This window comes from Azospirillum endophyticum (assembly GCF_016595245.1).
In the GTDB taxonomy this organism is placed as follows: domain Bacteria; phylum Pseudomonadota; class Alphaproteobacteria; order Azospirillales; family Azospirillaceae; genus Azospirillum; species Azospirillum endophyticum.
In genome coordinates this window covers 1-57671 of the sequence record NZ_JAENHM010000015.1, presented here as the reverse complement: position 1 = coordinate 57671, position 57671 = coordinate 1, and the positions used below count along the sequence as shown (strand labels likewise).

Here is a 57671-nt window from a genome sequence, read left to right as displayed (position 1 = left end):
TCCGGAATTTCAGCGGCCGGCTGGGGACGGTCCGGAGAATCCTGGCACGGCACTTGCGTAGAGAGGAGCGGTTGGTTCCACGCATCACTTGCGGCTTCGGCGCTTCATGCACCGAAGCCGCTTTCTTTTGCGCCCCATTATTGGGCAAACGCCCGCATCTGCTTAATTTGGCGGCGGACGGTCGAGCAGGCGGGCAACCGCAGCCCCCAACTCTTCATTGAGGAAGGGCTTGTAGATGATCTCATCCGCATTGAACATGCGCGTCATCTTCAGCAGATAACCGGCCGGCATGTTCGGGGCTCCGCCGGACATGGCGAGAATCTTCACGTCCGGCTGGGTGCTGCGGGCGGCCTTGATCAATTCGATTCCGTCGACTTCCGGCATCAGCACGTCGGTGACGATCAGATCGAAGACGCGTCGGTCGAGCGCGCGGATGGCCGCCCGTCCATTCTCCGCCTCCGTCACCTCGAAACCCCGACCCTCGAGATAGCCGGCCACGGAGAGCCGTACGGCCGGCGAGTCCTCGACAACCAGGATGTTGGGCCGATTGGCACTTACCATCGCACAACCGGTTCCGTTTCGGGAACCGCCCTATCGGAAAGCCGGCACCGGCCGGCGAAAGTCAACCCCGCAGCCCTCACCCGCCGAGCGCCGCCACGGCAGCCTCTGCGTCGGCGTGTATTTCGAACAGCGACGAGAAGCCGCTGACGTCGAACACCTCGCGGATATGCGGCGCCATGGCGGACAGGGCGATCGACCCGCGCTTCGTCCGCGCCGCCTTAGCGGCGACGAGCAGGCAGCGAAGCCCGGCTGAACTGATGTAGGAAAGCTGGGCCATATCGACAACGAGGCGCGTGCCCTCGCCGCCCATCGCCGACAGCAGGGCCGTTTCGAATTCGCCGGCATTGCCGCTGTCGACCCGCCCCTCCGCCCGCAGCACGGTGATGCCGTTGACCGTCTGTTCGGTAATATTCATACCCGTCCCTCGCCTCGTCTTACCATATTCGGGGTTATAGCATGCCGATAAGCGCGCGACGATGCATTCGCGGTGCGAAAAATCATGCCCGCCCTTCAAGGCCGCCCTTCAACCCCCGCCTATGCACAGACTTCGTTCGCATGGCGATTGGGGAGGGGAGAAGTCTCCGTGCTTCCCCGCCAGCGCAGGACCAGGCAGGTGATGTCGTCGGACTGCGGCGCGCCGGCGGTGAAGCGGGCGACGTCGGCCAGCACCCCGTCCAGCCCGTCGCGGACCGAAGCGTCGGCCTGCCGTCCGACCGCGCTGACCAGGCGGGTGTCGCCGTACATCACGTCCTCGCCGTTGAAGGCCTCGGTGACGCCGTCGGTGAACAGCACCACCATGTCGCCGGTGTCCAGCGTCACGCTCTTCTCGCCGAAGGGCATGTCGGGCATGGCGGCCAGCGCGATGCCCGGGGTGCGCTCCAGCTCCTTCACCGCGCCGGCGGCGGTCATGCGCAGCGGCGGGTTGTGGCCGCCGTTGGAGAAGGCCAGCACGCCGGTGCGCAGATCCAGCTCGCCATAGAAGACGGTGACAAACATCATCTGCTCGTTCTCCGCCGCCAGCAGGTTGTTGACCCGGCGCATGGTCTCGGCCGGGCCGACTCCGGACTCGGCGATGGCGCGCAGCATGGTGCGGGTGATCAGCATGAAGAAGGCGGCCGGGATGCCCTTGCCGGACACGTCGGCGATGACCAGCGCCACCTTGTGCTCGGAAATCGGGAAGAAGTCGTAGAAATCGCCGCCGACCTCCTTGGCCGGGATCATCCGCGCGGCGATGTCGAACTCGGCCATGTCGGGAAAGACCTGGGGCAGGATGGTCAGCTGCATGGTCCGGGCGATCTCGAGCTCCTGCTGCAGGCTGATCAGCCGGCGCTTGTCGGCCAGGGCCTCGCGCAGGTCGCGCACCATCTGGGTCAGCTGCACCTGCTGGGTGCTGACCCGCGTCGCCAGACGGGAGAAGCCCAGTGCCAGCAGCCCGAGCTCGTCGCCGACCCCCTTGGACTGGGCCGACTGGGCGTCGTGGGTCTCCGCCTCGATCTGGCGCAGCTCCTCCAGCAGGTTCTGGCGGGCGTCCTCCTCCAGGGTGACGGCCAACGCCTCCATCTGGCGGCGGATGAAGCGCTGCTGGCGGCGCAGGCGGCGCTCGCGCTGGCCGGCGCTGCGCTCGATCTCGCGCATCACGCCGCGGAAGACCTCCACCGCCCCGGCGATGCGGCCGATCTCGTCGTTGCCGGCCGGCAGTTCGACATAGCCCATCGACCGGCCGCGGGAGAGATCCTGCAACGCCTTCACCGCCCCGTCGAGCGTCGAGAAGTTCCGCCGCAGGAAGCCGTAGAGCAATCCCAGCGCCCCCAGCAGAACCAGTCCGACCGCGGCGACATAGGCGACGGACCACAGCGCCTGCTCCTCCACCGCCTGGGTGACGTCGGAGGCGATCAGCACGGTGGCGACGCGGCCGCCGGCCAGATCGGCGACCGGCAGGCTGGCGAGGGCATAGCGGCGCCCGCCGCCGGAGACATAGGCGATGCTGCGGTCGGCCGGGCGAACCAGCGGCTTGACCACGGGCCACAGCGGATCGCTCTCGCCGTCCAGCGCAGCGCCGTTGCGCGTCACGGCGAAGACGCGCCCGCCGGTGGTGCGCCGCAGCACGTCGAGCGCCACGGCGAAATCCACCCCGGCCACCGCGGCACCGGCGACTCCGGCTCCGCTGCCCGCCCCGCCGCCGGCCCCGGTCCCGGCATAGACCGGCACGCCGGCCACCACCACCATGCGGTCCCCGTCCACCAGCCGGACGCCGCGCGCCAGCTTCTGCCCGGACAGGATGGCATCGAGGGAGCCGCGATTGAGCAACGGCGCCGGGTCGAAGGCCGGATCGCTGCTGTAAAGCAGGTCGCCCGCCTTCGACAGCAGGTTGACGTCGGTGATGCCGCCGGTGGCCGGGGCCGCGACGATCCCCAGCGCGGCGACGCGGCGGTCGAGCGCACCGCGCTCCTCCGCCTCGACCGCGCGGGCGATCTCGGCGTCGCCGGCAAGCCGGCCGAGCCCCTGGTCGATGCGGCCGACCGCGCCCGACACGGCGAGTTGCCAGGAGGTATCGAGCCGGGCGAGTTCCAGCTCGCGCGCACGGTGATCGGCGGCGTCCTCGCGCAGGGCGGAGAAGCCGAGGAGAAGTCCGGCCACCACGGTGACGGTGGCGAGGACGAACAGGATGATGCGGGTCTGGAGCAGCATGGGGGCCTCTCAGCTCCGCGGAACGACGATGGGCCGCGCCAGCAGCAAGGCCAGCCCGGCGGGAAGCAGGGAGGATGCGGCGAGCATGCCGCCGTCCCAGTCGACCGCCGCCGCCCACAGCAGCGCCGCCAGGATACCGACCGCCAGCGCCCGCAGGACCGGCACCTGCCCGCCATCCGTCGCCTGCCGCCGCACATAGGACAGCGCCAGCCCGGCTGCGATGCCGCCGGCCAGCGCAGCGGCCGCGGCGGCCGGCACCCCGGATGAGGGCGGAAGTGCGAACGCCGCGACGCCCGCCGCCAGCAGAAGCAGCGCGGTCAGCAGGGCGGCGATCCGGCGCCAGCGGCCGGGAACGGCATGGCCGGCGACGGCGCCCGCGAGCAGAAGGGCGATCATGATGACGGGCGCACCGCCGGCGCCCGGAACCAGCATCGCCGCGGCGGACGCGGCCAGCAGCGCGAAGGAGTGGATGTCGTCGGCGCGTGCGTCGACCTCGCGGCGGGGAGCGGCCTCCAGGCCGGGGCCGAGCGCTTCCAGCGCCGACCGCCGGGTCCGTTCGACCGCCTCGGCGACCTGCGCGTCGAAGACCGCGACGCGCACCTCGTCGGCATGGGCGGCGAAACGCTGGCGCCGGTCGTGCAGGCCGAAGACGAGGGCGTTGAAGGAGAAGAGCAGCCGGCCGACCTGATCGCGCGGACGGCGGCCCAGCAGCGTGGCGAAGCGTCCCGCCGCGGCCTCCTCCATCGCGCGGGCCAACCGGCGCAGCGGCGCGCGGAAGCTGGCACGGGCCAGCACGCCGGCCAACTCGGCCAGCACCAGCAGAACCGCCAGCGCGCCGAGCGCCACCGTCGCCAGTTCCCGGGCGATCTGGCCCCGCACCTGCCCCGGCTGGACGCCGACCAGCACATGGCCGGCCGGCGGCTGGCTCGCCCCGCCGCCGCCGCCTTCCGACGACAGTCGACCGACGCGGACGGGCACGCGCAGGATCAGGAAGCCGTCGCGCTCGATCGGCTGGAGCGTCGCCGCGCGGGTCTCCGGCGTCGCCAGCCCGCGGAAGGAAGCGGCCAGCGCTTCCAGCCCCCGGTGGTCGAGGGACGAGCCGCCGGACACCGCCGTCACGGCGCCCTGCAGGAACGCGCCGTCGGCGGCGGTCAGCGCCAGGAAGCCGATGTCGGGGTTGCGGCCGGCGATGCCCTGGAGGAAGGAGCCCACCCCCTCGATGCGGGGAAGGGGAATGCCGTAGCCGATGGCCCGTTCGAGGTCGTGCTGCACCGCTTCCGCCACCGCGGCGGCCTTCGCGGCGCGTGCCTCGCCCAGCTGGTCCTGCGCCAGCCAGGTGCCGAGCAGCCCGATCCCGGCCATCGCCAGCGCCGCCGCGAGCAGGATGGCGGCCGGGATGCCGATCATGAAGGGGCGGTGGCTGCGGATCTTCATGCGAGTTCGTCCAGGCGGGCGACTTCGCGCTCCGCCTCATCGAGGATGGTCAGGCGCCGCCGCACCGCGTCGGTGAAGGCGGGGACCGGCAGGCCGAGCGCCTGGGCCGGAGACTGGGCCGGAGACTGAGCCGGCGATAACGGAGCGGCACCGGCGCGTCCCTCCCCCAGCCCTTCCAGCACGGCGGCGATGTCGGTGAGCGACCGCCGCGGTCCGGCGGCGAGCCGCAGCCCGGCCAGCCAGCCGAGCAGCGCCAGCGGCACCGCGATCAGCAGGGCGCCGATGGACAGGGTCAGGGCGTAATGGCGCAACGGCTCCGCCATCGCGCCGGCCGGCATCCGCACCAGGACGCTGCCGGCCACCGTGTCGAAGCTGGTTGCGAGGCCGACGCCGTAGGCGCGCTCGGCCCCGCGTTCCTCCGACCAGAAGCCGCTCACGTCGCCGTCGGGGCCACCGGAATTCACCGCGGGGCGGAACGACAGCGCCTCCCCGACCTCCACCGCGTTGGTGGAGAAGAGGATGGTGCCGCCTTCGTCCAGGACGGCGACGGACTGGATGCCGGGAAGCGCGGCGCGGGCGCGGGCCAGCAAAGTCTCGACCTGCGGCAGGTCGCCCAGCGCCAGGCCGAGGTTCAGCTGGGTTTCCAGCGATTCCTTGGCCTCGCTCAGCACGAAGTTGACCTGGGAGGCCACGGCCTCGTCCAGGCGGCGTGCCTCTTCGCGCGTCCACAGCACGACTGCGGACAGCCCAGCGATGAACACCGCCACCGCCACGAATGCCGCCAGCCGCGCCCCGAAACTCCCCGATCCCATCCCGGTCTTCCCCTTCAGGCAAACCGCCGGCCGTCAGGCGGCGTCCGCCCCGATTCAGCCCTTTTCACGGCCGCACAGCGCATACCAGCGCAGCGAAGCCCCCTCGCCCACCGCGACGCGGCCCCAGACATGGCCACGCTCGAACACGTCCCAGCGCGACGCCAATTCGTCCACCGCCACCAGCTCGGCGCTGGCGGTGTCGAAGACCGGGTCGACGGTGAAGTCGCGGTGGACCAGCAGCCGCACCAGATCGCCGCCGACCCGGATCAGCCGCTTCGGATGGATGCCGTGCCTGGCCAGATGGCCCCAGCTGCGGTGGTTGCGCGTGCTGACCGTGGTGATCAGGTGCCTGCGGCCCAGCGCCTCCGCCACCTCGATCCGCCAGTCGATCAGCCGGTGGTGCAGGCCGCGCCCGCGTTCCGACGGGTCGACCATGGCGGACGACATGTGCGCCACCCAGGGCAGCTCCGCGTCCGGCAGATCGAGGTCGCGGCCGCGGTTGGGGCAGTCGCCGGACGGCAGGCCGAGGGCGCCATAGGCGACCAGCGTCCCGTCGCGGAAGATGCCGGCGGTCAGGCCGCGGTCGCCCAGATGGTCGGTGACGAAATTTCCGACCTCTCCGGCCATGCGGTAATGGTCGGGATCCTCCAGCGTCGCCACCACGCGGACGCGAAAATCGGCGAGCAGGCTGGAATCGTCCAGATCCATCATGCGGACGGCCAGCCCGTCCGGCAGGTCGGCGGCCAGCGCCCGCAGGCGGACGGCGGCCACCGCGCGCGCGGCGTCGCCGCGCAGGGGGACCGGGGCGAACGGCAGGACGACAGGGGGCGGAACGCTCATAATTCGCCACTCACAATTGATTCGCCACTCACGATTCGATGATTTCCGCGAAGTTCAGCAGGCCGATGGGCGGGTAATATTCGAGCGCCCGCACGGTGGGCATGTTGATGATGACGGAGAATCGCTTCAGCGTTTCCACCGGGATGTCGGCCGGATTGACGCCGTCGAGCAGGATCTGCGCCGCCTTGAAGGCGGTGAAGCGGCCGATGCCGTAGGCGCTGCTCGCCAGGGCCAGCATCGCCTTGTCGGTGCGCACGATCAGCTCCGTCACCGAAAAGGTCGGCAGCCGCAGGCGCAACGCCTCCGCCGCCACGACCGCGCGGTTGTGGAAGGCGATGAAGGTGTCGGGGCCGATATACAGCACCTCCGCCCCGCGCTTGGCCACGCGGCCCAGCGCGTCGGGTACCGCGGCGGAGATCGGCTCGCCGCGGTCGTTCAGCGGCACCGGCTCCTCGATCAGCTCCAGCCCGCGCAGCGCCGACTCCGCCCGCAGCCCCTCGATGGTGAGGACCGAGTTGCGTTCCTGCGGGTTGTAGACGACGCCCAGCCGCTTGATCGGGCGATAGGCCTGGATGGTGTTCAGCTGCACCGCGATCGGCGCGATGTGGATGGTGCCGGTGACGTTGCGCCCCGGCCGGCCGAGATCGGGCACGATCTTCGCGTCCACCGGCGCGGCGACGAAGGTGAAGACGACGGGGATGTCGGTGACGTATTTGCGCGGATCGGCACCGTCGAAGGGTCCGAGGAGGCCGCGGGTCTGCGGCGTGCCCCAGCTGTAGATCAGATCGGGGCGGGTGTCCTTGATCTCTTCGATGATGCCCGGCAGCTTGCCGTTGTCGCCGCCGGTGTTGCGGATGGTGTAGTCGACCTTCAGCCCGCGGCGCGCCAGATAGTCCTTGAAGCCGAACTCGTTGTCGCTCTCGCCACGGCCGAGGACCATGGTGATGCGGAAGGTCCGGTCCGGCACCGCGGCGGCGAGCGCCCGCCCGGCGATCGGCAGGCTCGGCAAGGCAAGGCCGCCGGCGGCGGCAAGCCGCAGCAGCGAGCGCCGGCGAATCTTGAGGAGGTCGTCGTCAAAGAACATCGCGGTCATGCCTCCTGCGGCCGGGATGCCGGGGTGGCCGGCCGGCCGGTGCGGAAGAGAATCCAGAACAGCAGGGCGCTCGCCCCGCACAGCAGGCCGATACCGAGCATCGCCTCGCGGTAGGAGGTGGCGACCGCCACCGCCATCGCGGTGACCGGGCCGAGCGCACCGCCCAGCCGCTCGATCAGCCGGTACCAGCCGATGGCTGCGGTCTCCTGCAAACCGCCCTCGCGGGCGATCTGTGAAACCAGCGTCAGTTGCGGCGCCCCGACCAGCGCCTGGGACAGGCCGAACAGCGCGATGGCCAGCGGCGGCCCCCACAGCGCATCGGTGGCGACGATGGGCAGACAGCTCGCCAGCGTGCCGATGCCGCCGGCGGCGATGAAGCCGCGCCGGGCCTGCCAGCGGTCGGACAGGCTGGCGGCCAGCGGCGACACCAGGATGAAGGCGACGAAATACATCATCTGCACCCGGCCGATCTCGGCCTTGGTGGCGCCGTCGGCGGTCAGCAGAAGCGGGACGAGGCAGAAGAGGAAGGCGGTGGAGGCGATCTTGGTCGGGATCGCGCTCAGCACCATCAGGGCGGAGAAGCGGAGATCGCGGAACAGCGGCAGGGCGCTTCCCATCGCCGGGCGCGGGGCTGCGCCGGCCGGCGGGCGTGCGGCGCCCCGGCCGCGCAGCAGAAGCAGGCTGACCGACAGGCCGGCCCCCAGCGCCAGCGCGGCGCCCAGCAGGAAGGTGGCGCGGAAACCGATCTGGTCGGCGATGATGCCACCGCCGACCGGGCCGCAGACGCCGGCCGCCAGCAGCGCGCCGATGAACATCGCCATGCCGGCGGCACGGTTGCGCGGCGTGCTGTGGTCCACCACGATGCCCTGCGCCGTGATGAGGACCAGACCGTAGCCGAGAGCCGTCAGGCAGCGCCACAGCATCAACTCGAACAGCGACCCGGCCGACGCGGTCAGCGCCAGGCTGACGGAGCCCAGCAGCGCCCCGACGGCGAAGGACCGCGCCCGGCCCCAGCGTTCGGAGAAGCGGGCGCCCCCCGGCTGCGACAGCGCCCAGATCAGCATGAACAGCGTGATCGGCAGGCTGACCACCATGTCGGGCGTCAGCCACGGCACCTCGTCGGCAAAGGACTTGGCATAGGCCGGCAGGAAGGGGCGCGACAGCTCCTCCGACAGGCAGAACAGGAAGACCGGCAAGCGCAGGAAGACGAGGTTCAGCGGCGCCGGTGGCGGCGACGTGGAGGCAGGATCACGGAAGCGGAACCGGCCGGCGAGGGCCGTCAGCCCGGCTTCCGCCCGGTCGACCCGCGGGTCGTCGTTGCCCAGCCGGCGGCGCAGCTCCGCCACCCGGGCGGCAAGCCCGGCATAGCGGGCGTTCACGCCGTCGAGCGCGGCCCGCACGCCTGTTTCCAGCGCACGGTCGTCGGTGGCGGCGGCCGTGGCGGCGGCTTGCCCCGCCGATCCGGAAACGGCCGGCAACGTGGCGCGGAAATCGCCCTCCTCAGCCCGGTCGGCCAGCAGCCGCAGGGTCAGCACCCGCCGCATGGCGAGATTTACGACCAGCTGCAGCACCTCGAAGATCAGCAGGACGGAGACGATGACCACCGACAGAACGTCGAGCGCCAGATCGGTGGAAGCCTTCGCCAGGAAGGCGCTGTCGACGCCGACATGCAGCGCCCCGGCCGGTTCGCCGGCGGCGGCAGCCGCCAGCAGCGGCCTCTCGACATCGATGAAGCCGCGCGCCAGCCGTCCGTCGGCGGGGCCGGTCAGGCGTTCGGCCGGTACGGCGGCGATCCCGGCGAGCGGCTTGCCCGCGGCGGCGACGATATGGCCGACGGGATCGGTCACCGCGATGTAGGCGATGTCGTCGTGGCGCTCCACCTCCGCCGCCAGCAAGGCGTCGAGGCCGGTCATGCGGTTCAGCGGGATCCGCACGCCCAGGCCGCGGTCGATCTGCGCCCCGATCAGGCCGCCGACCGTCTGCGCCTTGCGCGCCAGTTCCGGCTGGAACAGCGGATCGAAACTGCGCAGCGACAGCCAGGACGCCGCTCCGGCCGCCAGAAGCAGGACGGCCACGGTGACGATGGTCAGCCTCAGCACCAGGGCGCTGATCGGGTCGCGCTTCGGCTTCGACACGGCCTTGCCGTCGCGGGTCATGATGCGGCCCCTTTCGGCAGCGGCGACGGGATGCCCAGCGGAGCCATGGCATCCAGTTCCCGCTCGAAATCTTCCATGGCGCGGTCGGCACCAGCGATGCCATGAGTCAGGCGATCGCCCACCAATCCCGCATCACCGCCTTGCCCGGTGGTGCCGGCGGCCAGCCCGCGCCGTCCGCCGCCTTGGCGAACGACGATGAAAACCGCGGCCAGAGTCACCAGCGCGGCAATGGCGACCAGCGCCAGCGTGCCAAGGCGCAGCCCCTCCTGGACCGCCGCGACCCGCGCCCGCAGCCCGGACAGCGACGAGCGCAGGATCACCTCGCCCACGGGCTGGCCGAAGCTGTTGCGCACACCGGTGCCGATGATCAGGACGTCGCCGTCGATCCGCTGGCGCAGGGTAGCGCCGAACTCGTCGGTCCAACGGACCGGGCTGGGATGGCCGACGACGTTGCGGTCGGCGGCGAACAGCACGATGCCGCGGTCGTCGACCACCTCGACGCCGAGGATCTCCCCGCCCGAGGCGGCGCGCTCGGCCTGAGCCTGCAGATCGACCAGTTCGGACAGGTCCAGCCCCAGAGTCAGGCCGTATTCGACCCGGCGCCGCATCTCGTCCGCCACCACGGTCAGGCGGGAGGCGGTGACCTCGCGCAGCTTCTGTTCGAACTTCAGCCCGGAGAGGGCGACCGACAGAAGCACGGCCGTCGCCACCGTCGCGGCGATGACGGCGCCCGTGCGCAGGGCCAACACCCCGCCGAGCCTCATCGCTCCCCTACCCGGTCAAATGGTGATGCGTCAGCCACGGATCGCCCAAAGCTCCATAGACACCTGGGGGAAGTCACCAGCCAGATGAACCGCGATTCCGCCGGACGTTGCAAGCTGTTTCCAAATCGGGCTACCGCGTTCGAGTTCGAAATACACGGCACCGGCATGATAGGGCAGTTGGCGGGGGGCAACAGGGAGGGGTCTTACCCGGATACCGGGCAGCTGCACATTCACCAACTCACGAATTTGTTCGACCGGTCCGATCTTCACCAGGGCCGGGAAATTGCGGCGCAGGGCCTCGCCCGGCATCTCCGCCCGCACCGCCAGCACGAAGGTCGCCGTGGTGATGAGCGAGCGGTCGGCGATGGTCCCGACGCGGATGCCGTATTTGCGTTCCTGGAGGTCGATCGGGATGGCGGTCTGTTCCAGCACCGCGCTGAGCGACCGGCGGATTTCCGCCATCACCGGTTCCAGCGTGCCCTGGAGGTCGTCGTGCCGGTAGGGCGGGAAGGCGGGCGGGCGCTTGTTGATCGCGGTGAAGGTGGACAGCTCGCCCGCCAGCGACAGCATCATGCCGTGCAGCCGTTCCGGATGGATGTCGGGCATGCGGGCGATGTTGGCGAACAGCGGCTCCGAACGGTTGGCGACCTGAAGCATCAGGAAATCGGCCATCTCGCCGGCGCCGCGCCCGTTGGACCCGGCGACACGGGCGGCCAGCGCCTCGGACCGGCTGCTCAGCAGGCCCTGGATTTCGGTGACGAAGCCGGCCAGCGGCGCCAGCGCCTGGACGTTCAGGGCCGGCGGGATGTAGCGCTCGTCCAGCGTGGCGCGGCGGTCGGACCGCACCTCCTGGATGCGGGCGAGGCCGAGGCAGTGGTAGCCGGCGCGCTCCTGCCGTTCCAGCCGGTAGCGCAGGCGGAGGCGGCCGGTGCGGATGCGCGACACGCTGGCCGATCCGGCGACGGCATCGACCGTCTCGGTCTCCTCGCCGACATAGCGGGTGGCGGCGTCGGCGCTCTCGCCGACCTCGAACTCCACGCCGCCGCGCTGGCGCGTCGGCAAGGCCAGATAAACGATGCTGTTCGCCAGCGTCTCCGGCAGGTCGAGCGGCGGCGGCGGATCGTCGTCGTCGGGGATGTTGATCGGCGTGCCGTCCTCCAGGATCCCCTTGCAGCGCAGCACGGCGAACTTGCCGACGGCGAGAAGCTCGCGGTTGATCGTCAGCTCGCTGATGCCCCAGGCGAAGGGACGGATGCCGGCGACCCGGCCACGCACCAGCCGTTCGAGGTAACGGTCCTGCTGCTGGAAATGCTGAGCCCGCAGGAACATGCCCTCGGACCAGATGACCTTGTCGTCCCAACTCATGGGCGCTTTTCCTCTTGCAGGCTGGTGGTCGTTGCCATGGGTCGTCGTCTTCCGTCAGCCGCCGAGCGCGTGACGGTGGATCGGCAGCAGCCGGCGATAGAGCGCGGCCAGCCGCGTGCCGCCGTCGGCCATCTCCCCCGTCAGTTCGCGCACCGCGGCCAGCAGGGCCGATTGGTGGGCGGCGGCGTCCGCGGCGGCGGCCTGCAGCAGCGCCTCGGCCTCGGCCACCGGCAGGTCGCGCAGGCGGGCCAGCGCATCGTCGGCGTCGGCGGCACGGAGCAGGATCGAGTCGCCCAGCGCCAGAGTCTCTTCCGGATCGAGGCCGAGCATCGCCTCCAGCGCCGTCTGGCGCCGGACCAGCGACAGCACGACGTCGGCCAGCGTGCGGGCCAGGGGGTCGGTCGCAGGCGGCACGGACGGCGCCGGGCGTGCTCCGAAGGCGGGGGGAACCAGCGGCTCGTCGGCCCAGTCGTCGGGCGGCAGGATGGGCGCGGCGGCCTGTCCGGGCGGCGGAGCCGAAGCCTGGAACGGAGAGGCCGGGGCCGGTGTCTGGTGGGCCGGCGCCAGGGGGACCGGCGTCAGGTCGGCCGGGTCGTCCAGCCAATCGTCCGGGATCCCGGTGGCGCCATTGCCGGCACCCATGCCCGCGCCGGTCTCGCGACCGAAGCCGCCTTGCTCGGTCGCCACACGGATGGTGCCCAGGCTGCCGGGGGAGAAATCGGGCTGCGCCGAGCCCGGCCAGTCGTCGTCGCGGCCATAGCCATCGCCGCGCGCCGCGGTCGGTTCCCAGCCGCCGGCCGGCTTGCCGCCCCACGGATCGCCGGTTCGGGACGGCTCCCCGAACAGATCCTCGTCGTCCGGGATCGGCATCACCGACATGGGGCCGCGGTTGAAGGCCGGAAGGCCGAAGGGATCGTCGCCCTCCGCGGCGTCCACCGGCCGCGACGGGGCGTCGGAGCCGCGCAGCACCGCCAGGAACGGGTCGTTGGCGGCTGGCGCCTCTTCCGCGGCGAAGCCGGCGCGCATGACGAAGCCGCCCATCCGCAGCCGGTCGCCCTCCCCCACCACCGCGGAATTGCCGCGGCCGATCGGGGTCGGCGCGTCGTTCAGGAAGACGCCGTTGGTCGAGCTGTCGATGACGACGTAGACGCCGCCCTTGAACTCCACCATGCAGTGGACCTTGGACAGCGCGCGCTCCGTGTCGTTCAGCACCCAGTCGCAATCGGGGCCGCGGCCGATGACCAGCCGGCCGGTTCCGAGGTCGCGGACGATATCGCCGCCCTGGGCGGGCGGGCATTGGATCAGGGTCAGGCGCATCTTCATCGGGTCACGTCCCTGCCTTGCCGCTGCCGCCGTTGGCGATGTCCAGAGCCTGGGCCAGGGACGCGCGGTAGCGGGCCTTGACCTCCTTCGGCACCGCGGCGGCGGCGATCAGCACCGCGGCGGCGGCCGCCGTCCCGGTCAGCCCGTCGCCCGGCGGCACCACCACCGCCGCGTCGGGCGGGGCGAGGCTGCCGCCCGACCAGAAGGCGGCCATGGCGGCATAGGCGCAGGCGGTCTCGAAATTCATCGCCTCGGCCGGCGCGAAGCAGGCGCGGCGGTTCTCCTCGGTCGGACGATAGACCCAGGCCTCCGCCGCCTGCAGCGCCGCACCGTCGGACGGGGCGGGCTCGGGCGGCAACGCGCCGCGGGCGGACAGGCAGCTCCACCACACGGCTTCGCGCCGCGGCAGGGCCATGCCCAGCAGACGGATCGCGTCCACATACAGCTCGGCGTCGATCAGCGCCTTCAGGAAGGCTGACGTCGGAGCATTCGGCGCGAACAGCGCCTTCGCCTCGTCCGACAGATCCAGCCCCGCGACCGCTTCGGCCGCGCGGGCGAAGCGCAACTTCGGCAACAACCCGATGTCCACCGTCCCAACCCCACTGTGAAGACCGCCCCAGTTTGGACGGCATTTCGTCAATTGATGGTTACCATTTCGTCAATTGATGGTGACCACGCCGCCTTTGACCTGGACCATCGCGTCGCCGTTCACCTGGGTCATCGCGCCCTTGATCTGAACCTGGGCGTCGCCGGTCACCTTGACCATCGTGCCCTTGATGGTGACGCCGGTCGGGTCGATCTTGATGCTGTTGCCCCCGACCTTGAGTTCGATGGAGGTTGCCGCCTCCATCGTGATCTTTCCGCCGCCCGTCTTGACCGAGATATCGCCCATGCCGAGCTTCAGCGCATAATCGCCCTGGCTGACGTCGATCGACATGTCGCCCTGGGAGACCTTGAGGCTGTCGTTGCCCTGCCCGACCGTGACCGACCGGTTGCCCTTGCTGACGGTGTGGCTGTCGTTGCCCTTGCTGACGGTGACGGTGCGGTTGCCCTCCCCCACCGTCAGGGTCTGGTTGCCCTTCGTCACGTCGTGGGTGTCGTCGCCCATCGACACGGTGACGGTGCGGGTGCCCTTGGAGATGGTGACCTTTTCGTTGCCTTCCGAAACCGTCTCGGTCCGGTCGTTCTTGATGGTGATGGTCTGGTCGTGGTCGACGGTCAGCTTGTCGTCGTTCTCCACCATCCGGGTGAAGTCCTTCTGGGCGTGGAAGTAGATCTCTTCCGCGTCCTTCTTGTCCTCGAAGCGCAGCTCGTTGAAGGTCGTCGCGTCGCCGCCCTTGCTGGAGCGGGTCTTGATGCCGCTCTGCGTCTTGTTGTCGGGCAGCGCGTAGGGCGGCATGTTCTCGGCGTTGTAGACGCAGCCGACGATCAGCGGCCGGTCGGGGTCGCCGCCGATGTAGTCGACCAGCACCTCCATGCCGACGCGCGGGGTGAAGATCGTGCCCCAGGTCTTGCCGGCCATGGTCTGGGCGACGCGCAGCCAGACGAAGCTCTTCTCGTCGTCGGTGCCCTTGCGGTCCCAGTGGAACTGCACCCGGACCCTGCCATACTTGTCGCAGTAGATCTCCTCGCCGCTGGGACCGACCACCGTCGCGGTGTCCGGCCCATGGGTGCGCGGACGGGTCACGGGCGGCGGGCGGAACACGACGGCATCGGGGATGGCGGCGAAGCGGCAGGAGAGGGAGGGGGGAGCACCGGTATTGCCGAGATGGCTCTGGTCCTGGGCGCTCAGCGTCAGTTCGGTCAGGACATAGCCCATGCCGACCTCCGCTGCCACGGCATGAGAGGTCATGGCGATCTTGCCGCCGGAGAACAGGCCGCGATAGGTGGCGCTGCCCTCCACCCGCTCGTAGCCGGTCTCCGTCTCCTCCATGCGCAGGCGGGAGAGGTTGGTGCCGTCGGCCTTGACCATATGGCCGCCGGGATACTCGAACATCTCGTGCGGCTTGAAGGCGGGGACGCTGAGCACCGTCGTCGTGCTGGCGGTCAGGTCGGTGCTCGGCGTCTCGAAATTATAGTCCTTCAGCGTCCATTTGCCGGACACGTAGGATCGGGAATGCGACCAGCCGTCGACGGAGAGCGTGTTGCCCTGCGACGCCGCGGCGTGGATGAGGTCCTTGTCCAGGCAGTCGGTGTAGCCCGACGCCGAATCGCTCAGCACCAGCGTGTGCTTGCCGGCCTCGTGCTGGAAATAGAAATAGATGCCCTCGTCCTGAAGCAGGCGGGCGATGAAGGCGAAATGCGTTTCGCGGTACTGGACGCAGACCGGCCGGGCATTGTGGGTGCCGGAAAGTCCCTGCTTCTTCACCTCGGTCACGCCGCAGTCCGACAGCATGGCGTCGACGATCTGGACGACGCTCTTCTCCTGGAAGACCTGGCAGTCGGAGCGCAGAGTGGCCAGCCACAGGGTCGGCACGATCTCGGCGGTGTAGTGGCGATAGCCGCGGATCGCCAGCGGCCCGGCGGCGAAGCTGCTCACGATGCCGTTCACGACGCGGGGGGCGCCGCCCTTGCGCGCGATGGACAGCGTCAGCGATTTCCCCAGGATGTCGCCCGGCGCGATGTCCATCTCCGAGGAGATCATGGTGATGGTGTAGCGGAACAGGCGCGACAGCCCTTCCTCACCCTCGACGGCCACCGGGATCAGCACGTCCGCGCCCAACGGCGAGGTCAGCGACAGAAGCCGGCCGGTCTGCGAGATGGCGGGCGCATCCGACATGCGGGCTTGGTCCTATATGTGGGAAGGTTGCTGACGTGGAAGGGCATCGCCTCTTCCCGACCCTCCCCCGCTCTCGGCCGACCGAAGGTCGGTCCGATCGCGGGAGAGGGGGAAGGGGCGATGCCCGGTCCCGAACTTAGGCGCTCTTGGTCGTCGACAGGTCGTAGGAGACCGAGATCGGCGTGCCGGCCTTGTTTTTGTCGTCGTAGGGGATGAACTTGTACTCCATCTTGGTGAAGCTGATGGAGATCGACTCCGACGGACGGTCACCGCCCGACGACATCGAGTAGGCCGAGACCAGGGCGTTGGTCAGGGTGTACTCGGCATAGGTGTTGCCCGGGCTGCCGGTGGTGACGAGGTGGATCTGCACCTTCTTGCCGCTGGCGCCGGTGCAGGACTCGACGAAGAACTTCGGCGAGGAGCTGTCCATCAGCTTGGTGATGGTCACTTCCGACACCGACGGCTCCGACGCCTCGCGGTTGGCCGTCGAACCCGACGGGGTGCTGATGGCGCGGCCGACGCCCCACTGCAGCGAACCGACGTCGAGCCACTTCTTGTGGGTCTCGTGGGTGGCCTCGCCGTCGATGCCCTCGTACTTGATGTAGATCGCCATGGTTGTCTCCTCGCTGGATTAAGGGGTCGGTCTCAACGGGTTAAGCGTGAGCTGTACCGTATGGTTACGAAAGAATTGAGGCGGCGGCTGTGACGGGCGTCACCGCCCGTCTTTTTTTCCTCCGCCCCAAGGCGTCAGGCGATGTCGTAGACGAAGCGGTCTTCGCCATCGACCGAGACGTGGACGCGGGTGATCGGCTCGCCATCGCCCATGCGGGCGAGGATGCGGGACGACATCTCCGGCAGAAGGGTGCGGCTGAGGATGGTCTCGATGTTGCGGGCGCCGCTGGAGACCTCCTGGCACCGGTTGACGATGCTCTGGACCAGATCGTCGGAATAGGAGAAGACGGCCTTGTAGTTCTGCGCCACCCGCTTGGAGATGCGGTTCAGCTGCAGGCCGACGATCTTCTTCAGGTTCTCGTCCGACAGCTGGAAGTACGGCACCACCGTGCAGCGGCCGAGGAAGGCCGGCTTGAAGCTCTTCTGCAGTTCCGGATGCAGCGCCTCCAGCAGGCCCTCGGCGTCGGGCGCGGTCTCCGGATCGGCGCACAGCTTGTGGATCAGGTCGGTGCCGGCGTTCGACGTCATGATGATGACGGTGTTCTTGAAGTCGATGTCGCGGCCTTCGCCGTCCTTGATTGTGCCCTTGTCGAACACCTGGAAGAAGATGTCCTGCACGCCGGGATGGGCCTTCTCCAGCTCGTCCAGCAGGACGACGCTGTAGGGCCGGCGGCGCACCGCCTCGGTCAGGACGCCGCCTTCGCCGAAGCCGACATAGCCGGGAGGAGATCCCAGCAGGAGGGAGACCTTATGCTCCTCCTTGTACTCGGTCATGTTGATGGTGGTGACGTTCTGCTCGCCGCCGTAGATCAGGTCGGCCAGCGTCAGCGCCGTCTCGGTCTTGCCGACGCCGGACGTGCCGACCATCAGGAAGACGCCGATCGGCTTGCGCGGGTCGGTCAGCTTGGCCCGGCTGGTCCACATCGCCTGGGCGATGGCCTCCAGCGCATGGTCCTGGCCGATGATCCGCTCCTTCATGCGGTCGGCGAGCGACAGGATGGTCTTGATCTCGTTGGAGACCATGCGGCCGACCGGCACGCCGGTCCAGTTGGCGACCACCTCGGCCACCGCCTGCCCGTCCACCGCGACCTTGACCAGCGGATCCTCGCCCTGCAGCGCGGTCAGCTCGCCGGTCAGCGCGCTCAGCTTGGCGTTCAGCGCCTCGGCATCGAGCGGCTCGGCCCCCTGCGGGCCGGCGGGAGCCGCGCCGTCCGCCGCCGGCGCCTTGCCCTGCTCATGGGCGGCGACCAGCTGGTCGCGGGTCTCGTTGATGGCGCCGACCAGCTCCAGCTCCTTGGTCCAGCGCGTCTCCAGCGCCTCCAGCTCGGTCCGGGTGGCGGCGATCCTGTCCTTCAGCGCGGCGAGCAGCTCGGCATGGTCGATGCCGATGGCCTCCTCGCGCTCCAGGATCGCGACCTCGGTCTCGGTCAGCTGGATGGTGCGGCGGCGGTCCTCGACGGCCGGCGGGGTCGCGGTCTGGCTCATCGCCACGCGGGCGCAGGCGGTGTCGAGCAGGCTGACCGCCTTGTCGGGCAGCTGGCGCGCCGGGATGTAGCGGCTGGACAGGCGGACCGATTCGATCAGCCCCTCCGTCACGATGCGGACCTTGTGGTGCTTCTCCAGGGTGGCGGTCAGGCCGCGCATCATGTCGATGGCGACCGGCTCGGCCGGCTCCTCCACCTTCACCACCTGGAAGCGGCGGGTCAGCGCCGGGTCCTTCTCGAAGTACTTCTTGTATTCGGCCCAGGTGGTGGCGGCGATGGTGCGCATCTCGCCGCGCGCCAGGGCCGGCTTCAGCAGGTTGGCGGCGTCGTTCTGCCCGGCCTGCCCGCCGGCGCCGATCAAGGTGTGCGCCTCGTCGATGAACATGATGATGGGCTGGGTGGAGCCCTTCACCTCGTCGATCACCCCCTTCAGCCGGTTCTCGAACTCGCCCTTCATGCCGGCGCCGGCCTGGAGCAGGCCGAGGTCGAGCGACAGCAGGCGGACGTTGCGCAGGTCCGGCGGCACGTCGCCGGTGGCGATGCGCAGCGCGAAGCCTTCCACCACCGCCGTCTTGCCGACGCCGGCCTCGCCGGTCAGGATCGGGTTGTTCTGGCGGCGGCGGGTCAGCACGTCGATGATCTGGCGGATCTCGGCGTCGCGGCCGAGCACCGGGTCGATCTTGCCGTTCTTGGCGCGGTCGGTCAGGTCGATGGTGTACTGGTCGAGGTTGGGGGTGGCCCCGCCGGCCTTCGGCGCACCGCCGGCCGGAGCGGCCGCGCCGCCGCCGGCCGCCGCCACCGGGGCGCTGGTCCGCGCTTCCGCCGTGTCGGCGACGATCTTGGGCAGGTCGCGGCGCAGCGTGTCCGGGGTGATCCTGGCGAATTGGCCCGACATGTCGCGCGCCTGGGCCGACAGCGATTCGTCGGACAGCAGCGCCACGAGCAGATGGCCGGAGCGCACCGCCCCCTCGCCATATTGCAGGGACGCCAGCACCCAGGCCTCGCGCATCAGCTGGACGAGGTTGGGCGACAGGGCGGGAGCGCGGCTGTTGCCGGTCTTCAGCTTGTCCAGCACCCGGGTCAGGTCGGCCGACAGGCGGCCGGCATCGATCTCGTAGACGCGCAGGATGGCGGAGATGTCACCGTCGGCGGCGCCGATCAGCTGGAGAAGCCAGTGCTCGATCTCGCAATTGTAATGCGTGCGCGACAGCGTCTGGCCGGCCGCAGCCTCCAGCGACCGCCGGCACAGAGGATTCAGCCGGGAAATCATGCTCTGCAGATCGACCGCAACCATAGCTCCACCCCCTTCGTGTGACTTTCGTATCTTCAATCGTTACGGGCAGAGCACCCGGAACGCCTGCTCAACCCATCTGATCGGCACATCCGGCCGGCCGGTTCGTCCTGCGGCTGCAAGTCGAACTGTGGCCAAGCCATTTGGAAAAATCCACTGCAATGCTTCGCAGAAGGAACGATACAGCGTCTTTTCTTTCCCGCATCATGCGCGCAGCGTGACAAGATGCGTGCTGTACTGCATGCGGGCCCGATCATGCATCCGGACCGTCCACGGGATGTCCAGCGGTTCGCCCTCGGCGTGCAGGCGCTCGACCGATTGCGGATGCGCCCCCGGCGTCAGCAGGCGCGCCAGCACCGCCTCGCAGCGGCCGGCATCGTCGCCGCGCTGGGAATGGCCGCCGAGCCAGGCCTCCACCGGCGTCGCCTGGGTCGACCAGTCGAAGGGAGTCGCCAGCAGGGCGCCGCCCCCGTCCGCCACCGCGCCGTCGACCGCTTGGAGCAGTGCCGGCGGCGAGGCCACGCAGTCCAGCACGTTCATCGCCGCGACCAGCGCGAAACCATGCGGGGCGAAGGGCGGGAACAGCGCGTCGCCGATCCAGAAATCGACCCGCTCCGCCCCAGCGAAGCGGGCCTCGATTCGCTGCCGGTCGTAGGCGATGCCGGACCGCCGCAGCGGGAACACCGCCTCGCCCCGCTCCATCACGCGGCGGGCCAGCATCAGCAGCGGCCAATGCATGTCGAGCCCGACGACGAGGCCGCCGGTCCGCTCCGCCAGTTCGAAGCTGGTCCGCCCGGCACCGCAGCCGAGATCGAGCACCGGACCGGGCGGCAACGCGCCCAGCCGTTCCAGCCCGGCTTCGAGGCAGCGCACCACCGACCCCGCCTGTCCCGGCGGCGTCGCCGGGTCGAGGTCGGCGTAATGGTCCCAGCCATAGCTGGACAAATGCTGCCGCGTGGCGTTGAAGGCGCTGTCGGGACCGAAGCCGTCGCCCAGCACCCCTTCCATCGCCGCGGGCAGGTCGGCGCGCAGGGTCAGCAGATGGCCGTTGGCCGCCATCCAGCCGCGCAGGTCGGGCACCAGGACCGGCACGCCGTCGACGATGGGATACTCCATCGCGCAAGCCGCGTCGCCGCACACCAGCGTTCCCCAGCGCACCGAGCCCCCGGCCTCTTCCTCGACGAACCCGAGCGCCAGCGGTACTGCGGTGCCGCGGGTGGCGAGGCAGCGCGGGCAGACCGGGCGAAGGCGTTCGAAATGGCCGAGGCGCATGCGGTCAGCCGCCGATGATGACGGTTGGGCAGCCGGGCGGCAGCACCTTGCCGACCGGCGCGGGGATCGGGGCGACGCAGCTGGTGTGCGCGGTCATGTCGTTGATCCGGGCCGCCGGCAGGCTGTTGATCAGCACCGTCGCCGATCCCTGGGAGATCATGCCCGGACCGGCGGGGACACAGCCGGGCAGGACGCAGGGCGCCGACATGTCGGTCAGCCGTGCCGCCGGCATCTTGCCGATCAGCACTGTCGGGCTGCCCAGGATGATCGCCAGCGGCAGGCCGGGATGAGGCGCCGGCGCCGGAACCAGGGCCGGCGGGTGGATCGGGGCGTGGCAGTGCGGCGTGTCCTGCTTGATCAGGTCGCCGAGGCGGGCGGCGGGCGGCATGCTTCGCGTCTCCTGCCGGTCAGAACGACGAATTTCCGGCGGCCACCGGGCCGCCGGACGGGAAGGGCGACGGCACGCCCGGCTGCTGCGGCAGAACCGGACGGCCGGCGCGGAAAATCATCCGCGACACCACCGTCTCGCCATCCTCCGCATAGAAGACGCAAGGCCCTTCCAGCATGCCCGCGGCGATGCCGACCCGCGCGACCAGGCGGCCGGCGGCATCGCGCTTTTCCACCGGCACGGGCACCGCGGCGGGGCTGCGGCGGTCGGGAGGAATGGCGTCAGGAGTCATCGCGCAAGGGATCCCGGAGAACTTCGGTCCGACGTCAGACCGGCAGCATTCATCCGTAATTGCGTTTCGTCAAGCGCATTGGGTTAGTCCGGTCGCTGGTTTGTTACGCGACTGCAATATTTCGTTCGGCTGTACCGGACATGACGAATAGCCTTGTCGAACCGTCGTAAGTAACGCTATCAATTTCCCGGCTCGAACGCTTACTCCCAAATCGTCGGCAGCGCCGCCGATCGGTTCTGACTTCCCTCATACGAATGCGGAAAGGGTGTTCTCCTTCATGCCGACACCGCAGATTTTCGATATTGAAGAACTGCTGCAACCGATCGAGGGAGAAGCCGAAACCGGTATCGACCTCCGCGAGAATGCCTCGGCGGACTACTATACGGTCAAGGATGCCCGCAGCGCCGCCCGCGCTGCCGAACGCTCCATGGATGTGGAGGACGACGCCGGCGGGCTTCTGCCGGAATGGCGCACCATCCTCGACGTCAGCCCGAAGATCCTCCGCACCCAGGCCAAGGACCTGGAGGTCACCGCCTGGTACATCGAGGCGCTTCTGCGGGCCGAAGGCTATGCCGGCCTGCGCGACGGCTTCGCCCTGGCGCGCGGCCTGGTCGAACGTTACTGGGACACCCTGTACCCGGCCCCGGACGAGGACGGCATCGCCACCCGCGTCGGCCCGCTGACCGGCCTGAACGGCGAATCCGCCGACGGCACGCTGATCCAGCCGATCCGCAAGGTTCCGCTGACGATGGGCGACATGGCCTATTCGCTCTGGCAATACGAACAGGCGATCGAGCTGTCGAAGATCACCGACGAGGCGCGCCGCCAGGCACGCATCGACAACGGCGCCCTGACCTGGGAACAGTTCGAGCAGAGCGTGCGCGAAACCCCGGCGTCGGAGTTCAAGACGCTGCTGGAGGACATCCAGGGCGCCATCGACGAGTTCGAGGCGCTCGGCAAGATCCTCTACGACAAGGCGGGCTACGACTCGCCGCCGGCCGGCAACATCCGCAACGTGCTGAACGCGGCGCTGGATGCCGTGAACTATGCCGCGCGCGACCGGCTGGCGACGCTGGGCGGCGACGAGCCGGCCGCGGCGGCCGACACCGCGTCCGGCTCGACCGAGCTCGTCGCGACCGGCGGCGGTTCGGTGGCCGCGACGGCGAAGGTCCAGGCCAGCGGGGCTGTGACAACGCGCGAGGAGGCCTTCAAGGTCCTCTTGCAGGTCGCCGATTTTTTCCGCAAGACAGAACCGCATTCGCCGATCTCCTACACGTTGGAGGAGGTGGTGCGGCGCGGCCGCATGTCCTTGCAGGAACTCTTGCAGGAACTCATCACCGACGAGGAAATCCGTCGGCAGTTCTTCATCGCGTCCGGCGCCAAGGCGCCGCCGCCAGCCGAACAATCCGGGTATTGACGATCATCGCCTATCCTACGGCGTGAGCAGGGAGGTCCGATCACATGGCGAGTATCCACCAGAAGCTGGATCGCGTGCGTAAGCCCCGCGTCCACATCACCTACGACGTCGAGACCGAAGGCGCGACCGTCGTCAAGGAGCTGCCCTTCGTCGTCGGCGTGCTCGGCGACTTCTCGGGCGATCCGACCGAGCCGCTGAAGCCGCTGAAGGACCGCAAGTTCATTCAGATCGACCGCGACAACTTCAACGACGTCATGGCCCGCATGACGCCCGGCCTGAAGATGAAGGTGGACAACACCCTGGCCGACGACGGCACCCAGCTGTCGGTCGACCTCGCCTTCAAGTCGATGGAGGATTTCGAGCCGGGCCGCGTCGTCCAGCAGGTCGAGCCGCTGCGCAAGCTGCTGGAGACCCGCAACCAGCTGCGCGACCTGCTGAGCAAGGCCGACCGCTCGGAAGAGCTGGAGGGCCTGCTGGAGCGCGTCCTGCAGAACACCGACGAGCTGAAGGCGCTGAGCGGCGAGCTCGACACCGAGAAGAAGGAGGGTTGATCCGATGAGCGACGCACAGTCCCAGGGCGCGGCCGCCGCCGGCGCCGTCGCCGAAGGCACCGGCTTCTCGATCCTCGACCAGGCCATCGCCGCCACCAAGCAGACCGAGCCGGATCGTGCGCAGGAGCTGCTGCGCACCCTGACCCAGGAAGCGCTGGCCGGCACGGTCACCTTCAACAAGAACCTGGGCCAGACGATCAACCGTGCGATCGCCGCGATCGACGCCAAGATCAGCAAGCAGCTCAACGCCATCATGCACCACGAGAAGTTCCAGAAGCTGGAAGGCTCGTGGCGCGGCCTGAACTACCTGATCATGAACTCGGAGACGGGCTCGACGCTCAAGGTCCGGGTGATGAACTGCCCGAAGAAGGACCTGTACAAGGACATCTCCAAGGCGGTCGAGTTCGATCAGAGCAACCTGTTCAAGAAGATCTACGAGAACGAGTTCGGCATCGCCGGCGGCGAGCCCTACGGCGCCCTGATCGGCGACTACGAATTCACCAACCATCCCGACGACATGGAACTGCTGACCGGCGTCTCCAACGTCGCGGCGGCCGCCTTCGCGCCCTTCATCTCGGCCGCCAGCCCGAAGCTGTTCGGCTTCGAGGACATGACCGAGCTGTCGAAGCCGCGCGACCTGGAGAAGATCTTCGACAGCGTCGAATACACCAAGTGGCGCAGTTTCCGTGAGAGCGACGACAGCCGCTTCGTCACGCTGACCATGCCGCGCGTGCTGGCCCGCATGCCCTACGGCGCCAACACCAAGCCGATCGAAGAGTTCGAGTACGAAGAGGCTCCGTACGAGGGCGGCATCGCCCGGCCGATGGAGCACAACGACTATTGCTGGATGAACGCGTCCTACGCGATGGGCCAGCGCCTGACCAACGCCTTCTCGCAGTATGGCTGGTGCACCGCCATCCGTGGCGCCGAAGGCGGCGGCAAGGTCGAGAACCTGCCCTTCCACACCTTCACCTCGGACGACGGCGACAACGACGCCAAGTGCCCGACCGAGATCGGCATCACCGACCGCCGCGAGGCCGAGCTGTCCAAGCTGGGCTTCCTGCCGCTCTGCCACTACAAGAACCAGGACTACGCCGTCTTCTTCGGCGCCCAGACCACGCAGAAGCCCAAGAAGTACGACCGGCCGGAGGCGACCGCGAACGCCGCGATCTCCGCCCGCCTGCCCTACATCATGGCGACCTCGCGTTTCGCCCATTACCTGAAGATCATGGCGCGCGACAAGATCGGCTCCTTCATGGAGGCGAGCGACTGCGAGGCCTGGCTGAACCGCTGGATCCTGAACTACGTCAACGGCAACGAAGCCGCGGGCCAGGAGATGAAGGCGAAGTACCCGCTGGCCGAAGCCAAGGTGCAGGTCAAGGAGATCCCGGGCAAGCCCGGCTCCTACAACGCCGTCGCCTGGATGCGCCCGTGGCTGCAGATGGAGGAACTGACCACCTCCATGCGCATGGTCGCCCGCATCCCGCAGGCCGGCTGATCGCGGCATGAGCCAGGCAGCGGCCGATTTTCACGCCGACGACGCCGACGCGACGGTCCTGGAACGGCCGTTGCGCCTGCGGGCGGTCGACATGGCGATCGGCCGCGACGAGTCCGGCCTCCTCGACACCTTCCTGGAGTCGAAGGGGCCGGGAGAGGCGCTTCGCCTGTGGTTCGGGATCACGCTTCCCGTTCATGACAGCCTGGACAAGCTGCGCGCCGCCCTCGACCGCGACATCGCGGCGATCGACGCGCTGCTGTCCGATCAGGTCAACGCCATCCTGCATCACAAGCGCTTCCAATCCCTGGAAGGCTCGTGGCGCGGGGTGCGCACGCTGGTGAAGCAGGCGCAGTCGGCCGAGACCGTGGCGCTGCGGCTGCTGAACCTGACCTGGGCCGAATTGTGCCGCGACCAGGAACGCGCCATCGAATTCGACCAGAGCCAGCTGTTCAACAAGGTCTACAGCGATGAATTCGGCATGCCCGGCGGACGCCCCTTCGGCGTGCTGCTGTGCGATTATGCCGTCCAGCACAGGCCGAGCAAGGACCGGCCGACCGACGACGTGTCGGGCCTGAAGGGGTTGGCGCAGGTCGCCGCCGCCGCCTTCGCCCCGGCGATCGTCGGCGCGGCGCCGGAACTCTTCGGGCTGGAAACCTTCCACGAGCTCGGCCTGCCGCTCGACCTGAAGTCGGTGCTGCGGCAGACCGAATACCAGCGCTGGCAACGCTTCCAGGAAACCGAGGATTCCCGCTTCATCGGCGTGGCGCTTCCGCGCGTGCTGATGCGCGAACCCTATGGCGACGACCCGCAGGCCCGCCACGGCTTCCGCTTCCGCGAGGAATCGCTGGACGGCGGCCATGCCGGAAGCCAGGGCGGCGGCCTGCGGCTGGAGGACCATTGCTGGGGCAACGCGGTCTACGCCTTCGGCACGGTGCTGATCCGCTCCTTCCTCCAGCATGGCTGGTTCGCCGACATCCGCGGCGCCCAGCGCGACGTGGTGAGCGGCGGGCTGGTGACCGAACTGGTGGTGCCGGACTTCGCCACCGACGCGGCCAGGGTCGCGCAGAAATTCTCGGTCGAGGTCTCGATGTCCGACCAGCTGGAGCGGGATCTCGACGAGCTGGGATTCATCCCGGTCAGCCGCTGCAAGGACACGCCCTATCTGGTCTTCTACGGCAACCAGTCGGTGCAGCGGGTCGGCCAGTACACCAACATGACGGCGACGGCCAACGCCCGGCTGTCGGCCATGCTGCGCTACATGTTCTGCGTGGCGCGCTTCGCCCATTTCCTGAAGGTCATGGTGCGCGACCGCGTCGGCGCCTTCGTGACGCCGGAGCAATGCGAGCGCGACCTGCAGAGCTGGCTGCACGGCTATTGCCTGGGCAACGACGACGCCAGCATGGACCAGAAGGCGCGCTATCCGCTGCGCGAGGGCAGCATCCAGGTCCGCTCCGTCCCGGGCAAGCCCGGCAACTACCAATGCATCATCCATCTACGGCCGCACTTCCAGCTCGACCAGGTCTTCTCGACCTTCAAGCTGGTGACCGAACTGGCCCAGACCGGCGGGGCCGCCTGACCCACCGTCGTCCGACGTCAGGCGCTTCATCCAGGGGGAGAAATCGATCATGAGCGAAACCGCAGCCCAGCTTTTCCAGGCGGGCCGCCTCGACGAGGCGATCACCGCGCTGAACGGCGAGATCAAGAAGAAGCCGACCGACGTCGACAGCCGCGTCTTCCTGGCCGAGCTGCTGAGCTTCGCCGGCAACCTGGAGCGCGCCGACCTGCAGCTCGACACCATCGGCACGCAGGAACCGCAGGTCGCCATCACCATGGCGCTGTTCCGCCAGCTGGTGCGTGCCGAGCAGGCGCGGTCCCAGCTGTTCGCCGACGGCCGCGTGCCGGAGTTCATCGACCAGCCGGCCGACCATCTGCGCCTGCACCTGGAAGCCCTGGTGGCGCTTCGCGCCGGCGACACCGCCGACGCGGTGGCGAAGCTGGCCCAGGCGGAGGAGCTGCGCCCGCCGGTGTCCGGCAGCCATGACGGCACGCCCTTCGAGGATTTCCGCGACCTGGACGATCTGGCCGGCGGCTTCTTCGAGGTCTTCACCAGCACCGGCAAGTATTTCTGGATCGCCACCGAGACGGTGGAGCAGGTCGAGTTCCGCGCGCCCGAACGGCCGCGCGACCTGCTGTGGCGCCCGGCCCACATGACGGTGCGCGGCGGCCCCGACGGCGAGGTCTACCTGCCGACGCTTTATGGCGGCGCCCCGGCCGATGCCGACGCGGCGGTGAAGCTGGGCCGGGTGACGGAGTGGTCGGAAGACGCGCCGGTGCGCGGGATCGGCCAGCGCTGCTTCCTGGTCGGCGAGGAAGCCATTCCGATGATGCAGCTCGGCACGCTGGAGTTCTCGGGCGCGGTGTAACGGCGCGCTGCCGATACCCCCACCCTAACCCTCCCCCGCTGAGCGGGGGAGGGAACTCCGCCTTCTCCTGCTGAAGCACCAATCCCCCTCCCCCGCCCAGCGGGGGAGGGTCGGGGTGGGGGTATCCACCGGACACTTTCCAAGGCCACCATGGATCGCAACCATTCCATCACCCTGTCAGTCCTCGACCGCCTGCTCGACGACACGCCGGAGCATGTCGCGCCGCGGCCGCACACCGTGGCGGATCTGCGGGCGGCGATCCGGCGCGACCTGGAGAACCTGCTGAACACCAGGCGGCGGGTGCTGGGCTGGCCGGACGACCTGACGGAACTGGCGGATTCCATCCTCGGCTACGGCTGCCACGACCTGCTGGTGGAGAATGTCGCCACCGATTCGCGGCGGCGCGAGGTCGTGGCGAAGATCGAGGCGGCGATCCGGCGCTGGGAGCCGCGCTTCGCCCATCTGGCGGTGAGCATGGTCGAGAACAGCGATCCGGCCGACCGCACCCTGCGCTTCCGGATCGAGGCGCTGATCCACGCCGACCCGGCGCCCGAGCCGATGATCTTCGATTCGGTGGTCGATCCCACCTCCAACATGGTCACCGTGACGAGCAAGGCCCGTGGCTGACGAACTCCTCCCATACTACAACCGCGAGCTGACCTATCTGCGCCGCATGGCGGCGGAGTTCTCGGAGGCGCATCCGAAGATCGCCGGCCGGCTGCGGCTCAGCGCCGACGCGGTGGAGGATCCCCATGTCGCCCGGCTGCTGGAGGGCGTCGCCTTCCTCAACGCCCGCATCAGCCGCAAGCTGGACGACGACTATCCCGAGCTGGTCGACACCCTGCTCGACGTGCTCTACCCGCATTATCTGGCGCCGATCCCGTCGATGGCGGTGGTGCAGATGAAGAGCAGCCCGGATCTGACCGGCGCCCACACCGTGCCGAAGGGGACGGAGCTGGAGACCGAGGCGCTGCGCGGCGAGAGCTGCCGCTTCCGCACCGTCTATCCGGCGACTCTGTGGCCGGTCGACCTGGATCAGGCGGTGCTGAGCGGCCGGCCGCTGGTGGCGCCGCCCAATCCGCGGGCGGGCGATGCGGTGGCGGCGCTGCGGCTGACCCTGCGCTGCCGTGTGCCGGAGATGACCTTCACCGAGCTGGGGCCGGAAAGCCTGCGCTTCTTCCTGCGCGGCCAGCCGCAGCAGGTCTATGCGCTGCACGAGCTGATCTTCAACAACGCCGTCTCGGTGGCGCTGGCCGACGATCCGCATGACCCGAACGCGGTGATCCTCGGCCCCGATGCCATCAGCCCGGTCGGCTTCGCCGACGACGAGGGCATGCTGCCCTACCCCGCCCGCTCCCATGGCGGATACCGGCTGCTCACCGAATATTTCGCCTTTCCCGAGAAATTCCTGTTCTTCGACCTGAAGATCTCGCCGAAGGTGCTGCGCCGGGCCGGCAACACCCTGGAAATCTTCATCTACCTGAACAGCACCGACGGCGACCTGGAGCGCGCGGTGTCGAAGGACAATTTCGCGCTGGGCTGCACGCCGGTGGTCAACCTGTTCCGCCAGCGGGCGGAGCCGGTGGCCCTGACCCAGACCCAGCACGAACACCGCGTCGTCCCCGACGCCCGCCGCCCCGGCGCGCTGGAGGTCTATTCGGTCGACAGCGTGCTCGCCACCGATCCGAACGGCACCCAGCGGCGCTTCCTGCCCTTCTACGGCCTGCGCCATGGCGGGGTCGAGGCGGTCAGCCGCACCTACTACACCGCCAGCCGCCGTCCGGCGGGCGGGCGCGATCCAGGGACCGAAGTGCATCTGGCGCTGGTCGACCTCGATTTCGACCCGTCGAGCCCGGCGGAATCGGTGCTGTCGGTGGAGACGACCTGCCTCAACCGCGACCTGCCCGGGCAGCTTCCCTATGGCGGCGGCCACCCGCACCTGAAGCTGATGGAGGGAATGGCGGCGGTGTCGGGCGTCGCCTGCCTGACGCCGCCGACCCCGACCCTGCGCATCGCCGAGCGCAAGGGCCATCGCTGGCGCCTCGTCTCCCACCTGCTGCTGAACCACCTGTCGATCTCCGGCGGGGCGGAAGGGACGGAGGCGCTGCGCGAGATCCTGCGGCTCTACGACTTCCGCGATTCGGCCGAGACGCGCGGCATCGCCGACGGCGTCGCCAAGGTGACGACCAAGCGCGGCACGGCGCGGGCGCCGTCGCGGCCGGGCGACGTCGCCTGGGGCGACGCGATGTGCCGCGGCATCGACGTCGGCATCGAATTCGACCCGCAGCGCTTCAGCGGCAGCGGCATGTTCCTGCTGGCGATGATCCTCGACCATTTCCTGGGGCTGTACTGCTCGATCAATTCCTTCACGCGGCTGACCGCTACGGTCAAGGGCCGCACCGGAGTGCTCCGCACATGGCCCGCCCGAGCCGGAAACCGCCCGCTTCTGTGATCGACCGGCTGTTCCGCACCCCCCACCGCTTCGATTTCTTCCAGGCGGTGCGGGTGCTGGAATGGCAGGCCCGGCGCGACGCGCGCGACCCGCGCGACCCGCGCAACGTCCGCCGCCACGCCGTCGGCCATGACCACGACCCGCGCGAGGAGGTCGTGCGCCTGCGCGCCGACACCTCGCTGACCTTCCCCGGCAACCAGGTCGCCGGGGCGGAGGCGGGGGTGGACGGCCGGCAGCCGACGGTGGTCGGCGCCTTCCTGGGACTGGTCGGTCCGCTGGGCGTGCTGCCGCAGCATTACACCGAGATGATGATCCGCAGCTTGCGCGAGCGGAACCGGGCGCTGCGTGACTTCTTCGACGTCTTCCATCACCGCAGCTTCTCGCTGTTCTACCGCGCCTGGGCCAAGTACCGGCTTCCGGTGTCCTTCGAGCGCGGACAGGGCCTGCGCGACCCCGACCCGGTCAGCACCACGCTGTCGAGCTTCGTCGGCATCGCCCAGCCGTCGCTGGCCAAGCGGCTGGTGGTGGAGGACGAGACCCTCCTGCATTATTCCGGCCTGATGTCGCGCGGGACGCGCTCGGCCGCCGACCTGCAGGAGATGCTGTCGGACTTTCTCGGCCGGCCGGTGACGGTGGAGAGCTTCGTCGGCGGCTGGCTGCCGATCGCGGCGGACGGCCAGACCCGCCTGCCCAGCCTGTCCGACCCGGAGGGGCGGCATTGCCGGCTGGGCATCGACGCGCTGGCCGGCGACCGCGCCTGGGACGTCCAGGGCAAGTTCCGCCTGCGCATCGGCCCGCTGAACCACGACCAGTTCCGCGACTTCATGCCGGAAGGCCGCGAGTTCAGGAAGCTGCAGGATCTGGTGCGGATGTATGTCGGGCCGGAGCTGGATTTCGAGCTTCAGGTGACGCTGGAGGCACCGCAGGTTCCGGCCGCGCGGCTGGCCGCCGGCGAGGACGACCGTGACGCCTCGCGGCTGGGCTGGAACGGCTGGGTGCTGCACGCGCCGAGCCCGGTCGAGCGCAAGGACGCCGTGTTTCCGATACAGGATTTGTGAGTGGTTGCCCGCTTGCCCCCACCCTCCCGCTTCGCGGGTCCCTCCCTCCCCCGCTTCGCAAGGGAGGGACGGCTTGCCCCCTCCCCCGCCCAGCGCGAGAGGGTTGGGGTGGGGGCAACGGCTTGAGCTGAAACGAGGACCCCATGAGCGACTGGAGCGCCGGCTATGTGTCGGACATCGAATATCTGCCGGGCTTCTACCGTGAGCAGGGGCCGGCACATCTGACGCTGAGCTGCCTGATCAACGGCATCGCCCCGCCGTCGACGGCGAACGGCTTCGACTATTGCGAGCTCGGCTGCGGCCACGGCACGACGGTGGCGCTGTTCGCGGCGGCCAACCCGCAGGGGCGGTTCCATGCGATGGACTTCCACCCCGCCCACATCGCCCGGGCCCGCGACGCCGCCGAGGCCGCCGGCCTGACCAACATCACCTTCCATGAGGCGAGCTTCGCCGAACTGGCCGAGGGCGAGGGGCCGGAGCTTCCGGAGTTCGACTTCGTCACGCTGCACGGCGTCTACAGCTGGGTCAGCCCGATGAACCGCGGCGCCATCGCCCGTTTCCTGGCGAAGAAGCTGAAGCCGGGCGGGCTGGTCTATGTCAGCTACAACGCCATGCCGGGCTGGGCGCCGATGATGCCGCTGCAGCGGCTGCTCTACGAGTATTCGGGGCTTGTCCACGAGCGCAGCGACCGCCAGGTCAAGGCCGGCCTCGACTTCGCCGAACAGCTCCACAAGGCCGGGGCCAAGATCCTGGGCGACGAGGCGATGTTCGCCAAGCTGCGCGGCGAGACCAAGACGCAGAGCGCGGTCGACCAATCGGTCTATCTGGCGCATGAATACCTGAACGGCAGCTGGCAGCCGCTCTACCATGTCGACGTCGCCCGCGAACTGGGCGAGGCGAAGCTGACCTATGCCGGGTCCGCCACCCTGTTCGAGAATTACCCGGACCTCGCCCTGACGCCCGACCAGCGCAAGGCGCTGGACAGCATCGGCGTGCCCAGCCTGCGCGAGACCTTCAAGGACTATTGCGTCGGCCGTCCCTTCCGCCGCGACGTCTTCGTCCGCGGCGCCCGGCGCATCAGCGTGGCCAAGCGCGACGCGATGCTGATGGACATGGCGATGGCGTTGACCATCCCGCGCGCCGACGCCCGCACCACCATCCAGGTGCCGCTCGGCGAGGCGACGCTGGAAGCCAAGCATTACGAGCCGATCTTCGACGCGCTGGCCGACGGTCCGCGCCGCATCGGCGAGCTGATGGAGCTGCCCGAGGTTCGGCGAGCCGGCGGCAACCTGTCGGCGGTGGAGATCGCCGGCATGCTGACCGGCTCCAACCAGGCGATCCCGATACCGAACCCGCCGGAGACGGTGACGCCGCTGCCCGGCGTGCTGGCCCACAACCGCGCCGCCGCCAACGAACTCGCGACAAGCGAAGGACGCAAGAGCAGTGCCTTCGCCGCGTCGGTCGGCGGGGCCGGCCTGCATGTCAGCACGATGGAGGCTCTGCTCTACGACGGGCTCTGCGAAGGCGTGCCGGAGACGCTGGACGCGCTGGTCGGTCACGCGATGCGCCGTCTGGCCGCGCCCGAGAATGCCGACGACGCCAGCCGCAAGGCGATCGCCGACAGCATGGACTGGTGCCTGCGCAACAGCCTGCCGGTCTGGCGCAAGCTCGGCGTGATCGCCTAGCTCCCTTCCTCTCCCGGGGCTCCCGGCGGATCTCCGATCCGCCGGACGCCGTCAGCTCAAACGACGTTTGTGCGAGAGGCGGGAGAGGGCATCATCACCGCCCCCTGCATGGGATGCTGTTCCGCCTGATGCTGCCACTCCGCCTCCTCTTCATCCTCCCCATCGCCGGCCCAGGCCGGGACGACGGTCTGGCGCAGCTCCGCCAGAGCCACCAGCGCCTCGCGGTCGCCGGCCGCCGCCGCGGCCTGGAGCCACAGCGCGGCTTCGGCCGGGTCGCGGCTGGCGCCGACGCCCTCGCGCAGGCACAGGCCCAGGCGGAACTGGGCGGCGGGATGGCCCTGCTCGGCGGCGGCGCGCAGCCAGCGCACCGCCTCGACCTCGTCGCGGTCGACGCCACGGCCGTCGAGCAGGAGCAGGGCGAGGTTGACCTGGGCGGGAGCCGATTGCTGCAGGGCGGCGAGCCGGTACCACAACGCCGCCTTGGCGGGGTCGCACGGCACGCCGGCGCCATGTTCATGCATGTAGCCCAGGTTGTTCTGCGCCCCGACATCGCCCTTCGCGGCGGCGCGGCGGTACCAGGACACCGCGCGGCGCGGATCGGGCGGCACGCCGATGCCGTTGGCCAGCAGGAAGGCCAGCATGGTCTGCGCCGCGACATGGCCCTGGCGGGCCGCGCGCCGGTACCATTGCACGGATGCTGCGACGTCGGCCGTCCGCAGTTTCTCCGCCATCCGGTACTGCGCCTCGCTGTCGCCCAGCCCGGCCTTCATCCGGGTCCAGAGCGTGGGCGTGGCGGTCGTGGACGTCGTCGTGAACATGGCGGTCGTGGACATGGCGCTGGCACCTTCGTCGATTGTCCCCCGGGGATCCACTCCACCAACACCGCGCGAACCGGCATTATTCCCTTCGCCGCGGCGTTGTGGAGCATCCCCTGCGCCCGAGTCTCTCCCGCCGGTGCCCCGCGTTCAACCTCCCCAGCCGGCGGTCGAGGAATTGTCACGACGGCGCCTTTGGTTAAGGATGACCATCCCTTCGTGCCCTGCTATACCCGATCGTATAAGCGGAAAGGTGTGGTGATGCAGAGGATTGCCGGCTGGATGCGGATCCGGAAGACGACAGTGTCCGCCGCCGGCCTGGCCGCGGCGCTGGCTCTGTCCGCCTGCTCCTCCGCCCCGCCCCCGGCACCGCCGCCGACCACCATCCAGATGACGGTCGTGGGCGCCGCGGCGCTGAACCCCGATCCGAACGAGCGGCCGTCGCCGGTGATGCTGAGGCTCTACCAGCTCGGCCCCAGCGACGCCTTCGCCAATGCCGATTTCTTCCAGGTCATCGACCAGGACAAGGCGACGCTCGGCCCCACCCTGCTCGACCGGCAGGAACTGGCGGTGCCGCCGGACAGCCGCCAGACCGTCACCATCCAGCCCAAGCCCGATGTCAAGACGCTGGCCGTCGCCGCCGCCTTCCGCGCCTATGAGAAGGCCGGCTGGCGCGCGATGCTGCCGATCGAGCCGAACAAGGCCAACACCTTCGTCCTCACCGCCAAGGACAGCAGCATCACGCTGGCCCGCCAGGACAGCGCCGATGGCGAGGCGAAGACGGACGACGGGACCGGCACGGACAAGCCCGACGCCGACAAGCCGGATAGCGAAAAGCCCGGTGCCGATAAACCAGGTGCCGATAAGCCCGCTGCCGACAAGCCGGCCGCAAGCAAATCGGATGCGGGCCAGCCGGCCGCCGATGCGCCGAAGGCCGACAAGGGCGAGCCCGCGCCGAAGGCCGCCGCCGTCCGGCCGGCCGTGGATCAGCCGCCGGCCGCCCAGCACAACCTGATCATAAAGGGGCCGTCATGAGTGTCCGGCCGCCGCCCGACAAGAACCCGTTCGAGGAACCGGACGACATCGACGCCACGGTGATGCAGCCGATGGCGTTCCAGCGCCCGTCCGCACCGCCGGCCGGCGGCGGGGCCGGACTGGTGCCACCCGCCTTCGGGCAGGGCGCCCCCTCCTCCAATCCATCGCCGACATTCTCCCCGGCGGCCTTCTCGCCCCCCGCCTTCGCGTCCGCCAAGCCGGCCGCTCCCATGCCGGCAGCGCCCGCTCCCGCTCCGTTCACTCCCGGTTTCCGGCCGCTGGACGACGCGGCGCTGGCAGCGCTGACCGCGGTGAGCGACAACCCGCTGGTCACCGCCGCCGCCCCCATCCTGGCGATGGTGGTGCGGGTGCGCGACCTGCCGCAGCACCGCGACGTCGAGTCCCTGCGCGAGCGGGTGATCGCCGAGATGCAGCGGTTCGAGGCGGCGACGGTGCGGGCCGGACTGCCCGCCGCCCAGATCCGCAACGCCGGCTACGCGCTGTGCGCGACGGTGGACGACGTGGTGCTGGCGACCTCCTGGGGCAGCCAGAGCCTGTGGGCGCACAAGAGCCTGGTCTCCACCATCCAGAAGGAGACCTGGGGCGGCGAGCGCTTCTTCGACCTGCTGGACCAGATGGCGGACACGCCCGACCGCCACCTGACGGAGCTGGAGCTGTTCTACCTCTGCGTTTCGCTGGGGTTCGAGGGCAAGTACCGCGTCACACCGCGCGGCTACAGCGATCTGGCGAAGCTGCGCGACCGGCTGTACCGCGTCATCCGCAAGCAGCGCGGCGAGGCCGAGCGCGACCTGTCGCCCCACTGGCGCGGCGAGGCCGACGGCTTCCGCCCGCTGGCGGCCTCGGTTCCGCTGTGGCTGCCGGCGGTGCTGATCGTGGCGCTGCTGACCGCGCTCTATGCCTGGTTCGTCTTCGCCCTGGCCGACCAGTCCGACGCCGCCTATCGCCGGCTGGCCGGGCTGATCCCGGACAAGCCGGTGCAGGTCGCCCGGATCGAACCGCCGGTCACCCTGCCCACCCCGCCGCCCCAGCGGACGGTGGCCGACCGCATCGCCTCGGCGCTGGCCGCCGACATCAAGGCGGGACTGGTCGAGGTGAGCGGTGCCGACGGGCGCGTGCTGGTCCGCACCCGGCTGAACGTCTTCGGCTCGGGCAGCGACCGCATCGAGGCGCGCTACGTCGAGGTGTTCCGCCATGTCGCCGAGGCGCTGCGCAGCGAGAAAGGGCGGATTTCCGTGATCGGCAACACCGACAACGTCGCCATCCGCTCGCTGCGCTACCCGTCCAACCAGGACTTGTCGGAGGCCCGGGCGGACAAGGTCCAGCGGCTGATGACGGAGATCCTGGGCAACGACGCCGCAAGAGAGAACGGAAGCCGCCTCAGCGCCGAAGGGCGCGGCGACACCGACCCGATCGCCCCCAACACGACGGCGGAAGGCCGGCAGGCCAACCGGCGCGTCGACATCGTGCTGGTGCCCTGACCGATGTTGAAACACCGATGCTGAAATCGATCCTGTCCGCCCTGACCTCCCGCTGGTTCCTGACGCTGGTCCTGGCGCTGTGCCTCGGCGCGCTGGTCTGGTTCCTCGGGCCGCTCGTCGCCGTGGCCGGTGCCTTCCCGCTGGAGGATGCCACCATCCGACTGGCGGTGGTGTTCGCCATCCTGCTGGTGTGGGCGCTGGCGATGCAATGGTCGCTGTACCGCCACCGCAGCGCCAACGACCGCATGGTGCAGGCGCTGTCCAAGGCGACCCCGGCGGCGAAGGGCGATCCGGACACCGACGCTGTCGGCCAGGAGACCGACCTGCTGCGCGGCCGGCTGCGCGAGGCGCTGGACCAGCTGCGCAAGGCGCGGTTCGGCGGGAAATGGGGGCAGCGCTATCTCTACCAGCTTCCCTGGTATCTGCTGATCGGCGCGCCGGGGGCGGGGAAGACGACGGCGCTCGCGAATTCCGGCCTGCGCTTCCCGCTGGCGGCGGAGATGGGGCGGGCGGCGCTGCGCGACGTCGGCGGCACGCGCAACTGCGACTGGTGGTTCACCGACGAGGCGGTGCTGATCGACACCGCCGGCCGCTACATCACCCAGGACAGCCAGCCGGCAATCGACGGCAAGGTGTGGAAGAACTTCATCGCCCTGCTGAAGCGCCACCGTCCGCGCCAGCCGGTCAACGGCATCCTGCTGGCCGTCAGCCTCGCCGACCTCGCCACCTGGAGCGAGCCGGAGCGCAAGGGCCATGCCGAACAGCTCAAGCTGCGGCTGAAGGAGCTGCGCGGACAGGTGGGGTCGCGCGTTCCCGTCTATGTGCTGCTGACCAAGGCCGACCTGATCGCCGGCTTCGCCGAGTTCTTCGACGACCTCAGCCGGGAGGAGCGCGAACAGGTCTGGGGCGTCACCTTCCCGATGGACGAGGGCAAGAAGGGCGATGAGGCGCCGGTCTACCGATTCGCCGACGAGTTCGACGCGCTGACCGGCCGGATCGCCCGCCGGGTTCTGGATCGCGTGCATGGCGAATCCGACATCCAGCGCCGGTCGCTCGACACGCTGTTCCCGGCGCAGATGGCAGCGCTCAAGCCGGCCATCGCCGACCTGCTGATGGTGATCTTCGAGCCCAACCGCTACGAGGAAAGGGCGCTGCTGCGCGGCGTCTACATGACCAGCGGCACCCAGGACGGCGCGCCGGTCGACCGGCTGTCGGAAATGGTGGCGGGGTCCTTCGGGCTGGAGCGGCCGGCCCTGCCGGCGGCCAGCGGCGGGCGCAGCTTCTTCCTGACCCGCACCCTGCGCGAGGTGGTCTTCGCCGAGGCCGGGCTGGTCGGCGCCAATTCCGGGCTGGAGCGGCGGCGGCGCCTGCTGCGCGGCGGGGCGGTGGTCGCGATGCTGCTGGCCGGGCTGGCGGTCGCCGCCTTCTGGGCCAACAGCTTCGTCGGAAACACCGCGCTGGTCGCCGGGGTCGATGCCGCCGCCGCCAAGGCGCAGGCGGAGCTGGCACCGCTCGCCACCACGCCGCGGTCGCTGGGCAAGGTGGACGACACCGATTTCATCACCATCGTCCCGCCGCTGAACACGCTGCGCGCCATCCCCGCCGGCTGGACCGAACCGCCGCCGGTGGAGATGACCGGCGGCCTCTACCAGGGCGACCGGCTGGGCCGGCAGAGCGATACGGTCTATGGCCGCGCCCTGAACGCCGTGCTGCTGCCGCGCGTCTTCCTGCGGGTGGAGGAGCAGCTGCGCCGCGAGCGGGGCCGGCCCGAATACCTGTTCCAGGCGCTGAAGGTCTACCTGATGCTGTCCGGCAAGGGCGCGCTGGACAAGGCGCTGGTGGCGGACTGGATGGCGCTGGACTGGATGGCCTCGCTGCCCGGCCCCGCCTATGACGGGGTGCGGCGCGACCTGCGCAGCCATCTGGACGCCATGCTGGCGGCGCCGCTGCCGTCGCTCCCGCTGGACGAGGCGTTGGTGGAGGAGGCCCGGCAGGGACTGACCCGCTATCCGCTGGCCGAACGCGGCTTCGCCCTGCTGCGCGACCGGACCGAGATCCAGGCGCTGGCCGACTGGCGGCTGGTCGACAATGCCGGGCCGCTGGCCGGGCGCGTGCTGATCCGCCCGTCGGGCAAGCCGCTGTCCGAGGGCGTCCCCGGCCTCTACACCTATGACGGCTTCCACAAGGCGGTGCTGCCGGCGCTGCCCAAGGTCGCCAAGGCGCTGGTGGACGAGAACTGGGTGCTGGGCCAGCCGAGCAGCGGCCCGCAGGCCGTCGCCAGCGCGCAGCGGCTGGAACAGGGCATCCTCGCCGTCTATCTCGACCGCTACGCCCGGCAATGGGACGAGATGCTGGGCGACGTGGTGATCGTGCCGTTGCGCAGCCTGAGCCAGGCCGCCGACGTGCTGAACACCCTGTCCGGCCCGCAATCGCCCTTGAAGCTGTGGCTGACCGCCATGGTGCGGCAGACCACGCTGGCGCCCGGGCCTAATGACAAGCCCGGTGGCGACAAGCCGGCCGACGGCAAGGGTCCGGTCGCCGGCGGACCGCTGGCCGGTATCGCCCAGCAGGCGCAGGCAGGCGAGAAGGCGGTGGAGTCCACCGGCACCAACGCCGCCTATCTGGCGCGGCTGGCCGGTGTCTCGCTGCAACCCGCCGGCCCGCCGCCGGGCCAGCCGATCAACGACCATTTCAAGCCGCTGCGCGATCTGGTGCAGGGCGAGAACGGGGCTCCGCCCAAGCTGGACGAGTCGCTGAAGCTGCTGGGCGAGCTGTACCAGCAGATCGCGCGGGCGGCCAACGCGCCCGACCAGAACGGCGCGCTGCTGGCCGGGCTGGCCGGCGGCGGCGACAAGGGCGCCGTCGCGGCGCAGCTGCGCAATCTCGCCCGCGACCTGCCCGACCCGATCGGCGGCATGGTCGCCACCGTGGCGCAGAGCGCGGCGACGGTCAGTGCCGGGGGTGCGCGGTCGCAGATCAACAAGGCCTGGCAGTCCACGGTCCTGCCCTTCTGCCGGGCGGCCTTGGACAACCGGTTCCCGATGGTGTCCAACAGCGCCGTGGACGTGACCTCGGCCGATTTCGCCAAGCTGTTCGCGCCCGGCGGGATGATCGACCAGTTCTTCAACACCAACCTGCGCCCCTTCGTCGACATGACGGTCAGCCCCTGGGCCTGGCAGAAGGTGGATCAGGTCGATCTCGGCATTCCGCCGGCCGTGCTCGACCAGTTCGAGCGGGCCGCGCGCATCCGCGACAGCCTGTTCCCGGCCGGGGCCGCCGCCGCCAAGGTGGTGTTCGAGATCACGCCGGTCGAGCTCGACGCCAAGGCGACCCAGGTGGCGATGGACGTCGACGGCCAGACGCTGATCTACCAGCACGGCCCGCCCCGTCCGCAGGTGATGAAATGGCCGGGGGCGGAGGGCACCAGCAGCGTGCGCCTCGGCTTCGGCCCGCCGCTGCCGGGCGAACCGGCCGGCATCTCGCGCCAGGGTCCCTGGGCCTTGTTCCACTTCCTCGCCGACGGCAAGCTGGAGTCCACGCCTCAGCCGGACCGCTTCACCTTCGCGGTGACGGTCGGCACCCGCAAGGCGGTCTTCGCCCTGCGGGCCGACAGCGTGAACAACCCCTTCGGCAAAAACCTGCTGGAGAGTTTCCGATGCCCGACGGCGCTGTAGGCGGCGTGCTTCCCGGACCGATCGGCCCCTACCGGGTCGAGGGTGTGCTGGGCCAGGGTGCGATGAGCGTGGTCTACCGCGCCACCGACGGGCGGACCGGGCAGCCGGTGGCGCTGAAGCTGCTGCGCGGCGAATTGCTGGCGGCGGCGGAACGCAACGCCGTGCTCGCCCGTTTCGGGCGGGAGGCGCAGATCGGCCTGAAGCTGGACCACCGCAACATCGTGCGGGTACACGACTACGGCACGCTGGACGCGGGGCAAGGCGGGGCGCCCTACCTCGCCATGGAACTGATCCAGGGCCGGGAGCTGAAGCAGTATCTGGAGGCCGACACGCCGCTGCCGGTGCAGCAGGGCGGCGCCCTGATGGCGGCGGTGCTGGACGCGCTGGCCTTCGCCCATGCCCGCAACGTCATCCACCGCGACATCAAGCCGGCCAACATCGTGGTCGAGGACGACCTGACGCCGAAGCTGGCCGATTTCGGCATCGCGCAGATCTCCTCCTCCGACCTGACCCAGGCCGGCGACCTGCTGGGCACCCCCGCCTACATGGCGCCGGAGGTGCTGCGCGGGGAGAAGGCCGACGCGCGCAGCGACCTGTTCTCCGCCGGGGTGGTGCTCTACTACCTGCTGGCGCAGCGGCGGCCCTTCTCCGGCTCGGTCGCCACGGTGATGCAGCAGATCCTGTTCGTCGAGCCGCCGCCGCCCTCCCATGCCAACCCGGACCTGCCGCCGCCCTTCGACAGCCTGATCCTGAAGGCCTTGGCCAAGTCGCCAGCCGACCGCTATGCCAGTGCCGGCGAGTTCGCCGAGGCGCTTCGCCATGCGCTGGCCGTCGCCGGCACGATGCGGGCCGCCGCGCCGACCGCCGAGCTGACGCTGTTCAATGCCGAGATCCCCGCGGCGGCAGCCCCCCTGCGTGACCGCGACGCCCTGGCTTCGGCGCTGGAGACGGCGCTGCGCGCCATTCCCGGCCAGCCGATCGACGCCCGCAAGCTGACCGGGCTGCTGGATATCCTGGCCGACTGGCAGGCGGGCAGCGGCGGCGATGCGCAGCGCTGGCAATCGGTGCTGCTCGGCGCCGGGATCGAGCCGCTGACCGAGCTGATTGTCGCCGCGACCCCGGCCCCGCGCGCCGCGCCGGCCAGCCAGCGCCGCGACTGGATGCCGGTGGTCCGGCTGTTCGCGGCGATGACCCGCGCGCTGGCCGGGACGCCGGCCGCCGACCGGGCCAGGATGTCGGCGGCGCGCATCGCCTTCGATCTGTCCGGCCGCTTCTTCCTCTATTCCGGCGAGCTGAACCGGGTGCTGATGGACGGCGACAATCCGGACATCCAGATGCTGTCGCTCGACTTCCTGCGGCTGGAAATCCTGCAGCATGCGCTGGAGGAGCTGGGCGCCGAGGCCGAGCTGGCGCAGAGCCGCAGCGCCATGCTGATGTTCGCCGTGCAGGTCATCCGCAAGGTGACGCAGATCCTGCGCGCCTGCACCGACGGCAACGACGGGTTGGCCCGTTTCGGCGTCGCCATCATCCTCGCCAACATCGAGGAGCTGATCGTCATGGCCCAGCGCCTGTTCGAAACCGGCGGACAGGCCACCGGCGGCCTGCCCCAGGACGCGGTGTCGGAGTTCATCGCCGCCGCCGGCCGCTTCGCCACGCTGTCGGTGGAAGAGCTGCGCGGCGAGGTCGCCCAGGGTTCCGGTACGGCGGAGAGCTTCGCCGCCCGGCTTCGCGGCATCGGACAGCTCTATCTGTTCGCCACGCGGCTGACGGCGCCCGACTGCGCTTCCCTGATGCACAGCCTGTCGACCATGCTCTACGGCCTCGTCGCCGGGCTGACCGCCGATCTGGGCAACGCGCCCGTCGGCGACACCGGTGCGCGGACCAGGCTGGTGGCGCTGGCGGAGATGGCGAGCGGGCTCGGCTGGAGCGAGGTCGAGCGGATCGCGCTGACGGCCCTGCGCCGCTGGGCGGTGGCAGGCGTGGCGGCATGACGGGCGGCGTGATGGGCCGGACCAACGGGCGGAGAGGGGCGGCGCATGGCTGAGCAGCTTGGGGACGAGCGGGAGGACGAGACCGTGACCGACCGCCTGGACATGGTACTGCGCAACGAGCTGTCCGAACTGGAACGGCTGGCCACCGCGGTGGACGCCTTCATCGAACGCAACGATTTGCCCCCCGACCTGCCCTTCAAGTTCAACCTGTGCTTCGACGAGCTGATCACCAACACCGTCTCCTACGGCTATCCGGATTCCGGCCCGCATGAAATCCGGGTCAGGCTGGAACTGGATGGAACCGAACTCCGCGCCGAGGTCGAGGACGATGCCGACGCCTTCGACCCCTTCGCCGACGCCCCGCCGCCCGACCTGACCAGCGACGTGGACAGCCGCCGGGTCGGCGGCCTGGGCGTCTTCCTGGTCCAGAAGACGATGGACAGTGCCAGCTACCGGCGCGAGGGCAGCCGCAACCTCGTCCTGCTGATGAAGAGGGTCGGCTGAAGTCTCTTTGAAGACTCGCCGGAATTGCCTTGTGAAGCCGGAATGACGGTCGGGACGGTGCCGGAAGTGCGGGCGAGGACCTTCCACGGCGGCAAGCCCCCGATTTCGTCGGCGGTCATGATGACAGGTGGACGGAACCTTGACCCGCCTCTCGCCGAATTCAGCGAGATTGTGTCCCATGACAATCCGGCAAAGCAGGGCGTTTCGCCATGCAACAAACCGACACATGACAAGCCCGGCAAATTCTTGCACTATTGTGGATAGCCTTCGGGTCCCGTTGGGATCGGCCGTCGTGGCCACCCAATGCGGACAGGACGGCTAGCAATGGAAGGCGGACGCTAACGTGTGGAGTCGACGCATCATGACCGGGTCGCAGTGCCAAGAGGCACGACTGCGCCTTGGCTGGTCGACACGGATGCTGGCGAACAAGGCCGGCGTTCCGTGGTACGCCGTCATGAATCTCGATTACGGCACGGGTGAAGTCGATCCCGCCATCGTGGACGCGCTCGCCCGTGCCTTCCGCCAAGCGGGTTTGGAACTGCGCTGAGCCGTGGTTCCCCTCTCCCGGAGCGGAAGAGGGGAACGGTCACGACTCTCCTCACTCTTTCTTTTTGGCCTTGTCCTTCCTGGCCGGACGGTCGATGTGTTTGGCCGATTCGGTGCCGGGAGTGATCGGCTTGCCGGTGTCGGACACCGCCCTGGCCGCGTCCAGCGGATCGGCGATGTCGCGATCCGGTTCATTGGTAAGCACGTTGCTCGAAGCGGGCTTCTCGTCTGCCATGGGATCGCTCCTTCCATCGGATGTATCCGTCACAACAGGCGGGCATGGGCTTTGGTGCCGGATACAATCCGTTACCGAATGACCGGCCGGCGGACACAAGCCGGCAAAGATGGCGCGCCATGCTGATCGCCATGGACGTCCCCGGCAGAAGCGGGGGCCAACCCGACACGATAGGATGGACAGCATGAAGAAGACCCTGCTTGCCGTGGCCGCCGCGATCCTCGCCGTGACCGCGGCGACCGGCACCCCCGCCATGGCCCAGGGGTGGCAGCCCGGACCATACGACCGCGCGCCCGGCCACATGAACCAGCGGCCTCCAGAAGCACACCCCAACGCCCATTGGCCGGACCGCCGTCCCGGTCCGCCGGAAGGCCGCGGCTGGCGGGCCGGCGAACGGCTGCCGCATGAGTGGCGGGCACAGCGCTACGTGATCGTCAAGCCCGCCGCGTATCATCTGCACCGTCCGCCGCGCGGCCATCGCTGGGTCCGCGTCGGCCATGACGCCGTGCTGGTCATTTCCACCACCGGCGTCATCGTGGAGGTCGCGCCCGGCCTGTTCCGCTGACTGCCCCCCAGTTTCCCCCTAGTCGCCGGCCTCCTTCTGCGCCAGGACCAGGAAGATCTTTTCCTCCAACTGGTCCGGCGTGAAGGGCTTGGCGATGTAGCCGCTGACGTGATGGGCCAGCGCCCTCTTGACCGCATCCAGCGTGGCGAGCGCCGTGACCATCAGGAAAGGCAGGTCGCCGCGGGTCTCGCGCACCCGCTTCAGCAGGTCGAGCCCGTTCAGCCGCGGCATCATCCAGTCGCAGACGATCAGGTCGTAGGCGGCATTATCGGCCTGGAGGCGGTCCAGCGCCTCCTGCCCGTCGGCCGCGGTGTCGACCCGGCCGATGCCGAGTTCCCGCAGAACGGAGGCGACGAAGGCGCGCGGCCCCTCCTCGTCATCCACCACCAGCACCTGCTGGGCGGCGAGGTCGATGAAGGGCACGCCGACCATCGCCAGCGACTGCCGCAGCCAAGTCGCCCGTGCCGCCCGTTCCTTGGCGCCCGGCGCGTTCAGCAGCACATGGCGGACGAAGCGCGGGCGATGGCAATGGCGGTAGAGGACACGGGCCACCGCCAGCCGGCTCTTGCCGCTGCAGATCGCCCCGTCCCCCGCCAGCCGGACGATGTCCAGCACGGTGTCGGCCGGCGCATCGTCCTTCGCCTGGATCAGCGGGGCCAGCACGCGCTGGGTGCGCAGGAAGGCGTTCTGGATGTCGTCGATCTGGCCGCCGAGATACTCCCGTTCCTCCTCATGGAAGGCGCTGGACAGCACCATGCGCTGCACCTCGGCCAGCCCCTTCAGCTTCTCGTTCCGTTCTTTCCAGCAGTCGAGCAGCCGGCCGGCGAAGTCGCGGCTGTCGAAGAAGCTCTTCAGATAATCGTTGACCGCCTTGCCCGCGCTGGGCGACAGCGGCATCTTCTGCAGGACGAACAGGATGCGCAGCTTCTGCACGTAGTTGCGCCCGCGGGTGATCTCCGGGACCGTGTCCTCGTTGACCAGAAGCGCGGTGCGCCGCTGCAGCGCCGCTTCGGTCCGGGTACCGCCGACGTAATTGCCGTCGCGGTCGCGCAGCCGGGCGGACAGGTCGCTCAACGCCAGGATCTCGCGCTGGACCGCCTCGATCCCGAACATGTCGCCGGCACTGGCGATGGTGAAGCAGGCCGGCTTGGCCATCTCGCGGCGGAAGGCGGCGGCCAGCGCGTCGCGCAGGCCCGGCATCGGCACCCGCCGCATCAACGCGTCCAGCCGCAGGAAGACCGGCGGGGCATCGTCCGGCATCGGCCGGTCGGCGGCGACCAGCGTCACGATCAGGTCGATCAGCACGGCGAAGGGCGCATCCCGCGCACAGGATGCCGTGCCGGCGTCGCTCAGCAGGATCTCGCCGAGCAGCCGCTCGATCGAGGCCAGGGCGTCCGGATGCGCGGTGGTCTCCGCCAGTTCCAGCAGCGCGCCTGCCTTCTCGACGAAGCTGCGGCAGACGGCGATGTGCTGGGTGACGGCGGCATCGAGCAGGAAGCGGCCGAGGAAGCCGCCGCTGGACAGAAGCTCCGCCGCCACGCCGGGATAGGCATCGGCCAGGAACTCGGGCGGCGGGTTTTCCTTCAGCCGCTCGCGCGTCAGCCGCGCGATCTCGTTGACCAGCGGGGTCATCGCCCCCTTGCGGTCCATCGCCCGTTCGGCCTGGGTCAGGATCGCGACGAAGGTGGCGGTGTTGGACAGCGCGGTCTGGTGACGCGGGTGGTGCAGCAGTTCCGTCGCGGTCAGCGCGTTCTCGTCCAGGAACCGGCGGCAGAAGCGGCCGACGCCGTCCCGCCCGGCCGGGGCGTAGAAGTCGGCCGGCTCGCGGCACGCCGGGGCGGCGCCATCCGCCTCGTCCGGCGCCGGATCGGGTGTCGCCCTGGCGGCGGACGGATCGTCCTGTCGGGAAGACTCCATCGCCGTCCTCACAGGGCCAGAAGGTCGCGGAGCGCGTCCAGCAGCCGTTCCGGCGCCACCGGCTTCATCACGATCTGCCGCCCCTCCTGCGCCGTCAGCCCGGCCGCCGTCTCGCGCGAGGCATAGCCGGTCAGGAAGAGGATGGGCAGAAGCTGGTTGCGGGTCTCCAGCGCGCGGGCAAGCTCCAGCCCGTTCATCCGCGGCATCGATACGTCGCTGACCACCGCGTCGAACAGGCCGCCGGCCTCGTCGTAGCGGTCCAGCGCCTCCTGCCCGTCCGCTGCCTCCACCACCGTGCAACCGGCCTCCTGCAGAACGAGGCGCAGGTAGCGGCGCACCGACTCCTCGTCGTCGACGAGCAGGATGACGGCGCCCTCCCCCTCCACGACCTGCAGCGGGTCGCTTCGGGCCGGGGCGGCGGGCGGATCGACGGCGGGCAGATGGAGGGCGAAGGTGGCGCCGCGGCCTTCCGTTCCTTCCAGCTCCACCGCACCGCCGGATTGCTGTGCCGTGCCGTAGACCATCCACAGGCCGAGCCCGGTGCCCTTCCCCGGCTCCTTGGTGGTGAAGAAGGGTTCCCAGATGCGGTCGCGGATTTCGGCCGGCACGCCCACTCCCTGGTCGCTCACCCGGATCGTCACGTAACGGCCCGGCTTCAGTCCGCGATGGCGGGCGAAGAAGGCGCTGCCCGGCGTCTCCACCGTCAGGGCGATGGTCAGGGCACCGCCATCGGGCATGGCGTCGCGCCCGTTCAGCGCGAGGTTCAGCAGCGCCTGGTTCAGCGTGACCGGATTGACCAGGCAATGGGCCGCGTCGTCGTCCGCCGCGATCGTCACGTCGATCCCGGCGCTGAGCAGCGGCTTCAGGAAGACGCGCAGGTCGCGCACCAGGGGCGCGATCGCCACCACCTCCCGTTCGTCGGCGACCCGGCGGTGGGAGAAGTCCAGAAGCTGGCCGGTCAGCGCCGCCGCCCGTTCCGATGCCTTGGCGATCTCCTGCACGCAGGTCAGCACGCGGTCGGGGTCGGCGGGGTTGCGCTCCGCCAGGCGGGCGAAGCCGCCGATGGCGGTCAGCATGTTGTTGAATTCATGGGCGATGCCGCCGGCCATCCGCCCGACCGCCTCCATCTTCTGGGCGCGCTGCAGTTCGCCCTCCACCCGGCGGCGGTCGGTGACGTCGTTCAGCACCAGCAGCACCGCCGGCTCGCCGTCCCGGACCGCCGGGCTCGCCGCGACCTCCAGCCGGCGACGCTCGCCGTCCGGGCGCAGGGCGTCGCATTCCAGCCGCCGCGGTGCGGTCTCCGGCCCGTCCGCGGCCGTGGCGAGCGTCGCCTCCAGCGCCTCGCCGCCCTCCAGGAAAGCGGCCAATGGGCAGCCTTCCAGCGCATCGGCCGCGACACCGAGGATCGCGGCGGCGGCACCGTTGGCGAAACGGACGGCGGCACGATCCCAGATGACGATGCCGTAGGGTGCCAGTTCCACCAGTTGGCGGTAGCGAAGTTCGCTTTCGCGCAGGGCGGCGACGGTCTGCTTCAGCCGGGCGGTCTGGTCGGCGAGTTCCTCCTCCCGCGTCTTCAGTTCGGTGATGTCCATCAGGATCTTCACCACGCCACCGGTGCCGGTGGCATGTTCGCTGATGCGGTACCAGCGCCCGTCGGACAGCCGGCCGTCGACGGGGGCGGAATGCTGCAGATGGCGGGTCAGCCGCTGCTCCACCCAGGTGCCGATGTCGCCCGCCCCCTCATAGCCGCCGCGTTCGGCCGCTGCGCGCAGGATCTCGGCGAAGCTGCGGCCGGGAGTCAGCATGTCGGCGATGGTCGGGTAGGCACGGCGGTACTGGTCGTTGCAGATCAGCAGGCGGCCGTCGGCGCTGAACAGCACGAAGCCTTCGGACACGCTGTCGATGGCGTCATGCACCACCGCCTGCATGAAGCGCGCCTCCACCAGCGCCAGCGTCTCGGCGGTGGCATCGACGCCGCAGCCGCGATAGCCGCGGAACCGCCCGTCGGTTCCGCGCACCGGCACGGCGCTGAGCCGCAGCACCAGATCGCGTCCGTCCGCCCCCTCGAAACTCACCTCCAGGTCGCGGAACGGCCGGCCGGATTCGATGTCGCCACGGTATTCCGCCCAGGTCGCCCTATCGGCCACCAGCGTTCCCAGATCGAAGAGCGAGTCGCCGAACACCGTCCGCGGATCGCAGCCGAGCAACGCCGTCAGTCCGCCGGACAGGAACAGATAGCGGTGATCCGGCCCGGTTTCCCAGAACCAGCCGGGGGAAACGGCGGTGAAATCGCGGGTGCGGCTGCGCAGCTCTTCCAGCTCGTCGCGCGCCTGCCGCAGGGCGGCGTCCGATCGCGCCAGCGCCGTGGCGGCCGCCGCGGCGCGGCGCGCAGTCCGGAAGGCCAGACCGCCGGCGGCCAAGGTTCCGGCCAAGGCGCCGGCCATCGGCCATGCGATGTGCCCGGCAGCCGACACCCCCAGCAGCGTGCCGATGCCGGCCAACCCGGCCAGGAATCCTGAAACGGAGGCGGAGGGAGGGGAAGGCCCGGACACCGGTTCTGCGGCACCCGCACTGCGGAGCGGTCGGTCGGCGTCTGCAACGTCCACGGGGCCTCCGTCGGTCCGGAAGGGTGCCGGAAGGATGGGTGTCCGCTGGGATCGGCGCCGGACCTTCCCGTCTTAGAAGGTCAGGCGTTAACAGCAGGTTTAGCGGCTAAGCTTTCCCTCCGGATACGACCGCTTGATCCCCATCGGGTTCGCCGGACGCAGATCCGGGGACCGCCGACGTACGTATCAATCGAAATGCCGGTTGATATCGAAAGGAAGGAACCCGCAATGCCCAAGACCGACGTGATCACCTGGAGCGATCTTCCGGCCCAGACGGCGGGAGGAACGGAGCGGCGCAGCTTTCCCGGCACCGGCGCATCGCTGAAGCATATCGTCATCAAGGCCGGGACCGCCGCCCCGCGCCACGACCACCCTCACGAACAATTCGTCATCGTGGTGGAAGGCCGCGCCCTGCTGAACTGCGGAGCCGGTCCGATCGACCTGCGGCCGGGCATGGTGATCCGCTTCGACCCCGGCGCCTGGCACAGCGCCGACTTCGTCGAGGATACGGTGCTGATCGAGGTGAACCTGACCCCGGCGGGCTGAAGCCGCCGGGCGGGAGATGCCTCCGCTCAGACGTCGATGTCGATGTCGATCTCGCCGTCGTCTTCGGGGGCGCGGCCCAGCAGCAGGTCGGCGGCATCCAGCGTCAGCGCCTCCACCTCCTCGTTGCGCTCCTCGTCGGGCAGGCGCAGCGCATGCATCACCTGGGTCGCCAGATGGATCAGCATGGCGCGGACGCAGTCGTCCTCGGGGTAGTCCAGGGCGACCACGTCCTTCAGGAAGGCGCCGAGCTGGTCCGGCGTGTTCCAGGGATGGGTGATGACGGTGTCGAAGCCGCTGGTGCCCAAGAAGACGGAGTTCAGGGCGGTGGCCTGACGGTTGATGCCGTCCACCGCCTCGTCCTGGTCGAGCTTGCCCTGCAGGACCTGGTTGAAGGCATCCAGGCTGAGGTCGATGAACTGGCGGACCAGCAGCCGCACCACGGATTCGTCGGACAGGTCGTTGCGGGCCTGCGGCTGGGTCAGCACCGGCAGCGGTTGCAGCAGCGCCGCGATGATCGGCTTTGCGGATTGGGATTCCATCGCGGGCAGCTCCTGTCGAGATCGGCCCCGGCAATCGGCGGGGCAAAGGGTTCACGGCTTCCGATACTGCCAGAGCTTGATGCAAAACGCAAAAAAGGCCGCCCCCTTCCGGGAGCGGCCTTTTGCCAGCCCGACCGAAGGTCAGACTTGCGGGATCAGCCCACCAGCTCGATGCCGGCGAAGAAGAAGGCGATCTCCTGGGCGGCGGTCTCCGGGGCGTCCGAGCCGTGGACCGAGTTGGCCTCGATCGACTCGGCGAACTCCTTGCGGATGGTGCCCTCGGCGGCGTTGGCCGGGTTGGTGGCGCCCATGATCTCGCGGTTACGGGCGATGGCGTTCTCGCCTTCCAGGACCTGCAGGACCACCGGGCCGGAGATCATGAAGGAGACCAGGTCGCCGAAGAACGGACGCTCGCGGTGCACGCCGTAGAACTGCTCGGCCTGGGCCTTCGACAGCTGGACGCGCTTCTGGGCAACGATGCGCAGGCCGCCGTCTTCGAACTTGGCGTTGATCTTGCCGGTCAGGTTGCGGCGGGTGGCATCGGGCTTGATGATCGAGAGGGTCCGTTCGACGGCCATGGTGGTGACTCCTGCGGGATTGGGGCTTTTCGCCGATTAAAAACGCGCAGGCGCCGCCGGATGACCGGGGCGCCGGATGGGCGGCTTTATAGAGGCGCTTTCGCGGCGCGGCAAGGCGTTCGTTGGAGCGGGCAGCGCCCGGCCTTGCAAAAATATCGGCCGCGCCGGCATCCCGCCGCGGCCGGAGTCGAGGAGGTTTCTAGAAAGCGGGAGATCGGGTCAGGACTTGGCCGCCCCCAGCTTCGCCTGCGCGGCGGCCAGCCCGTCCTTGCCGTCCAGCGTGGTGACTCCGGACAGCCAGGTCTTCAGGACGGCGGGATTCTTCTTCAGCCACTCGGCCGCCACCGCTTCGGGCTTGCGGCCGCCGTTCATGATGCCGTCCATCACCGAATTCTCCATGTCCACGGTGAAGACCAGATTGGACAGGAACTTGCCGATATTCGGACACTCGGCGGCATAGCCCTTGCGCACGTTGGTACTGACGGTGGCGCCGCCGAAATTCGGGCCGAACCAGTCGTCGCCATCGGCCAGATAGGTGATGTCCATCGTCTTGTTCATCGGGTGCGGCGCCCAGCCGAGGAAGGCGATCCATTTCTTGGCCCGGGTCGCGCGCTTCACCTCGGCCAGCATGCCGGCTTCGCTGGACTCCACCATCTTGAAGTCCTTCAGCCCGAAGGCATCGGCCTTCAGCATCTTGTCGATGATCAGGTTGCCGTCGTTGCCGGCCTCGATGCCGTAGATCTTGCCATCCAGCTTGTCCTTGTACTTCGCCAGATCCTTGAAGCTCTTCAGCCCGGCCTCGGCGGCGTAGGTCGGGACGGCCAACGTGTATTTGGCACCTTCCAGGTTGACGCGCGTCACCTCGACGGAGCCGTCCTCCAGCACCGGCTTGATGAAGGTTTCCATGGTGGGCATCCAGTTGCCCAGGAACACGTCCAGCGACTTGGTCTTCAGCCCGAGATAGACGACCGGCACCGACGAGACGCTGGTGGTCGGCTTGTAGCCCAGCGCGTCGAGCGTGACGGAGGCGAGCGCCGTCGTCGCCGCGATGTCGGTCCATCCCACGTCGCCGAACCGCACCGCCTTGCAGGATGCCGGATCGGCGGCCTGCGCCGTCCCCGCCGGCAGGACGGCGGTCCCGGCCGCCAGCATCAGGCCGACCGCGAGAGCGGAGAATTTACCGGCAGAGAATTCACCGAATGTCTTGGCCATGTCCCTGTTCTCCTTGCTTATGGTTGTCGTTGTGGGCGCGCGGGTCTCAGGCCCGCAGTCGCTGGTTCTTCTGCATCTCCTTCTGCGTCATGGCGGCCTCGGCGACGTAATAGGGCACGTCGGCGCGCGGCAGCGGCGGGCGGCCGCGCACCGCGTCGGCCAGCTTCTCCGCCATCATGATGGTGGGCGCGTTCAGGTTGCCGGTGATGATCCGCGGCATGATCGAGGCGTCGATGACGCGCAGGCCCTCCAGCCCATGCACCCGGCCCTGGCCATCCACCACCGCGCCGTCGTCGGTTCCCATCCGGCAGGTGCCGCAGGGGTGATAGGCGGTCTCGGCGTGATGGCGGACGAAGGCGTCGAGGTCGGCGTCGGTGACGCAATCGGCGCCGGGGCTGATCTCCTCGCCGCGATAGGGCGCCAGGGCGCGCTGGCGCATGATGTCGCGGGTGATGCGGATGCCGGCGCGGAACTCCCGCCAGTCCTGCGGATCGGCCATGTAGTTGAACAGGATGCTGGGCGCCTGCCCCGGATCGCGCGAGCGGGCATGGACGCGTCCCTTGCTGGGCGAGCGCATCGAGCCGACATGGGCCTGGAAACCGTGTGCCTCCACCGCGTTGGTGCCGTTGTAGCTGATGGCGACGGGCAGGAAATGATACTGGATGTTGGGCCAGGGCACGTCGTCGCCGGTGCGGATGAAGCCGCCGGCCTCGAACTGGTTGCTGGCGCCGATGCCGGTGCCGAGGAACAGCCATTCGGCGCCGATGGCCGGCTGGTTCCACCATTTCAATGCGGGATAGAGCGAGACCGGCTGGCGGCAGTGATACTGGATGTACATCTCCAGATGGTCCTGGAGACCGCCGCCGACGCCCTGCAGGTCGGCCACGGCCTCCACCCCCAGGTCGCGCAGCAGCAGCGACGGCCCCACGCCTGAGCGTTGCAGGATCGCCGGCGAGGCGATGGCCCCGGCGCACAGCAGCACCTCCCGCCGCGCCCGTGCCGTCACTGGGGTGCCGTTGCGCAGATAGGCGACGCCGACGGCGCGGCGCCCGTCGAACAGGATGCGATCGGTCAGCGCATGGGTGACGATGGTCAGCCCCGGCCGCTCCCGCGCCCGGTCGAGATAGCCGCGGGCGGTGCTGCACCGCCGCCCCTGCGCCGTCACCGTGCGGTCCATCGGGCCGAAGCCCTCCTGGCGGTAGCCGTTCAGGTCGGCGGTGCGGCCGTAGCCGGCCTGCGCCCCGGCCTCCACCATCGCCTCGTAGAGCGGGTTGACGCCGGGCTTGGCGGTGGTGACGAACAGCGGGCCGTCGCCGCCGTGATAGGCATCGGGGCCGATATCCCGCGTCTCCGCCTTGCGGAAATAGGGCAGGCAGTCGAGATAGCTCCAGTCCTCCAGACCCGGCAGCCCGGCCCAGCCGTCATAGTCCAGCGCGTTGCCGCGGATGTAGCACATGCCGTTGATCAGCGACGACCCGCCCAGCCCCTTGCCCCGCCCGCACTCCATCCGGCGGTTGTCCATGTGCGGCTCGGGTTCGGTCTCATAGGCCCAGTTGTAGCGCCGGCCCTGGAGCGGGAAAGCCAGCGCCGCCGGCATCTGGGTGCGGTAGTCGAGCCGGTGGTCGGGTCCGCCTGCCTCCAGCAGCAGCACGCTGACGCCGGCATCCTCGGTCAGGCGGCAGGCCAGCACGTTGCCCGCCGAACCGGCGCCGACGATGATGTAATCATACTCGCGCACCGCAGGGGCGAAGGAGGATGTGGCGGCGGGCATGGCGGCGCCGTTCTCCGGCGCAGCGGCTCCGGAGGTCGGTTTATTCGACATCGAACACCCCTTCTATAAAAAGCGGCCTTCTCTGAAAAACGGGCTCAGAACACCGACGAATAGGCTCCCAACTCGACCTGGACCGATTTGACGCGGGTGTAATGGTCCAGCGTCTCGACGCCGTTCTCGCGGCCGATGCCCGACTGCTTGTAGCCGCCGACCGGCATCTCCGGCGGCGATTCGCCCCAGGCGTTGATCCAGCAGATGCCGGCCTCCAGCCGGTGGATCACCCGGTGGGCGCGGGCCAGATCGCTGGTGACCAGCCCGGCGGCGAGGCCGTAGAGGGTGGCGTTGGCCCGCGCGATCACCTCCTCCTCGCCGTCGAAGGTCAGGATCGACAGCACCGGGCCGAAAATCTCTTCGCGGACGATGGTCATGCCGTCATGGCAGTCGGTGAAGATCGTGGGCGCCACATAGGCGCCGCGCGCGAAGGCGGCGCCCTCCGGAACGCCGCCGCCGGCCAGCAGCCGCGCGCCCTCCGCCTTGCCGGCCGCGATGTAGCGCAGCACCTTGTCGCGGTGTGGGAAGCTGGCGAGCGGGCCGAAATTGGTGTCGGGATCCAGCGGGTCGCCCATGCGGATGCGGCGCACGCGGGTCAGCAGCCGCTCTTCGAACGCCGCCGCGATGCTGCGGTGGACGAAGACGCGGGTGCCGTTGGTGCAGACCTGGCCGGAGCTGTAGAAGTTCGCCATCATGGCAATGTCGGCGGCACGGTCGAGGTCGGCATCGGCGAAGACGATCAGCGGCGATTTCCCGCCCAGCTCCATCGTCACGTCCTTCAGGGTCGATCCACCGGCCGCGGCCATCACCCGCTTGCCGGTCTCCACCCCGCCGGTGAAGGACAGCTTCTCGATGCCGGGATGGGCCGCCAGCAGGGCGCCGACCCGGCCGTCGCCCTGGACGACGTTGAACACGCCGTCGGGCAGCCCGGCCTCGCCGTAGATCGCCGCCAGATGGAGAGCGGTCAGCGGCGTCACCTCGCTCGGCTTGAAGATCATGGCGTTGCCGGCGGCCAGCGCCGGAGCCGATTTCCACAGCGCGATCTGGATCGGATAGTTCCAGGCGCCGATCCCGGCCACCACCCCCAGCGGCTCGCGCCGCGTATAGACGAAGGAGGTCGGACGCAGCGGGATCTGCCGTCCTTCCAGCGCGGGGGCGAGGCCGGCGTAATATTCCAGCACGTCGGCACCGGTGGCGATGTCGACCGCGCGGGTCTCGCTCAGCGGCTTGCCGGTGTCCAGCGTTTCGATTTCCGCCAGCGCGTCGTTGCGCTCGCGCAGCAGGGAGACCGCCCGGCGCAGCACCCGCGCCCGCTCCATCGCCGTCATCGCGCCCCACACCGCCTGCCCGGCCCTTGCGCTGTCGACCGCAAGCTCCAGCTCCGCGGCCGTCGCCTGCGCGACCTCGGCCAGGGTTTCCCCGGTCGCCGGATTGATGGTGGCGAAGCGCTCCTCTCCCTCGCCCGTGACGGGACGACCATGGATGTAATGGGCCTGTCGTCCGAATCGCATCATGTCCCGCCTCCCTGATCCCGGGTCCCCGATCCGAAGCGTGATTTTTATTGATTGGACGTTCAATCAAAAAAGACCGGGTGGCGCTTCCATTCTCCGACTTGGTCGTGTTCGAACAAATCGGACGGCCGGCACCCGGCCGCGACGCCGGCGAACGGGCTTCGCCGCGCGCCCGATCCTTGCGGAAGCCGGCGCCCTGCGCGGGACAAAGCCGTGCCATTCGCCCTGCCCCGCTTCAAATCGGCGCCCCCGCGTGCTACATCCTCGCGCGCTATGCTGCATATCAATGACCTGACCTTCCGCTTCGGCGGCCGAGTGTTGTTCGACCACGCGACGGCGGTGGTGCCCAAAGGGCATCGCGTGGCGCTGGTCGGGCGCAACGGCACCGGGAAATCGACCCTGCTGAAGCTGATCTCGGGCCAGCTGCAGACCGATGCCGGCGCCATCAGCCTGCCGGCCGGCATGCGGATGGGCATGGTGGCGCAGGAGGCGCCCAGCGGGCCGACCACGCTGATCGACGCCGTGCTGGCCGCCGACACCGAGCGCACCGCCCTGCTGGCGGAGGCGGAAACCGTCACCGACCCGATGCGCATCGGCGAAGTCCACGCAAGGCTCGCCGACATCGAGGCGCATTCCGCCCCGTCGCGCGCGGCGCAGGTGCTGTCCGGCCTCGGCTTCGACGCCGAGGCGCAACAGCGGCCCTGCTCCGACTTCTCCGGCGGCTGGCGGATGCGCGTGGCGCTGGCCGGCGTGCTGTTCTCCCGCCCCGACCTGCTGCTGCTGGACGAGCCGACCAACCACCTCGACCTCGAAGCCACCATCTGGCTCGAGGGCTATCTGAAGAACTATCCGCACACTATCCTGCTGGTCAGCCATGACCGCGAGCTGCTGAACGCGGTTCCGACGACGACGATCCACATCGACCAGGGCAAGCTCGTCACCTACAGCGGCAATTACGACCAGTTCCTGGCGCAGCGCCGCGCCAACCAGGAACGGCTCGCCTCGATGGCGGCCAAGCAGGACGCGCGGCGCAAGCACATGATGGCCTATGTCGACCGCTTCCGCTTCAAGGCCAGCAAGGCCCGCCAGGCGCAGAGCCGCCTGAAGCTGCTGGAGAAGATGGAGTCGATCACGCTGATGGAGGACGATCCCGAGGTCGTCTTCAACTTCCCGCCGCCGGACGAGATGGCGCCGCCGCTCATCGCGCTGGAGGGGGTCAGCATCGGCTATGGCGACAAGGTCATCCTGCGGCGGGTCGACCTGCGCATCGACATGGAGGACCGCATCGGCCTGCTCGGCGCCAACGGCAACGGCAAGTCGACTCTGGTCAAGCTGCTGGCCAACCGGCTTCAGCCGATGGCCGGCGAGATGCGGCGGCCGTCCAAGCTGCGCATCGGCTATTTCGCCCAGCACCAGGCCGAGGAACTGGACCTGTCGCTGACGCCGATCCAGCAGACCCAGCGCATCATGCCGCTGGCGCTGGAGGAGAAGGTGCGCGCCCATCTCGGCCGCTTCGGCTTCCCCCAGGTCAAGGCGGAGACCAAGATCGCCAGCCTGTCGGGCGGCGAGAAGGCGCGGCTCCTGCTGGCGCTGATGAGCCGGGAAGTCCCGCATATCCTGATGCTGGACGAACCGACCAACCATCTGGACATCGACAGCCGCGAAGCCCTGATCGAGGCGATCAACGACTTTCCCGGCGCCGTCATCATCATCAGCCACGATCCCCATCTGATCGAGATGACGGTCGACCGGCTGCTGCTGGTCGCCGACGGCACCGTCCAGGCCTATGACGGCGATCTGGCCGACTACCGCCGCTATCTGCTCGACCGTGCCAAGGCCGAACGGGCGGTGGCGAAGGGTGGCGCGGAGCGCGACGCCGGCCCGAACAAGAAGGACCAGCGCCGTGCGGCGGCCGAGGCGCGGACCGCGCTGGCCCCGCTGAAACGCAAGGCCACCGACGCCGAGGCGCTGGTGGGCAAGCTGAGCGAGGAGAAGCGCAAGATCGAGGCGAAGATGTCCGACCCCGCGCTCTACACCGGCCCGTCGGACAAGCTGACCAAGCTGCAGATCGAACTGGGAACGGTGGAGAAGAAGCTGGCGACCGCGGAGGAGACCTGGCTGGAGGCGCTCGAAAGCTACGAAAGCGCGGCGGCGGAGGCGGGCGTTTGAGCGCCCGCAGTCACATCGACGCCTCCGACGGCAGCGGCCAGGCGGAGATGGAGCGCGCCGAGATGGAGCGGGACGGCACCATCGCCCTGCCCGCCGTCTGCGACGGCGAGGAGGAGGAGCGCACATCGGATGTGCTGGCCCGATTCCGCGCCAACCTGCCGGCGGGGCGGGTCACGCTGGGCGACCTGATCCGGGCGCTGGGCGACCGGTCGCTCGGCACCATCCTGCTGGCGCTGGCGCTGCCGACCATCGCTCCGGTGCCGCTCGGCGTGTCCTGCCTGTTCGACCTGCCCATCGTGCTCTACACCGCCCAGCTCGCCTTCGGCCGGCGCGGCGCCGGGCTGCCGGACTGGCTGCTGCGCCGCTCCATCGGCACCCGCCTGGCGGCGCGGACGCTGGATGCGGCGATGCCGCGGCTGGTGTGGATCGAGCGGATGCTGAAGCCGCGGCTCCATCGCCTCGCCCGCATTGACGAGGAGCGCTGGTTCGGGCTGCTGCTGTTCATCCTGACGCTGACCTGCATCGTCCCGCTGCCGCTGACCGGCTGGCTGCCGGGCTTCGCGCTGGTGCTGATCTCCCTGGGGCTGATCGAGCGCGACGGCGGCGCCATCGGCATCGGGTTGGGGCTGACCGCGGCGGCGCTGGTGTTTTTGACGCTGGTGGCGAGCAGCCTGTCATACGCAGGTCACCAACTTCTGGCAGCAACTCTGCATTAGGACGGCCGCATCAGGATGATGGACAGCGGGCCGTTCCGATCCAGGGAGGCCCACATGACCGAGACGCCGTCCGCCGCGCTTTCCGAGTCCTGGCTGTTCTTCCGCCGCTGGCTGGCCGATCCCTGGGCGATGGGGTCGATCGCCCCGTCCTCGCAGGCGTTACGCCGCCGCATCACCCGCGAGATCCGCCGCGAGCCCGACGAGGCGGTGGTGGAGTTCGGCGGCGGCACCGGCCCGATCACCACGGCGATCCTGGAGGCCGGCATTCCGGCCGACCGGCTCTACAGCTTCGAGATCGACCGCGACCTCGCCCGCCATCTGCGTGCCCGCTGCCCCGCCGTCACCGTCATCGCCGACGATTGCCGCAAGGCGCCGGAGCTGCTGGGCGAGGCGCTGTGCGGCAAAATCGGCACCGTGGTGATCGGCATCCCGATGATCACCTTCCCGCTGGAGTTCCAGCGCGAGGTGCTGGACGCCACCTTCCGCATCCTGCGGCCGGGCGGGCGCTTCCTGCTCTACAGCTTCATGCCGCATTCGCCGCTGAACCGCGAGGCACTGGGCCTGACGGGAGAGCGGTTGGGCTTCACGCTGCGGAACCTGCCGCCGGCCTCGGTATGGGGATACCGCCGCGCCGGAGGGTGATAGAGTGGCCTCGCCCTGTCTTGAGTTTCCAGAAGCGCTTGTCGGCCGTCATCCCCGCGAAGGAGCCTGTGAAGGAATCGAACGCACATAAGAAAGCCCTGATCTGGCAGTCGTGCACATCTCCCACTCGTCATCCCCGCGGAGGCGGGGAACCAGGATTTCCAACACGAGTGCTTGCAAAGGCTGGATTCCTTGGACTCACGCCACAAGTGCAACATCTGCTAAGGTGTTGTTACGATGGGAAAACATTA

The 57671-nt window shown here is 69.5% G+C and carries 47 protein-coding genes; 20 read left to right on the top strand and 27 right to left on the bottom strand.

Annotation, left to right across the window (positions count from 1 at the left end):
- Nucleotides 1-162: 162 nt before the first annotated feature.
- The 18 genes from JHL17_RS04285 to JHL17_RS04200 all read right to left on the bottom strand — a co-directional run bounded on the left by JHL17_RS04285 (nt 163) and on the right by JHL17_RS04200 (nt 21214).
- Nucleotides 163-561, bottom strand: a complete 399-nt coding sequence (locus JHL17_RS04285) for a response regulator (RefSeq protein WP_200190817.1) — start codon at nt 559-561, stop codon at nt 163-165.
- Nucleotides 562-637: 76 nt separating this feature from the next.
- A complete protein-coding gene (locus JHL17_RS04280) occupies nt 638-976 on the bottom strand; it encodes an STAS domain-containing protein (protein ID WP_200190816.1) in 339 nt (112 codons plus the stop codon).
- Nucleotides 977-1095: 119 nt separating this feature from the next.
- Nucleotides 1096-3249: a PP2C family protein-serine/threonine phosphatase gene (locus JHL17_RS04275; RefSeq protein WP_200190815.1), complete on the bottom strand. Its 2154-nt coding sequence runs from the start codon at nt 3247-3249 to the stop codon at nt 1096-1098.
- 9 nt (nt 3250-3258) lie between these two features.
- Nucleotides 3259-4683 carry a HAMP domain-containing protein gene (locus JHL17_RS04270; RefSeq protein ID WP_200190814.1) on the bottom strand — a complete coding sequence of 475 codons (1425 nt, stop codon included), beginning with the start codon at nt 4681-4683 and terminating at the stop codon, nt 3259-3261.
- Nucleotides 4680-5495: a hypothetical protein gene (locus tag JHL17_RS04265; protein WP_200190813.1), complete on the bottom strand. Its 816-nt coding sequence runs from the start codon at nt 5493-5495 to the stop codon at nt 4680-4682. The genes JHL17_RS04270 and JHL17_RS04265 overlap by 4 nt, the downstream gene beginning before the upstream one ends.
- A 54-nt stretch (nt 5496-5549) precedes the next feature.
- Entirely contained in the window at nt 5550-6335 is a 786-nt protein-coding gene (locus tag JHL17_RS04260) for a GNAT family N-acetyltransferase (protein WP_200190812.1), read from the bottom strand.
- 28 nt (nt 6336-6363) lie between these two features.
- The gene (locus tag JHL17_RS04255; RefSeq protein ID WP_200190811.1) at nt 6364-7428 is read right to left on the bottom strand and encodes an ABC transporter substrate-binding protein; all 1065 of its coding nucleotides are present in this window, start codon (nt 7426-7428) and stop codon (nt 6364-6366) included.
- A complete protein-coding gene (locus JHL17_RS04250) occupies nt 7425-9584 on the bottom strand; it encodes an MFS transporter (RefSeq protein ID WP_200190810.1) in 2160 nt (719 codons plus the stop codon). The genes JHL17_RS04255 and JHL17_RS04250 overlap by 4 nt, the downstream gene beginning before the upstream one ends.
- Nucleotides 9581-10348, bottom strand: coding sequence for a hypothetical protein (locus tag JHL17_RS04245; protein WP_200190809.1), 768 nt, complete (start codon nt 10346-10348; stop codon nt 9581-9583). Before JHL17_RS04245 ends, JHL17_RS04250 begins: the two co-directional genes overlap by 4 nt.
- A gap of 30 nt (nt 10349-10378) precedes the next feature.
- Nucleotides 10379-11713: a type VI secretion system baseplate subunit TssK gene (gene tssK / locus JHL17_RS04240; protein ID WP_200190808.1), complete on the bottom strand. Its 1335-nt coding sequence runs from the start codon at nt 11711-11713 to the stop codon at nt 10379-10381.
- 54 nt (nt 11714-11767) lie between these two features.
- On the bottom strand, nt 11768-13036 hold the full coding sequence (locus JHL17_RS04235; RefSeq protein ID WP_200190807.1) for a type VI secretion system-associated FHA domain protein: 1269 nt from the start codon (nt 13034-13036) through the stop codon (nt 11768-11770).
- 4 nt (nt 13037-13040) lie between these two features.
- A complete protein-coding gene (locus tag JHL17_RS04230) occupies nt 13041-13610 on the bottom strand; it encodes a DUF6931 family protein (protein WP_247893302.1) in 570 nt (189 codons plus the stop codon).
- 84 nt (nt 13611-13694) lie between these two features.
- A complete protein-coding gene (locus tag JHL17_RS04225; protein WP_200190805.1) occupies nt 13695-15815 on the bottom strand; it encodes a type VI secretion system Vgr family protein in 2121 nt (706 codons plus the stop codon).
- 136 nt (nt 15816-15951) lie between these two features.
- Nucleotides 15952-16428 carry an Hcp family type VI secretion system effector gene (locus tag JHL17_RS04220; protein WP_200190804.1) on the bottom strand — a complete coding sequence of 159 codons (477 nt, stop codon included), beginning with the start codon at nt 16426-16428 and terminating at the stop codon, nt 15952-15954.
- A 134-nt stretch (nt 16429-16562) separates the two neighbouring features.
- Nucleotides 16563-19265, bottom strand: a complete 2703-nt coding sequence (gene tssH, locus JHL17_RS04215; RefSeq protein ID WP_200190803.1) for a type VI secretion system ATPase TssH — start codon at nt 19263-19265, stop codon at nt 16563-16565.
- Nucleotides 19266-19466: 201 nt separating this feature from the next.
- Nucleotides 19467-20534 (bottom strand): class I SAM-dependent methyltransferase, encoded by a 1068-nt coding sequence (locus JHL17_RS04210; RefSeq protein WP_200190802.1) that lies wholly within the window; start codon nt 20532-20534, stop codon nt 19467-19469.
- A gap of 4 nt (nt 20535-20538) precedes the next feature.
- Nucleotides 20539-20922 (bottom strand): PAAR domain-containing protein, encoded by a 384-nt coding sequence (locus JHL17_RS04205; protein WP_200190801.1) that lies wholly within the window; start codon nt 20920-20922, stop codon nt 20539-20541.
- Between the two features lie 19 nt (nt 20923-20941).
- Complete coding sequence (locus JHL17_RS04200; RefSeq protein ID WP_200190800.1) at nt 20942-21214, bottom strand: hotdog family protein; 273 nt, start codon at nt 21212-21214, stop codon at nt 20942-20944.
- Between the two features lie 277 nt (nt 21215-21491).
- Between JHL17_RS04200 and tssA the strand changes: the two genes are divergently transcribed.
- The 9 genes from tssA (at nt 21492) to JHL17_RS04155 (ending at nt 32298) form a co-directional block, all read left to right on the top strand.
- Entirely contained in the window at nt 21492-22631 is a 1140-nt protein-coding gene (gene tssA / locus JHL17_RS04195) for a type VI secretion system protein TssA (RefSeq protein ID WP_200190799.1), read from the top strand.
- A 44-nt stretch (nt 22632-22675) separates the two neighbouring features.
- Nucleotides 22676-23182, top strand: coding sequence for a type VI secretion system contractile sheath small subunit (gene tssB, locus JHL17_RS04190; protein WP_200190798.1), 507 nt, complete (start codon nt 22676-22678; stop codon nt 23180-23182).
- Between the two features lie 4 nt (nt 23183-23186).
- The gene (tssC, locus tag JHL17_RS04185; RefSeq protein ID WP_200190797.1) at nt 23187-24680 is read left to right on the top strand and encodes a type VI secretion system contractile sheath large subunit; all 1494 of its coding nucleotides are present in this window, start codon (nt 23187-23189) and stop codon (nt 24678-24680) included.
- A 7-nt stretch (nt 24681-24687) separates the two neighbouring features.
- Nucleotides 24688-26256, top strand: coding sequence for a type VI secretion system contractile sheath large subunit (gene tssC, locus JHL17_RS04180; RefSeq protein ID WP_200190796.1), 1569 nt, complete (start codon nt 24688-24690; stop codon nt 26254-26256).
- A gap of 49 nt (nt 26257-26305) precedes the next feature.
- Entirely contained in the window at nt 26306-27103 is a 798-nt protein-coding gene (locus JHL17_RS04175; RefSeq protein WP_200190795.1) for a type VI secretion system accessory protein TagJ, read from the top strand.
- Nucleotides 27104-27253: 150 nt separating this feature from the next.
- A complete protein-coding gene (gene tssE, locus JHL17_RS04170; RefSeq protein WP_200190794.1) occupies nt 27254-27730 on the top strand; it encodes a type VI secretion system baseplate subunit TssE in 477 nt (158 codons plus the stop codon).
- Nucleotides 27723-29555 carry a type VI secretion system baseplate subunit TssF gene (tssF, locus tag JHL17_RS04165; protein ID WP_200190793.1) on the top strand — a complete coding sequence of 611 codons (1833 nt, stop codon included), beginning with the start codon at nt 27723-27725 and terminating at the stop codon, nt 29553-29555. The genes tssE and tssF overlap by 8 nt, the downstream gene beginning before the upstream one ends.
- Entirely contained in the window at nt 29519-30613 is a 1095-nt protein-coding gene (gene tssG / locus JHL17_RS04160; protein ID WP_200190792.1) for a type VI secretion system baseplate subunit TssG, read from the top strand. Before tssF ends, tssG begins: the two co-directional genes overlap by 37 nt.
- Nucleotides 30614-30756: 143 nt before the next feature.
- The gene (locus tag JHL17_RS04155; protein WP_200190791.1) at nt 30757-32298 is read left to right on the top strand and encodes a class I SAM-dependent methyltransferase; all 1542 of its coding nucleotides are present in this window, start codon (nt 30757-30759) and stop codon (nt 32296-32298) included.
- A gap of 56 nt (nt 32299-32354) precedes the next feature.
- Here JHL17_RS04155 and JHL17_RS04150 read toward each other — a convergent pair whose 3' ends face one another.
- Nucleotides 32355-33131, bottom strand: coding sequence for a tetratricopeptide repeat protein (locus JHL17_RS04150; protein WP_247893301.1), 777 nt, complete (start codon nt 33129-33131; stop codon nt 32355-32357).
- Between the two features lie 264 nt (nt 33132-33395).
- Here JHL17_RS04150 and tssJ point away from each other — a divergent pair, with 264 nt between their 5' ends.
- From tssJ to JHL17_RS04120, 6 genes are all read left to right on the top strand, one after another.
- Nucleotides 33396-34148: a type VI secretion system lipoprotein TssJ gene (gene tssJ / locus JHL17_RS04145; RefSeq protein ID WP_247893300.1), complete on the top strand. Its 753-nt coding sequence runs from the start codon at nt 33396-33398 to the stop codon at nt 34146-34148.
- Nucleotides 34145-35647 (top strand): type IVB secretion system protein IcmH/DotU, encoded by a 1503-nt coding sequence (gene icmH, locus JHL17_RS04140; RefSeq protein ID WP_200190788.1) that lies wholly within the window; start codon nt 34145-34147, stop codon nt 35645-35647. Before tssJ ends, icmH begins: the two co-directional genes overlap by 4 nt.
- Nucleotides 35648-35664: 17 nt before the next feature.
- Nucleotides 35665-39321, top strand: a complete 3657-nt coding sequence (gene tssM / locus JHL17_RS04135) for a type VI secretion system membrane subunit TssM (protein ID WP_200190787.1) — start codon at nt 35665-35667, stop codon at nt 39319-39321.
- Entirely contained in the window at nt 39303-41312 is a 2010-nt protein-coding gene (locus JHL17_RS04130; protein ID WP_200190786.1) for a serine/threonine-protein kinase, read from the top strand. The genes tssM and JHL17_RS04130 overlap by 19 nt, the downstream gene beginning before the upstream one ends.
- Before the next feature lie 45 nt (nt 41313-41357).
- A complete protein-coding gene (locus tag JHL17_RS04125) occupies nt 41358-41816 on the top strand; it encodes an ATP-binding protein (protein ID WP_200190785.1) in 459 nt (152 codons plus the stop codon).
- Between the two features lie 361 nt (nt 41817-42177).
- Entirely contained in the window at nt 42178-42363 is a 186-nt protein-coding gene (locus JHL17_RS04120; protein ID WP_200190784.1) for a hypothetical protein, read from the top strand.
- 51 nt (nt 42364-42414) lie between these two features.
- On the opposite strand, the gene JHL17_RS04115 is transcribed toward JHL17_RS04120, so the two are convergent.
- A complete protein-coding gene (locus JHL17_RS04115; RefSeq protein WP_200190783.1) occupies nt 42415-42597 on the bottom strand; it encodes a hypothetical protein in 183 nt (60 codons plus the stop codon).
- Nucleotides 42598-42781: 184 nt separating this feature from the next.
- Here JHL17_RS04115 and JHL17_RS04110 point away from each other — a divergent pair, with 184 nt between their 5' ends.
- The gene (locus tag JHL17_RS04110) at nt 42782-43162 is read left to right on the top strand and encodes an RcnB family protein (RefSeq protein WP_200190782.1); all 381 of its coding nucleotides are present in this window, start codon (nt 42782-42784) and stop codon (nt 43160-43162) included.
- A gap of 18 nt (nt 43163-43180) precedes the next feature.
- On the opposite strand, the gene JHL17_RS04105 is transcribed toward JHL17_RS04110, so the two are convergent.
- Both JHL17_RS04105 and JHL17_RS04100 read right to left on the bottom strand, forming a co-directional pair.
- Complete coding sequence (locus JHL17_RS04105; protein WP_200190781.1) at nt 43181-45079, bottom strand: response regulator; 1899 nt, start codon at nt 45077-45079, stop codon at nt 43181-43183.
- 8 nt (nt 45080-45087) lie between these two features.
- The gene (locus JHL17_RS04100; RefSeq protein ID WP_247893299.1) at nt 45088-47580 is read right to left on the bottom strand and encodes a response regulator; all 2493 of its coding nucleotides are present in this window, start codon (nt 47578-47580) and stop codon (nt 45088-45090) included.
- A 333-nt stretch (nt 47581-47913) separates the two neighbouring features.
- Between JHL17_RS04100 and JHL17_RS04095 the strand changes: the two genes are divergently transcribed.
- Entirely contained in the window at nt 47914-48231 is a 318-nt protein-coding gene (locus tag JHL17_RS04095; RefSeq protein ID WP_200190779.1) for a cupin domain-containing protein, read from the top strand.
- A gap of 26 nt (nt 48232-48257) precedes the next feature.
- Here the strand turns inward: JHL17_RS04095 and JHL17_RS04090 are convergent, their stop codons facing one another.
- The 5 genes from JHL17_RS04090 to betB all read right to left on the bottom strand — a co-directional run bounded on the left by JHL17_RS04090 (nt 48258) and on the right by betB (nt 53896).
- Entirely contained in the window at nt 48258-48770 is a 513-nt protein-coding gene (locus JHL17_RS04090) for a hypothetical protein (protein WP_200190778.1), read from the bottom strand.
- A 155-nt stretch (nt 48771-48925) separates the two neighbouring features.
- Nucleotides 48926-49348 (bottom strand): nucleoside-diphosphate kinase, encoded by a 423-nt coding sequence (ndk, locus tag JHL17_RS04085; protein WP_012974418.1) that lies wholly within the window; start codon nt 49346-49348, stop codon nt 48926-48928.
- Nucleotides 49349-49567: 219 nt separating this feature from the next.
- The gene (locus tag JHL17_RS04080; RefSeq protein ID WP_200190777.1) at nt 49568-50560 is read right to left on the bottom strand and encodes a choline ABC transporter substrate-binding protein; all 993 of its coding nucleotides are present in this window, start codon (nt 50558-50560) and stop codon (nt 49568-49570) included.
- Between the two features lie 46 nt (nt 50561-50606).
- On the bottom strand, nt 50607-52382 hold the full coding sequence (betA, locus tag JHL17_RS04075; protein ID WP_425599580.1) for a choline dehydrogenase: 1776 nt from the start codon (nt 52380-52382) through the stop codon (nt 50607-50609).
- A 44-nt stretch (nt 52383-52426) separates the two neighbouring features.
- Entirely contained in the window at nt 52427-53896 is a 1470-nt protein-coding gene (gene betB / locus JHL17_RS04070; protein WP_200190776.1) for a betaine-aldehyde dehydrogenase, read from the bottom strand.
- A 270-nt stretch (nt 53897-54166) separates the two neighbouring features.
- On the opposite strand from betB, the gene JHL17_RS04065 reads away from it, so the two are divergent.
- Genes JHL17_RS04065 through JHL17_RS04055 form a run of 3 tightly spaced genes read left to right on the top strand, consistent with a single transcriptional unit; the run spans nt 54167 to nt 57420 of the window.
- Nucleotides 54167-56062, top strand: coding sequence for an ABC-F family ATP-binding cassette domain-containing protein (locus JHL17_RS04065; protein ID WP_200190775.1), 1896 nt, complete (start codon nt 54167-54169; stop codon nt 56060-56062).
- The gene (locus tag JHL17_RS04060; RefSeq protein ID WP_247893298.1) at nt 56059-56778 is read left to right on the top strand and encodes an exopolysaccharide biosynthesis protein; all 720 of its coding nucleotides are present in this window, start codon (nt 56059-56061) and stop codon (nt 56776-56778) included. Before JHL17_RS04065 ends, JHL17_RS04060 begins: the two co-directional genes overlap by 4 nt.
- Before the next feature lie 54 nt (nt 56779-56832).
- On the top strand, nt 56833-57420 hold the full coding sequence (locus tag JHL17_RS04055) for a class I SAM-dependent methyltransferase (RefSeq protein ID WP_200190774.1): 588 nt from the start codon (nt 56833-56835) through the stop codon (nt 57418-57420).
- The last annotated feature ends 251 nt before the right edge of the window (nt 57421-57671 follow it).

Coding starts and splice junctions, on each gene's coding strand:
- JHL17_RS04285 (WP_200190817.1), bottom strand. CDS start 561: ATGGTAAGTGCCAATCGGCCCAACATCCTGGTTGTCGAGGACTCGCCG.
- JHL17_RS04280 (WP_200190816.1), bottom strand. CDS start 976: ATGAATATTACCGAACAGACGGTCAACGGCATCACCGTGCTGCGGGCG.
- JHL17_RS04275 (WP_200190815.1), bottom strand. CDS start 3,249: ATGCTGCTCCAGACCCGCATCATCCTGTTCGTCCTCGCCACCGTCACC.
- JHL17_RS04270 (WP_200190814.1), bottom strand. CDS start 4,683: ATGAAGATCCGCAGCCACCGCCCCTTCATGATCGGCATCCCGGCCGCC.
- JHL17_RS04265 (WP_200190813.1), bottom strand. CDS start 5,495: ATGGGATCGGGGAGTTTCGGGGCGCGGCTGGCGGCATTCGTGGCGGTG.
- JHL17_RS04260 (WP_200190812.1), bottom strand. CDS start 6,335: ATGAGCGTTCCGCCCCCTGTCGTCCTGCCGTTCGCCCCGGTCCCCCTG.
- JHL17_RS04255 (WP_200190811.1), bottom strand. CDS start 7,428: ATGACCGCGATGTTCTTTGACGACGACCTCCTCAAGATTCGCCGGCGC.
- JHL17_RS04250 (WP_200190810.1), bottom strand. CDS start 9,584: ATGACCCGCGACGGCAAGGCCGTGTCGAAGCCGAAGCGCGACCCGATC.
- JHL17_RS04245 (WP_200190809.1), bottom strand. CDS start 10,348: ATGAGGCTCGGCGGGGTGTTGGCCCTGCGCACGGGCGCCGTCATCGCC.
- tssK (WP_200190808.1), bottom strand. CDS start 11,713: ATGAGTTGGGACGACAAGGTCATCTGGTCCGAGGGCATGTTCCTGCGG.
- JHL17_RS04235 (WP_200190807.1), bottom strand. CDS start 13,036: ATGAAGATGCGCCTGACCCTGATCCAATGCCCGCCCGCCCAGGGCGGC.
- JHL17_RS04225 (WP_200190805.1), bottom strand. CDS start 15,815: ATGTCGGATGCGCCCGCCATCTCGCAGACCGGCCGGCTTCTGTCGCTG.
- JHL17_RS04220 (WP_200190804.1), bottom strand. CDS start 16,428: ATGGCGATCTACATCAAGTACGAGGGCATCGACGGCGAGGCCACCCAC.
- tssH (WP_200190803.1), bottom strand. CDS start 19,265: ATGGTTGCGGTCGATCTGCAGAGCATGATTTCCCGGCTGAATCCTCTG.
- JHL17_RS04210 (WP_200190802.1), bottom strand. CDS start 20,534: ATGCGCCTCGGCCATTTCGAACGCCTTCGCCCGGTCTGCCCGCGCTGC.
- JHL17_RS04205 (WP_200190801.1), bottom strand. CDS start 20,922: ATGCCGCCCGCCGCCCGCCTCGGCGACCTGATCAAGCAGGACACGCCG.
- JHL17_RS04200 (WP_200190800.1), bottom strand. CDS start 21,214: ATGACTCCTGACGCCATTCCTCCCGACCGCCGCAGCCCCGCCGCGGTG.
- tssA (WP_200190799.1), top strand. CDS start 21,492: ATGCCGACACCGCAGATTTTCGATATTGAAGAACTGCTGCAACCGATC.
- tssB (WP_200190798.1), top strand. CDS start 22,676: ATGGCGAGTATCCACCAGAAGCTGGATCGCGTGCGTAAGCCCCGCGTC.
- tssC (WP_200190797.1), top strand. CDS start 23,187: ATGAGCGACGCACAGTCCCAGGGCGCGGCCGCCGCCGGCGCCGTCGCC.
- tssC (WP_200190796.1), top strand. CDS start 24,688: ATGAGCCAGGCAGCGGCCGATTTTCACGCCGACGACGCCGACGCGACG.
- JHL17_RS04175 (WP_200190795.1), top strand. CDS start 26,306: ATGAGCGAAACCGCAGCCCAGCTTTTCCAGGCGGGCCGCCTCGACGAG.
- tssE (WP_200190794.1), top strand. CDS start 27,254: ATGGATCGCAACCATTCCATCACCCTGTCAGTCCTCGACCGCCTGCTC.
- tssG (WP_200190792.1), top strand. CDS start 29,519: ATGGCCCGCCCGAGCCGGAAACCGCCCGCTTCTGTGATCGACCGGCTG.
- JHL17_RS04155 (WP_200190791.1), top strand. CDS start 30,757: ATGAGCGACTGGAGCGCCGGCTATGTGTCGGACATCGAATATCTGCCG.
- JHL17_RS04150 (WP_247893301.1), bottom strand. CDS start 33,131: ATGTCCACGACCGCCATGTTCACGACGACGTCCACGACCGCCACGCCC.
- tssJ (WP_247893300.1), top strand. CDS start 33,396: ATGCGGATCCGGAAGACGACAGTGTCCGCCGCCGGCCTGGCCGCGGCG.
- icmH (WP_200190788.1), top strand. CDS start 34,145: ATGAGTGTCCGGCCGCCGCCCGACAAGAACCCGTTCGAGGAACCGGAC.
- tssM (WP_200190787.1), top strand. CDS start 35,665: ATGCTGAAATCGATCCTGTCCGCCCTGACCTCCCGCTGGTTCCTGACG.
- JHL17_RS04130 (WP_200190786.1), top strand. CDS start 39,303: ATGCCCGACGGCGCTGTAGGCGGCGTGCTTCCCGGACCGATCGGCCCC.
- JHL17_RS04125 (WP_200190785.1), top strand. CDS start 41,358: ATGGCTGAGCAGCTTGGGGACGAGCGGGAGGACGAGACCGTGACCGAC.
- JHL17_RS04120 (WP_200190784.1), top strand. CDS start 42,178: ATGACCGGGTCGCAGTGCCAAGAGGCACGACTGCGCCTTGGCTGGTCG.
- JHL17_RS04115 (WP_200190783.1), bottom strand. CDS start 42,597: ATGGCAGACGAGAAGCCCGCTTCGAGCAACGTGCTTACCAATGAACCG.
- JHL17_RS04110 (WP_200190782.1), top strand. CDS start 42,782: ATGAAGAAGACCCTGCTTGCCGTGGCCGCCGCGATCCTCGCCGTGACC.
- JHL17_RS04105 (WP_200190781.1), bottom strand. CDS start 45,079: ATGGAGTCTTCCCGACAGGACGATCCGTCCGCCGCCAGGGCGACACCC.
- JHL17_RS04095 (WP_200190779.1), top strand. CDS start 47,914: ATGCCCAAGACCGACGTGATCACCTGGAGCGATCTTCCGGCCCAGACG.
- JHL17_RS04090 (WP_200190778.1), bottom strand. CDS start 48,770: ATGGAATCCCAATCCGCAAAGCCGATCATCGCGGCGCTGCTGCAACCG.
- ndk (WP_012974418.1), bottom strand. CDS start 49,348: ATGGCCGTCGAACGGACCCTCTCGATCATCAAGCCCGATGCCACCCGC.
- JHL17_RS04080 (WP_200190777.1), bottom strand. CDS start 50,560: ATGGCCAAGACATTCGGTGAATTCTCTGCCGGTAAATTCTCCGCTCTC.
- betA (WP_425599580.1), bottom strand. CDS start 52,382: ATGTCGAATAAACCGACCTCCGGAGCCGCTGCGCCGGAGAACGGCGCC.
- betB (WP_200190776.1), bottom strand. CDS start 53,896: ATGATGCGATTCGGACGACAGGCCCATTACATCCATGGTCGTCCCGTC.
- JHL17_RS04065 (WP_200190775.1), top strand. CDS start 54,167: ATGCTGCATATCAATGACCTGACCTTCCGCTTCGGCGGCCGAGTGTTG.
- JHL17_RS04055 (WP_200190774.1), top strand. CDS start 56,833: ATGACCGAGACGCCGTCCGCCGCGCTTTCCGAGTCCTGGCTGTTCTTC.